Origin of the sequence: Thermophilibacter gallinarum (genome assembly GCF_014982725.1) — a bacterium.
GTDB lineage: Bacteria > Actinomycetota > Coriobacteriia > Coriobacteriales > Atopobiaceae > Thermophilibacter > Thermophilibacter gallinarum.
In genome coordinates this window covers 285,241-342,911 of record NZ_JADCJZ010000003.1, presented here as the reverse complement: position 1 = coordinate 342,911, position 57,671 = coordinate 285,241, and the positions used below count along the sequence as shown (strand labels likewise).

At 66.1% G+C, this 57,671-nt stretch carries 48 protein-coding genes, 7 tRNA genes and 1 pseudogene (2 of these 56 only partly in view); 45 read left to right on the top strand and 11 right to left on the bottom strand.

Annotation, left to right across the window (positions count from 1 at the left end; translation table 11 throughout):
* The 15 genes from INF26_RS08300 to ptsP form a co-directional block, all read left to right on the top strand.
* Positions 1–338: the final stretch of an SIR2 family protein gene (locus tag INF26_RS08300; RefSeq protein ID WP_193530463.1), read on the top strand. It extends 625 nt beyond the left edge of the window; the window shows 338 of its 963 coding nt (coding positions 626–963); the start codon falls outside the window, past its left edge; its stop codon occupies positions 336–338.
* A gap of 105 nt (positions 339–443) precedes the next feature.
* Positions 444–3,866 carry a hypothetical protein gene (locus INF26_RS08295; protein WP_193530462.1) on the top strand — a complete coding sequence of 1,141 codons (3,423 nt, stop codon included), beginning with the start codon at positions 444–446 and terminating at the stop codon, positions 3,864–3,866.
* Positions 3,867–4,030: 164 nt separating this feature from the next.
* Entirely contained in the window at positions 4,031–5,518 is a 1,488-nt protein-coding gene (locus INF26_RS08290) for a hypothetical protein (RefSeq protein WP_193530461.1), read from the top strand.
* Between the two features lie 5 nt (positions 5,519–5,523).
* On the top strand, positions 5,524–7,083 hold the full coding sequence (locus INF26_RS08285; protein WP_193530460.1) for a hypothetical protein: 1,560 nt from the start codon (positions 5,524–5,526) through the stop codon (positions 7,081–7,083).
* 126 nt (positions 7,084–7,209) lie between these two features.
* Complete coding sequence (locus INF26_RS08280; protein WP_193530459.1) at positions 7,210–7,962, top strand: Fic family protein; 753 nt, start codon at positions 7,210–7,212, stop codon at positions 7,960–7,962.
* A gap of 10 nt (positions 7,963–7,972) precedes the next feature.
* Positions 7,973–8,197 carry a hypothetical protein gene (locus INF26_RS08275; RefSeq protein WP_193530458.1) on the top strand — a complete coding sequence of 75 codons (225 nt, stop codon included), beginning with the start codon at positions 7,973–7,975 and terminating at the stop codon, positions 8,195–8,197.
* 1 nt (position 8,198) lies between these two features.
* Positions 8,199–8,435 (top strand): hypothetical protein, encoded by a 237-nt coding sequence (locus tag INF26_RS08270; RefSeq protein ID WP_193530457.1) that lies wholly within the window; start codon positions 8,199–8,201, stop codon positions 8,433–8,435.
* A 101-nt stretch (positions 8,436–8,536) separates the two neighbouring features.
* Positions 8,537–8,612 (top strand) — tRNA-His (locus INF26_RS08265).
* A 13-nt stretch (positions 8,613–8,625) separates the two neighbouring features.
* A tRNA-Lys gene (locus tag INF26_RS08260) sits at positions 8,626–8,701 on the top strand.
* A 4-nt stretch (positions 8,702–8,705) separates the two neighbouring features.
* A tRNA-Lys gene (locus tag INF26_RS08255) sits at positions 8,706–8,781 on the top strand.
* A gap of 49 nt (positions 8,782–8,830) precedes the next feature.
* Positions 8,831–9,607, top strand: a complete 777-nt coding sequence (locus INF26_RS08250) for a DNA/RNA non-specific endonuclease (protein WP_332307349.1) — start codon at positions 8,831–8,833, stop codon at positions 9,605–9,607.
* Position 9,608: 1 nt separating this feature from the next.
* Positions 9,609–10,187, top strand: coding sequence for an NUDIX hydrolase (locus INF26_RS08245; RefSeq protein ID WP_193530456.1), 579 nt, complete (start codon positions 9,609–9,611; stop codon positions 10,185–10,187).
* 35 nt (positions 10,188–10,222) lie between these two features.
* Positions 10,223–10,299, top strand: a tRNA-Arg gene (locus INF26_RS08240).
* Positions 10,300–10,469: 170 nt separating this feature from the next.
* Positions 10,470–11,474, top strand: coding sequence for a 1-phosphofructokinase family hexose kinase (locus INF26_RS08235; RefSeq protein WP_193530455.1), 1,005 nt, complete (start codon positions 10,470–10,472; stop codon positions 11,472–11,474).
* 87 nt (positions 11,475–11,561) lie between these two features.
* Complete coding sequence (gene ptsP / locus INF26_RS08230) at positions 11,562–13,265, top strand: phosphoenolpyruvate--protein phosphotransferase (protein ID WP_193530454.1); 1,704 nt, start codon at positions 11,562–11,564, stop codon at positions 13,263–13,265.
* A 513-nt stretch (positions 13,266–13,778) separates the two neighbouring features.
* Here ptsP and INF26_RS08225 read toward each other — a convergent pair.
* Positions 13,779–14,708, bottom strand: coding sequence for a diacylglycerol/lipid kinase family protein (locus INF26_RS08225; protein ID WP_193530453.1), 930 nt, complete (start codon positions 14,706–14,708; stop codon positions 13,779–13,781).
* Positions 14,709–14,792: 84 nt separating this feature from the next.
* Between INF26_RS08225 and INF26_RS08220 the strand changes: the two genes are divergently transcribed.
* From INF26_RS08220 to clpX, 17 genes are all read left to right on the top strand, one after another.
* Positions 14,793–14,869 (top strand) — tRNA-Pro (locus INF26_RS08220).
* Positions 14,870–14,875: 6 nt separating this feature from the next.
* Positions 14,876–14,949 (top strand) — tRNA-Gly (locus INF26_RS08215).
* Between the two features lie 208 nt (positions 14,950–15,157).
* Complete coding sequence (gene gdhA / locus INF26_RS08210; RefSeq protein ID WP_193530452.1) at positions 15,158–16,513, top strand: NADP-specific glutamate dehydrogenase; 1,356 nt, start codon at positions 15,158–15,160, stop codon at positions 16,511–16,513.
* Between the two features lie 356 nt (positions 16,514–16,869).
* On the top strand, positions 16,870–17,136 hold the full coding sequence (locus INF26_RS08205) for a hypothetical protein (RefSeq protein ID WP_193530451.1): 267 nt from the start codon (positions 16,870–16,872) through the stop codon (positions 17,134–17,136).
* A 222-nt stretch (positions 17,137–17,358) separates the two neighbouring features.
* The gene (gene carA / locus INF26_RS08200; protein WP_193530450.1) at positions 17,359–18,627 is read left to right on the top strand and encodes a glutamine-hydrolyzing carbamoyl-phosphate synthase small subunit; all 1,269 of its coding nucleotides are present in this window, start codon (positions 17,359–17,361) and stop codon (positions 18,625–18,627) included.
* Positions 18,628–21,837, top strand: a complete 3,210-nt coding sequence (gene carB / locus INF26_RS08195; RefSeq protein WP_193530449.1) for a carbamoyl-phosphate synthase large subunit — start codon at positions 18,628–18,630, stop codon at positions 21,835–21,837. It begins immediately after the preceding gene.
* A gap of 89 nt (positions 21,838–21,926) precedes the next feature.
* The gene (locus INF26_RS08190) at positions 21,927–22,745 is read left to right on the top strand and encodes a PHP domain-containing protein (RefSeq protein WP_193530448.1); all 819 of its coding nucleotides are present in this window, start codon (positions 21,927–21,929) and stop codon (positions 22,743–22,745) included.
* A 39-nt stretch (positions 22,746–22,784) separates the two neighbouring features.
* On the top strand, positions 22,785–23,471 hold the full coding sequence (locus tag INF26_RS08185; RefSeq protein ID WP_193530447.1) for a response regulator transcription factor: 687 nt from the start codon (positions 22,785–22,787) through the stop codon (positions 23,469–23,471).
* A 350-nt stretch (positions 23,472–23,821) separates the two neighbouring features.
* Positions 23,822–24,757: an ABC transporter ATP-binding protein gene (locus INF26_RS08180; RefSeq protein WP_193530446.1), complete on the top strand. Its 936-nt coding sequence runs from the start codon at positions 23,822–23,824 to the stop codon at positions 24,755–24,757.
* Entirely contained in the window at positions 24,754–25,554 is an 801-nt protein-coding gene (locus INF26_RS08175) for a hypothetical protein (RefSeq protein WP_193530445.1), read from the top strand. The genes INF26_RS08180 and INF26_RS08175 overlap by 4 nt, the downstream gene beginning before the upstream one ends.
* Positions 25,551–26,372, top strand: coding sequence for a hypothetical protein (locus tag INF26_RS08170; RefSeq protein WP_193530444.1), 822 nt, complete (start codon positions 25,551–25,553; stop codon positions 26,370–26,372). Before INF26_RS08175 ends, INF26_RS08170 begins: the two co-directional genes overlap by 4 nt.
* Positions 26,369–27,385, top strand: coding sequence for a sensor histidine kinase (locus INF26_RS08165; protein ID WP_226371969.1), 1,017 nt, complete (start codon positions 26,369–26,371; stop codon positions 27,383–27,385). Before INF26_RS08170 ends, INF26_RS08165 begins: the two co-directional genes overlap by 4 nt.
* A 12-nt stretch (positions 27,386–27,397) precedes the next feature.
* Positions 27,398–27,715, top strand: coding sequence for a YbjQ family protein (locus INF26_RS08160; protein WP_193530443.1), 318 nt, complete (start codon positions 27,398–27,400; stop codon positions 27,713–27,715).
* Positions 27,716–27,825: 110 nt separating this feature from the next.
* Positions 27,826–27,912 (top strand) — tRNA-Leu (locus INF26_RS08155).
* 51 nt (positions 27,913–27,963) lie between these two features.
* On the top strand, positions 27,964–29,310 hold the full coding sequence (tig, locus tag INF26_RS08150; RefSeq protein WP_193530442.1) for a trigger factor: 1,347 nt from the start codon (positions 27,964–27,966) through the stop codon (positions 29,308–29,310).
* A 71-nt stretch (positions 29,311–29,381) separates the two neighbouring features.
* Entirely contained in the window at positions 29,382–29,999 is a 618-nt protein-coding gene (locus INF26_RS08145) for an ATP-dependent Clp protease proteolytic subunit (protein WP_193530441.1), read from the top strand.
* 3 nt (positions 30,000–30,002) lie between these two features.
* Positions 30,003–31,307 (top strand): ATP-dependent Clp protease ATP-binding subunit ClpX, encoded by a 1,305-nt coding sequence (gene clpX, locus INF26_RS08140; protein WP_193530440.1) that lies wholly within the window; start codon positions 30,003–30,005, stop codon positions 31,305–31,307.
* A gap of 68 nt (positions 31,308–31,375) precedes the next feature.
* Here clpX and INF26_RS08135 read toward each other — a convergent pair whose 3' ends face one another.
* Both INF26_RS08135 and INF26_RS08130 read right to left on the bottom strand, forming a co-directional pair.
* Positions 31,376–32,500: a glycosyltransferase family 8 protein gene (locus INF26_RS08135; protein ID WP_226371968.1), complete on the bottom strand. Its 1,125-nt coding sequence runs from the start codon at positions 32,498–32,500 to the stop codon at positions 31,376–31,378.
* Positions 32,501–32,560: 60 nt separating this feature from the next.
* A complete protein-coding gene (locus tag INF26_RS08130; protein WP_193530439.1) occupies positions 32,561–33,331 on the bottom strand; it encodes a TatD family hydrolase in 771 nt (256 codons plus the stop codon).
* Between the two features lie 338 nt (positions 33,332–33,669).
* On the opposite strand from INF26_RS08130, the gene INF26_RS08125 reads away from it, so the two are divergent.
* Both INF26_RS08125 and INF26_RS08120 read left to right on the top strand, forming a co-directional pair.
* The gene (locus INF26_RS08125) at positions 33,670–36,357 is read left to right on the top strand and encodes a valine--tRNA ligase (RefSeq protein WP_193530438.1); all 2,688 of its coding nucleotides are present in this window, start codon (positions 33,670–33,672) and stop codon (positions 36,355–36,357) included.
* Positions 36,358–36,478: 121 nt separating this feature from the next.
* Positions 36,479–37,261 (top strand): class I SAM-dependent methyltransferase, encoded by a 783-nt coding sequence (locus INF26_RS08120; RefSeq protein WP_332307348.1) that lies wholly within the window; start codon positions 36,479–36,481, stop codon positions 37,259–37,261.
* Between the two features lie 213 nt (positions 37,262–37,474).
* Here the strand turns inward: INF26_RS08120 and INF26_RS08665 are convergent.
* Both INF26_RS08665 and INF26_RS08115 read right to left on the bottom strand, forming a co-directional pair.
* Positions 37,475–37,717, bottom strand: a pseudogene (locus INF26_RS08665) (MATE family efflux transporter); the annotation flags it as partial.
* The gene (locus INF26_RS08115; protein ID WP_193530437.1) at positions 37,714–38,229 is read right to left on the bottom strand and encodes an MATE family efflux transporter; all 516 of its coding nucleotides are present in this window, start codon (positions 38,227–38,229) and stop codon (positions 37,714–37,716) included. The pseudogene INF26_RS08665 and the gene INF26_RS08115, both read right to left, overlap by 4 nt.
* A 398-nt stretch (positions 38,230–38,627) precedes the next feature.
* On the opposite strand from INF26_RS08115, the gene INF26_RS08110 reads away from it, so the two are divergent.
* Entirely contained in the window at positions 38,628–39,782 is a 1,155-nt protein-coding gene (locus tag INF26_RS08110) for an aldo/keto reductase (protein WP_193530436.1), read from the top strand.
* Positions 39,783–39,815: 33 nt separating this feature from the next.
* On the opposite strand, the gene INF26_RS08105 is transcribed toward INF26_RS08110, so the two are convergent.
* Genes INF26_RS08105 through INF26_RS08095 form a run of 3 tightly spaced genes read right to left on the bottom strand, consistent with a single transcriptional unit; the run spans position 39,816 to position 41,249 of the window.
* On the bottom strand, positions 39,816–40,298 hold the full coding sequence (locus INF26_RS08105) for a LysR substrate-binding domain-containing protein (protein WP_269747159.1): 483 nt from the start codon (positions 40,296–40,298) through the stop codon (positions 39,816–39,818).
* Positions 40,208–40,678, bottom strand: a complete 471-nt coding sequence (locus INF26_RS08100; protein ID WP_193530434.1) for a LysR family transcriptional regulator — start codon at positions 40,676–40,678, stop codon at positions 40,208–40,210. Before INF26_RS08100 ends, INF26_RS08105 begins: the two co-directional genes overlap by 91 nt.
* 49 nt (positions 40,679–40,727) lie before the next feature.
* Positions 40,728–41,249 carry a nitroreductase family protein gene (locus INF26_RS08095; protein ID WP_193530433.1) on the bottom strand — a complete coding sequence of 174 codons (522 nt, stop codon included), beginning with the start codon at positions 41,247–41,249 and terminating at the stop codon, positions 40,728–40,730.
* A 389-nt stretch (positions 41,250–41,638) separates the two neighbouring features.
* On the opposite strand from INF26_RS08095, the gene INF26_RS08090 reads away from it, so the two are divergent.
* Positions 41,639–42,595 carry a DMT family transporter gene (locus tag INF26_RS08090; RefSeq protein WP_226371967.1) on the top strand — a complete coding sequence of 319 codons (957 nt, stop codon included), beginning with the start codon at positions 41,639–41,641 and terminating at the stop codon, positions 42,593–42,595.
* A gap of 36 nt (positions 42,596–42,631) precedes the next feature.
* Entirely contained in the window at positions 42,632–43,495 is an 864-nt protein-coding gene (locus tag INF26_RS08085) for a putative RNA methyltransferase (RefSeq protein WP_193530432.1), read from the top strand.
* On the opposite strand, the gene INF26_RS08080 is transcribed toward INF26_RS08085, so the two are convergent.
* Complete coding sequence (locus INF26_RS08080; RefSeq protein WP_193530431.1) at positions 43,492–43,995, bottom strand: DUF2798 domain-containing protein; 504 nt, start codon at positions 43,993–43,995, stop codon at positions 43,492–43,494. The two genes, INF26_RS08085 and INF26_RS08080, sit on opposite strands and share 4 nt — an antisense overlap.
* A 153-nt stretch (positions 43,996–44,148) precedes the next feature.
* A complete protein-coding gene (locus tag INF26_RS08075; protein ID WP_193530430.1) occupies positions 44,149–44,874 on the bottom strand; it encodes a tRNA threonylcarbamoyladenosine dehydratase in 726 nt (241 codons plus the stop codon).
* A gap of 206 nt (positions 44,875–45,080) precedes the next feature.
* Between INF26_RS08075 and iorA the strand changes: the two genes are divergently transcribed.
* From iorA to INF26_RS08045, 6 genes are all read left to right on the top strand, one after another.
* Positions 45,081–46,982 (top strand): indolepyruvate ferredoxin oxidoreductase subunit alpha, encoded by a 1,902-nt coding sequence (gene iorA / locus INF26_RS08070; RefSeq protein WP_193530429.1) that lies wholly within the window; start codon positions 45,081–45,083, stop codon positions 46,980–46,982.
* Entirely contained in the window at positions 46,979–47,554 is a 576-nt protein-coding gene (locus INF26_RS08065) for an indolepyruvate oxidoreductase subunit beta (protein WP_193530428.1), read from the top strand. The genes iorA and INF26_RS08065 overlap by 4 nt, the downstream gene beginning before the upstream one ends.
* Positions 47,555–47,564: 10 nt before the next feature.
* A complete protein-coding gene (locus INF26_RS08060; RefSeq protein WP_193530427.1) occupies positions 47,565–48,800 on the top strand; it encodes a phenylacetate--CoA ligase family protein in 1,236 nt (411 codons plus the stop codon).
* A gap of 216 nt (positions 48,801–49,016) precedes the next feature.
* Positions 49,017–50,309 carry a substrate-binding domain-containing protein gene (locus INF26_RS08055; protein ID WP_193530426.1) on the top strand — a complete coding sequence of 431 codons (1,293 nt, stop codon included), beginning with the start codon at positions 49,017–49,019 and terminating at the stop codon, positions 50,307–50,309.
* A gap of 149 nt (positions 50,310–50,458) precedes the next feature.
* Positions 50,459–51,967, top strand: a complete 1,509-nt coding sequence (locus tag INF26_RS08050) for a sugar ABC transporter ATP-binding protein (RefSeq protein WP_193530425.1) — start codon at positions 50,459–50,461, stop codon at positions 51,965–51,967.
* A gap of 12 nt (positions 51,968–51,979) precedes the next feature.
* Positions 51,980–53,626, top strand: a complete 1,647-nt coding sequence (locus INF26_RS08045; RefSeq protein ID WP_193530424.1) for a galactose/methyl galactoside ABC transporter permease MglC — start codon at positions 51,980–51,982, stop codon at positions 53,624–53,626.
* A gap of 384 nt (positions 53,627–54,010) precedes the next feature.
* On the opposite strand, the gene INF26_RS08040 is transcribed toward INF26_RS08045, so the two are convergent.
* Entirely contained in the window at positions 54,011–55,039 is a 1,029-nt protein-coding gene (locus INF26_RS08040; protein WP_226371966.1) for a LacI family DNA-binding transcriptional regulator, read from the bottom strand.
* Between the two features lie 165 nt (positions 55,040–55,204).
* Between INF26_RS08040 and INF26_RS08035 the strand changes: the two genes are divergently transcribed.
* Together INF26_RS08035 and INF26_RS08030 are read left to right on the top strand one after the other, a co-directional pair.
* The gene (locus tag INF26_RS08035; RefSeq protein WP_193530423.1) at positions 55,205–56,284 is read left to right on the top strand and encodes an aldose epimerase family protein; all 1,080 of its coding nucleotides are present in this window, start codon (positions 55,205–55,207) and stop codon (positions 56,282–56,284) included.
* A gap of 81 nt (positions 56,285–56,365) precedes the next feature.
* On the top strand, positions 56,366–57,671 hold the 5' portion of the coding sequence (locus tag INF26_RS08030; RefSeq protein ID WP_193530422.1) for a formate--tetrahydrofolate ligase. Its footprint extends 368 nt past the window's final position; 1,306 of the gene's 1,674 nt are visible here — the first part of the coding sequence; the start codon lies at positions 56,366–56,368; the stop codon falls past the right edge of the window.

Sequence of the window (57,671 nt, the reverse complement as noted above, 5' to 3'; positions counted from 1 at the left end):
CGCTGTTCTTTTCTTCAGACGTCGCAATTGTGGGACTGGGCCTTTCCTTCTCGGAAATTGACCTGTGGTGGCTCTTGGCGTTCAGAGCAGCTTTCTTCTCTGGAAACCACGAGCGTGTGACGAAGCGCAACAGAATAGTTTACTTTGATGTTAAAGAGGCGAAGGACGACGAAGACCGCAACGCCATGGAAAAGCGCCTGAAGAAATGTGCCAAAGCCATTGCCCTTGATGGCTTGGATGTGACCTACGTTCCGGTAGTCCGTGAAGGCTACCAACGTGGCTATTCCGAAGTCTTTGACCTGTTGAAGTCAAAGGATGACTGGGCGGATATTGAATAAGCCGAAGACGCTCTTTTCACCGATGAGAGGAAGTGCGTTCGATGGTTACCCATCAATGCGAGCCCATCGTCCTGATCGTCGGATTGAACCGTTAAGGAGGTCCCAATGTCCAGTTCATTCTCGAGTGCGGAGGCACAAGGAATCATCGCTAACGCGCGGGCTGCTCTGAAGACGATCGACAAAATCATCGACGAACAGGAGAGGTATGCCAAGGAGATAGCCGAGCTCTATGGCCAGCTCGTGAACCAGAACGGTAACAGGCTGGCCAGGAGCATCTCGCTCATTTGCATAGGCCCGGGCAAATACCGCACGCTTGCCGGCGGGAAAAAGAGCGGCACGAAGTCCAACCTGTACCTTGCGGCAAAGTCGGGCGCTGACGCGACGATTCAGACGTGTTCCGGAGAGTATGACGCACGAGCGTGCTATGAGCGAGCGCTTGATGTTGCCGGTATCGACGAGTTCTCCGACGTTTTCGAGGACCTTGTGTTCGCGGGCTATAAGAAGTGGCTCCATGGGGAGATCATCGAGAAGCCTCTTGCCGAGTGGAAGGCCATGCGTCCCGTCATCGCTAAGGCCATTGAGGCTGCCGAGCCCGCCCTGCAGGGAGGGCTGACGCGACTCTTCATGAACTCCGCGACCAAGCAGGCTGCGTTCGACGCCCTCGACAAGCTGCAGAAAATGGATGTGGCACGCATCGCCACCCACATGGATTACTGGCCGGAGTTCAGCGCTGACCGCTTCTCTTCGAAGGAGGCGCTCGTCTATTGCTTCCGGCATGACGAGGAAGACAGGGGCAATATCCTTGGCTGCCTGCAGAAGGAGATTGATGGCTTCAAGATGGAAAGTGCCGACGCCAGGCCCTTCTCGTCCGAGGAGGCGCAGCAGCTGCTCGATCGCTTCCAGGGCATTGCAGATGTCCCCGCCCCCATCGCCGCTGCCCAAGAGGACGTCAAGAACAGGATTTCCTCCGCGATAGATGAAATGAGGGAGAGCGACGTCCTCGCGCAGCTTGCGCTGACCCCCATTGACGAGCTCGCCAAGCAAAGGACGGGTGTACAGATCAAGAAGCTGCAGGATGCGGGTGTTATCACGCTCGCCGACCTCTACGAGCGCATGAGCTCGCCGGAGAAGGGCGACCTACCCGGGGTGGGCCCTAAGACTCTTGACGCTATCGAGGCGTACCTGAACCCGATCGTCGGGGGTATCCGGAAGCGCTGGCGCCTCAAGCTCGCCGCCGATGACAAGACTGACGCTGCCATGCTTCTCCTTCGCACCGTGCAAGCATACCTCGAACTTGGCAGCCTCCACGACAGGGCCCAGAAGGCGCTTGCCGGCCTGAAGTTGCTGAATGACACGCAGCTCGAGGCGCTGCGGTATGCGGCGGATCCGGTTGACTGGCTCCTTGCTGACGACGGGCAGGTTCGCGCGGCTGGCTATGCAATGGAGGCTGCGAACAAGCAGCTCGAGGGCGAAGACGGTGCGTGGCTGGTCTCGATGCTCGGCGGCTCTAAGGTCCAGCGGCTCGCGAGCAATCTAGCCTCCATCAGCGAAGCTAGAAAGGCGTTTCGTGCGCATCCGGATGCGTTCATGGATGTCATTAGGGAGATTGAGCCCGAGGTGTTAGCTTCGGCAGAGCCAGTGGTGGCCGATGCGACACCCGCGGAGGCGCCTGCACCCGCAAGGCAGCCGAAGCGCAAGACGACCGCGAAGAAGCCGCAGCATCCTATGCCTGCGAAGACCGACGCGGATCTTCTCGAGCAGACAAAGGCGTTCTACAAGAAGTTCGAGGGCTCGACCATGATGTTCCTGCTCGCGGAGGACGCTCCGGTCTTCGAAGCTGCATCGAAGTATTCGGTGAGTGCGGACGCCCCGCGCGCCGAAGGCGACATCTTTTCCTGCGCCATTCCTGACGGCTGGACAAGCGAGAAAGACACCGGCGGGCGCGCGTTCGTGCTGGTGCCGGGGGACCACGCTGGCGAGGGTCTTGAGTCAGACATCGCGATTCTGTACGGCAAGACGCCCGTTGGTGAAGACTACGCTTCGAACGTGCAGCAATACGGCATGGCTCCGGTTCTTTGGGCATTCTGCTATGCCGGAAGAAGCTATAGCGCGAACTTCACCACTGAGATGCACGAAGTCACCGCTCGCAACTGCCGCTGCGCGGTCGTGCAGGTTCCAACCGCCGATGAGAGCTGTTTCGAGTTCTATGTCTACCCCTACTCCCTCATTGGACAGGATTACCTTCGCATTACCTTCTACGAACCGGGTGACATCACGTTCGAGCAGGCAAGAACCTTCGTGGACAGCCTTGCTCGGACTGTGGAGATTGATGGCCCCATAACGCCTGCGTTCCTGGAGCGTTTTGAGGAGCGCGCCGCAGAGGCGAGTTCGCTTAAGGAGGTGGACGAGGTCATATCTCCCGTGCTGGTTGCCTTGACAACACTTTGTCAGCAGGCTCTCGATGCCGCCCTGCGCTTCTATGCGAGCGGGGTCGGAGAGGAGGCTGTGGTGTACGAGGGGCTCGCCCGTGCGTGCATCTGCGGGTTCAACCAGTACTGCGATGCGTGCGCGCCGCTTGTGGGTAGGATCGTCACGCTTCTCGACACGTGGATCGGGATCCATCCGCTTGATGCAGGGGAACTGGGATACTGTAGAAACATGCTCGGAAGTCTGTCGGCGAGCGCTGCAGTGCGTCCCGATGCGTTTGCTGACATTAAGAGGACGAATCCGGAGTTCTATGGGGAAATCGTGCCCCTCTGCACGCCCACGCCCAAACAGCAGGTACTCCTCGACCGAATCGACGGCCTGAGGGCATCGCTGGGCCTGCCGGCAAACGAAAGCGTTGCCGACGAGCAAGATGGCTCGACGGTGCCCCAGGGGCCTGATCCAGTCCCCGCGCAGGGCGAGGGCATGGACCTCGTGGTGTTCTTCTTGACGTTCCTGTCAAAAAGCTGGTTTTTCTTCGATGAGGGGGACATCGCGTGGGACGGAATGCATCACAGCGTCCGCGCGATAACGTGGCGCGAGCCCTGTCTTGAGCAAATTGAGGAGCATATTGAAGGCGTCAACGTTGATTTCGACGGTCTTGACGACGTAAGAAGTCACTTCCTCCGCCTCGTCCTATCTGTGGAACAAGATGAGGGCATTCGCGTCCCTCGCGGCTGCATCGCCCCTGGCGTGAAGAAGGCCCTTCCTGAGGGCGACCTTACGGGGCTCACCCTGGTCAACCTTTGTGAGAGCAGCCAAGGTCTTGTCTTCGGAGGGGGATACGACAGGTACGAAGTGTGCTTCGACACCCGCCTGTCGCGAGGGATCCCGCAGTTCTTCAGCCTCGTTGCGCGCACGCTCTGGGATTTGCGCGAATGTATGGTTGCGCTTAAGGGCCGTCCTTTTGACATCGTGTTTCTTGCAACAAGAAGCTTCGACGCCGACGAGTATCTGGGCGAAGTCGACAAGCCGGTCGAAGGCGCGCAGGACTGCCCCGCGCCAATGCGTGTGGTTGAGAAGCCGGAAATCAACCTCCCGTAGCACAGAATGCAAAGGACCAAGTAACAGGAGAACCCATGGCAACGCTCATACGCGACAAGTACGAGGCGGAGAAGGCGGAGGTCAATTAAAGCGTCGAGGAGCTTGGGCTGCCTGGTGTCGAGTTTGAAGACTCATAACGATGTCGTGATCAAGGGGAGGGACTGATGGCTAATTTCCATACGAATCTGCTGGTTGTCGCTGCGGATGAACAGAACATGCTGAAGCTTCTCAAGCTCTGTGCCCGGAACCTTCTGGCATGCGTCGAGGAGACGCGCTTCTCGCTCGGCAACATCGATCAGTATGAGAGCGTGGCTGCCCTCTATCGACAGCTCCACGGGTATCTTGATGCCTACTACTGGATTGCGCTGTCTGGGGCCTCCGGCACGACGGCTCCTCCGGGGGCGGGTGAGGTTACTTGGGGAGTGAACGAGTCTGGCCGGGAAGCCCTCTACGGAGGTGCTGACAGGTTGGGAAGCTCTTTTGGAAGCCTCGTCGGGAACCCGAACATTGAGATCAGCGTATCGGTTGCGCCCACCGCTCGGCCCTTGAGCGATTCAGCGAGCGTCCGACTGGATGAGTACGCGGGAACGTTCGTTCTTTCGATGACGTACTCGACGGCGTGGGAGCCGAACTCGGGAGATATCGACGCGTTCTTCTCGCTCCTTGAGCCGGGCGACTATGGTGTCGCCTTCCTAGACGCAGACGAGGGGGACGCGTACACGCTGGTATCAGCGTTCAGCGGCCTCCATCACGGCGGGTGCGGGCTCAAGGACATCGCCTCCCCGAGCGTGGACGAGGATCGCGACGCTCGGGACCTGCAGAAGGATGTCGAGAAGTGCGTGCAGGTCAGGCGAGAGGACATCCACGATCTCGCGGAGCTCGCCTATGCGGTCGCCGTGTGCCGATGGCCCGAGTACGAGTCGGCCCAGCACTCATACTGTGCGGACGACTACTACGAGCACTGCCAGGACGGCGAAGAAGGCAACTTCGAAAGGTGGTACGAGGAGAACTTCCCTGATTACATTAATTACGAGGAGGAATACGAGAAGCTCTATCCCGGTGAAGCCAAGGATGGCTCCATAGACCTATTGGCGAAGGGCGGACGGCTGTCGGCCTCCTCCATCGAGGCAAAGCGGATCGACTGGATCTCCCCAAGCAAGGGCGACCTCGCGCAGATTGGCCGATGCCTTGCGCACATGGTGCGGCTGCTCCCCATCCATGTGATGCTCGATGATGTGAACCACGCGGTGAACCAGGACGCCATCGCCTCCGCGCTCGCTGGTGACGAGGTCGTCATTACGTCCACGTGGCACGACTCGAGGTCTCGTGCTCCGGTCGAGCTCGCGATAACGACCCCGGATGGCGTGGAGTACGGGCGCCTGGGCAACGGCCAGCTCTGGTCGATGACGGATTCGGTCGGGGAGATGGTGAACTCGTCCGCCACGATCGCGTGCCTGCTGCCTCATCTCTCGGCGCGTGTGGACAAGGTAATGCCCATCGCCCTCAGGTCCGGGCACGCGAGACACTCGATTTTCATTGTACGAATCGAGCTTGCCGACGGGGCATACGAGCGAATCGAGGAGGACGCCCTCGCCCTGCTGGCTCGGCGCTGCAGCGAGCGCAATAGCCGCTCTTCGGTCAAGAGGGGATGATAGCCGTGAGTGATCAGCCGCTGAACATGGAAGACCCCCGCGAGCACGCTTCGGTCGGGTCGAGTGCCTTCGATCCCGAGGTGGTGCTGGCAGAGTTCCAGAGGCGCTACGAGGATGGCTCTAGGCCTAAGCCGCGCACGGCCAAGCTTCTCTTTGAGGATAACCCCGACCTTGGCGGCTACTATGCCGTCCTCAACGCCAAGGCTCGCGACTTCTTTGGGAGGACGCTCGGTAAAGAGCTCGTGGCCCGCGGGCTCATCGATAAGGGGGCGGCAAAGCGCGATCCTCAGCCGACGGAGCCGGCCGGCCAACGAGCGCCCCTCATTATGAGCAGGGCTTCTAGGGGGCCACTGAGTTTGGAGGAGCGCCGCGAGCGGGCTGTCGCGGACTTGAAGAACTATTACCCTGATGGCAGGATTGCACGGCTCGATGCGGACCACAAAAAAATGGGCGAGCGGCTGAGGAAGCTCTATAGGGAGCTTGGGTATTCCTCGCGCCGTGAAATGATAGAGTCGTTCGGCTTCGAGATGCCGAGCGAGAAGGGGGGCAGGCCGCGCTCCTGCGACTTCGAGACGGTTCTCGCAGAACTCCAGAGACGCTATGAGGACGAGGGGAAGCCCAGGCCGCGGACAACCAAGGCCCTCTTCGAGGAGAATCCCGACCTCGCCGAACACTATGAAGCGCTCAACAGCGGCGCTCGCAAGTTCTTTGGAAGATCGCTGGGCAAAGAGCTCGAGGCCCGAGGGCTCGTTGATAGGGGTTCCTCTCGGAGTTCTGATGCCGAGGCGGCGCGCGGTGCTCGTGTCGAGCGGCGTGAGTCCGAGACTGCGGAGTTGCTCGCCGCGCTTGGCGATATGGAACAGCGGCTCGCAGACGTCCCCGTCGATGAGAGACCATCCACTTTGACGAGCCTGTGCGAGCGGTTCCCGGAATACGAGGGGCTCATCTCGCAAGGGCGCAGGCGAGGCATCGTTTCCAAGCAGATTCTGTTCGATCGCGGGATCTTGGGGCTTTCCAAGAGTGGGGCTGCGGCGCAGCGGAAGAGCGCCCGACTTTCCCACATCAGGAACCAGGAGCTTCCAGCGCTTCTCGAGCGGTACGAGAGCCTGGACGGTCCCCCGTTCGTCGACGGCGAGAACCATGGGGAGCTTCTTGGGGACGGTGTGCTTGGGTATGACCTGGCAACCATGAGCGAGTTGCGCGAGACTAAAATCCCCGTCGAAAACATCTGGCCCCTGTCTGTTGGCGAGGCCCCCTCCGTCCGCTTCGCTCAATACGAGAATGCGTCAAGGTATTCCCCGCAGGGGCGTCTCATCATTTCCTGCGGCGCGGATCAGATGGGTGAGTCCGGCATGAGTCTTGACGTCGTCAGCTTCGACGAGTTCGTCTCCGCCGAGCGCTTCGAGGGTGAGACCCCCTTCGCGACGGTTGAGGGCGCGCAAGTTGAGGCTGAGCTCATGCTCGCCGGCATCCCGTTTGCAGTGCTGCGCTACCGATTTGTCGTTCCTCTCTCCGCGCGGACGCTGCTCTACGCCTTGCACGCGCTTGGCGTGCCAGTTGTCTAGACCAACGGGGCCGCGGCCCTTCTCGCCCCCTTGCCGAAGCGTCCGCGCCTCTGACGGACGGTGCGGCGCGCGCGACATCCCTCGGCGCTACAATGCCCCCAACAGGCCGAGGACAGGAGGTGTCCCATGGCAGATTCGCTGAAGCCCCAGTACGACGAGCTCGTCGCCAGGTGGAGCGCCCTCTCGCCCGAGCGTCGCGAGGAGCTGCTCGCGGAGTTCGTGCCCGACTACGTCTACAACTCCGAGAAGATCGAGAACTCCGAGCTCACGTACGCAACCGTGAAGCAGATCGTGGAGACGGGCTCCGTCATCGGCTACACCGGCGACGTCCAGCTGCTCGTGGAGACCTATAATCTCAAGCTCTCCTGGGACCTCGCCCGGCGCAGGCTCGCCGAGAGCCCGTGCCTCTCCGAGGAGCTCATCCAGGAGGCGCAGGGCCTCGTGACGATGGGCACCTACGACGAGAAGCGCCTGCTCGCCGGCGAGCGCCCGGGCACCTTCAAGCTGGGCAACTACGTGGGCGGCCCGGCGAGCGTGGGCATCCCGGCTGCCGAGGTCCCGCGCGAGGTGGGGCTGCTCGCCGACGACGTGAACACCTACCTCGAGGAGGGCGAGCGCAGGCTCACCATCGCGGCCTACCTCCACGCCAAGCTCTTCGACATCCATCCCTTCGCCGACGGCAACGGGCGCACGGCGCGCCTGCTCATGAACGGCGTCCTGCTCGCGATGGGCATGCCGCCGATCGTGATCCACGCGCAGAACCACGCCGCCTACCACGCCGCGCTCGACGTGTTCCACCTGGAGGGTGACCTCGGCCCGCTCAGGCGCTTCCTGCGCTCCGAGACGATGCTCACCTGGGAGGGCCTGCTCGAGAACTAGGGGGTGTCCCATGGACGACGGCATCCGCACGGTCGTGGGGTCAGACGGCATGCACCAGGAGCAGGAGTCCGACTTCGTGCGCTGGGACCTCGCCACGGGCGAGGCGTCGTTGGTCTTCGGCGACCCCGGCGACGGCGTGCGGACGGTGATTCGCCCCGACGGCTCGAGCGCCGTCGAGCAGCAGCTCGGCAACATGCGAATCTCGACCGACCGCGGCATGGAGTCGATCCTCTGACATGGCCGGCAACCCGTTCGACTTCAACCGGGACGGCCGCTGGTCGACGTCCGAGCGCGCCTTTACGCACTACGGCGTCGACCCGCTCGTGCGCGGGGAGGACCCCGGCGGCGCCTCGCCGGACGACCCGGCGGGCTGCGGCGGCGGATGCCTGGGCTGCCTCTCTGTCGTGCTCGTCGCGAGCGTCGGTCTTCTCGTTCTGCTCGCCCTCGCGCTCCTGTTCTCTCCCGGCGCGTGACGCGACGTCTCCACACGTCCTTCTCGACGCGAGAAAAAGTCCTTGCATCGGCTCGCGGGGTTTTGCATAATAGTCGAGCTGCCTCTAGAGGTCGCAAGATGGTGGGCGTAGCTCAGTTGGAAGAGCGACGGGTTGTGGTCCCGTAGGTCGAGGGTTCGAGCCCCTTCGCCCACCCCATAACCGCATATCTGGATCGTTAGCTCAGCTGGTAGAGCAGGGGACTCTTAATCCCAAGGTCCAGGGTTCGAACCCCTGACGATCCACCACTTCGGATCGTTAGCTCAGCTGGTAGAGCAGGGGACTCTTAATCCCAAGGTCCAGGGTTCGAACCCCTGACGATCCACCACGTCATGCAGGGGCCGTCGAGAGACGGCCCTTTTTCGTAAGGGGGACGCGTGTCGAGAAGAACGCAGACAGCCTCGAGAAGGATGCCCGCCAAGGGGCCGCTCGCGCTCGTCGCCGCGCTGCTGCTGGCGGCCGCGGCCGCCCTGGGCTCGGGTGCCGTCACGCTGCCCGGGTCCTCGCCGTCCGCCGGGGTCGCCGGGCAGGAGGTCTCCTACACCGCATGGGACGAGGACGAGTACCCCGAGTACTACCGCGTCGTGGGCGCCGCCGTCGTCGACGACGAGGTCCAGCCCGGGGAGATCCGCTACGAGGGGCTCGACGGCCTCGGGCGCACCGGGCGCGTCGCGGCCAACGTGACGCTCGAGATGGCGCGCGAGGGAAGCGAGCGCAACCGCGAGGACATGTCCTGGATCCATCCCTCGGGCTGGGGCCACAACGAGCAGGTGGACATCGTCATGCCCGACGGCGACACCTACCACGGCGCGCTCTTCAACCGCAGCCATCTGCTCGCCAAGTCGCTCGGCGGCGATGAGGTCCCCGAGAACATGGTGACCGGCACGCGCACGCAGAACGTGGGCGACAACCACGGCCAGGACGGCGGCATGGCCTACACCGAGGGCATCGCCCGCGACTGGCTGTGGGACCACCGTGACGGCACCGTCTACTACTGCGCCACGCCCGTCTACGAGGGCAACGAGCTCGTGCCCCGCAGCGTCATCGTGGACGTGCGCTCCTCCGACGGCGAGATCGACCAGCGGGTCGAGGTTTTCAACGCCGTCGCGGGGTTCGAGATCGACTACGCCACGGGCGAGTTCTGGGAGGTCTGACATGTCCGAGGGACTTGACGCCATCCGCCGCGCGCTCGAGGACGACCCCGCGCTCCACGAGCGGGTCACGGGGACCGACTTCTCCTGGACCGGCCGGATCTTCACGGTCGAGCAGGTGGAGGTCGAGCTCTCCGATGGCTCGCGCAGCGGGCGCGACCTCGTGCTCCATCACGGCGGCGCGGGCGTGGTGGCCGTGCGTGACGGGCGCGTCTGCCTGGTGCGCCAGTACCGCGTCGCGCTCGGCCGCATGACGCTCGAGATCCCCGCCGGCAAGGTGGACCCGGAGGAGCCGCGCGACGTCTGCGCCGCCCGTGAGCTCACCGAGGAGACGGGGCTTGTCGCCGAGCGCGTCGAGCTGCTCGTGGAGTCCTACGGGGCGCCGGGCTTCACCAACGAGCACACCTCGGTCTACTTCGCCCACGGTCTTTCCCAGGGCGAGGCCGCCCTCGACGAGGGCGAGTTCCTGAACGTGCTGTGGCTACCGGTCGACGACGTGATCGAGGCGATCCGCCTGGGCCTCATCGACGACGCCAAGACCGTGATGGGGCTTCTCGCCGCGCGCACCTTCGGGATGCTCTAGAATGTGTCTCGCGCCGGCGGGGCCGGTCGCGGCACGCGCCCTTAGCTCAGCTGGATAGAGCAGGGGACTTCTAATCCCAAGGTCGGGGGTTCGAATCCCTCAGGGCGCGCCAGGGACGCAGCGGGCCGGGGGCGTAGCAGCTCCCGGCCCTTTTGCGCCGCACGCCGCCGCGTCGGTCGCCTCTTGCGGCGAGTCGAAATACGCTCGCAAAATTCTGCGCCCCACCGCGCGGACTTACGGCATACTTGTAACGTGCGAACTGCCCGATGGAAGGAGCACGCGTTGATTTACACGATGACGTTGAACCCTGCTCTCGACTACGTCATGCACCCCCTGACCCTCGACATGGGCTTCACCAACCGCTCGTCCTCTGAGGAGCTGCACTGCGGCGGCAACGGCATCAACATCTCCACGCTCCTGAACGAGCTCGACGTGCCGAGCATCGCCATGGGCATCGCCGCGGGCTTCACCGGTGACTACCTGCTCAAGCGCCTGCAGGAGAAGGGCGTCGCGAGCAACTTCGTGATCCTCGACCGCGGCTACACGCGCATCAACATCAAGCTCAACGGCATCGTCATGACGATGGTCAACGGCATGGGCCCCAAGATTCCCGAGAAGAAGGTGGACGAGCTCCTCGCCCGCATGGATGTCGTGGGCGCGGGCGACACCCTCGTCCTCACGGGCTCCATCCCCAACTCGCTTCCCGAGGACATGTACATGCAGATCATGAGGCGCCTCGGCGGCCGCGGCATCCAGTTCGTCGTCGACGCGCCGGGCCAGCTCCTCATGGAGTCGCTCGAGATGCACCCGTTCCTCATCAAGCCCAACAACCACGAGGTCGGGCGCATCTACGGCGTTGAGATCGAGGAGCCCGAGGCCTGCATGCCCTACGCGCACAAGCTCCAGGAGGCCGGCGCCCGCAACGTCATCATCTCCTGCGGCGGGCACGGCTCTCTGCTGCTGGACGAGAACGGCGCCGAGCATATCGTCCCCACGGCCCGCATCCGCCTCGTCAACGCCACCGGCGCCGGCGACTCCATGGTCGGCGGCTTCCTCGCGCAGGTCACGCGTGGCGTCGACTACGAGACCGCACTCATCTTCGCCTCCGCCTGCGGCACCGCCACGGCGGCGAGCAAGGGCATCGCCAAGCGCTCGACGATCGACCGCGTGGTCACCGCCCTGTACAAGAAGATGGGTCGCGCCATCCCCGGCACCATCGCCCGCGACATCGAGGAGAACCGCGTGCGCGCCGAGGAGGACGAGAAGAAGGGCTCGGAGGCCAAGTAGCCCGGCGTTTCGGTCGCTCCGCCCGCAAGGGCGTGAACGTAATAGCAGGTCTGGCCGCCCAGCGGCCACGTGAAGGGGGAGAGCAACATGTACGAGGGAGTCAACGCATCCGATGGCATCGGCATTGGTGTCGCGCGCGTCGCCGTCGAGCCGGACCTGAGCTTCACGCCGCACGCCCCGGAGGACGCCGGTGACGAGAAGCAGCGCTACGCCGCCGCCGTGGCCAAGTTCGTCGAGCAGACCAACGCCCAGATCGCCCGCATGACCGAGACGGTGGGCGAGGAGGCCGCCGCCATCATGGGCGCCCACATCGAGTTCGCCGAGGACGAGGGCATCCAGGAGATGGTCAACGGCTCCATCGAGGCCGGCATGTGCGCCGAGCAGGCCGTCTCCGAGGCCTATGACATGTACTACAACATGTTCTCCAACATGGAGGACGAGCTCTTCCGCGAGCGCGCGGCCGACGTCGCCGACGTCAAGACCGGGCTTCTTGCCGACCTGCTGGGCAAGGAGGTCGTCGACCTCTCCACGCTGCCCGAGAACTCCGTCGTCGTGGTGCACGAGCTCACCCCGTCCATGACTGCGGACATCGACAAGGACAACGTCGCCGCCATCGTTACCGAGACTGGCGGCCGCACCTCTCACTCCGCCATCATCGCCCGCGCGCTGGAGATCCCGGCGGTCCTGTCCGTCGCCGACATCACCAAGGTGATCAAGAGCGGTGACATGGTCATCGTGGACGGTACGCGCGGCCGCGTGCTCGTCAACCCCGCCGACAACGACCTCGCCCACTATCGCGCAAAGGCCAAGCAGTACGCCGAGGAGAAGCTCGCGCTCGAGGCCTACCGCGGCAAGGAGACCGTGACCGGCGACGGCGAGAAGGTCCTTCTCGTCGCCAACATCGGCAACCCGGACGATGCCAACGTCGCGGCCGAGCATGACTGCGAGGGCGTGGGCCTCTTCCGCTCCGAGTTCCTGTTCATGGACGCCAAGGAGCTCCCGAGCGAGGACGAGCAGTTCGCCGCGTACCAGAAGGTCGCGCTGCGCATGAAGAACCAGCCGGTCATCATCCGCACGCTCGACGTGGGCGGCGACAAGGAGATCCCGTACCTCAACCTCCGCAAGGAGGAGAACCCCTTCATGGGCTACCGCGCGGTGCGCTACTGCCTGAACAACCCGGACCAGTACAAGGTCCAGCTCACGGCCCTGCTGCGCGCCTCCGCCTTCGGCGACATCAAGATCATGGTTCCGCTGGTCACCAACATCGACGAGATTCGCCAGGTGAAGGCCCTCGTCGAGGAGTGCAAGGCCAATCTTGACGCCCGTGGCGTGGCCTACAACAAGGACATCGAGGTCGGCACCATGATCGAGACGCCCGCCGCGTCGCTGATCGCCGACGACCTGGCCGCCGAGTGCGACTTCTTCTCCATCGGCACCAACGACCTGATCGGCTACACGATGTGCGCCGACCGCGGCAACGACCGCGTTGGCTACCTCTACGACGTCTATCAGCCCGCGGTTCTGCGCTCGCTCAAGCGCATCATCGAGGAGGGCAACAAGGCCGGCATCATGGTCGGCATGTGCGGTGAGGCCGCGGCCGACCCGCTGCTGATCCCGGTGCTCATCTCCTTCGGCCTGGGCGAGTTCTCCGTGTCCGCGCCGTCGATCCTGCGCACCCGTCGCATCATCTCCGAGTGGACCAAGGCCGAGGCCGACGCCCTCACCGAGAAGGTCATGAAGCTCAAGACCGCCACTGAGGTCAAGGCCATGCTCCAGGCCGCCGCTCGGTAGGCTCCAGCGCAAGAATCGCAATTCCGGCCCCGTCTTCCGCGGCTGAAAGCGCAACACGACGCTTTCCGACGGAAGGCGGGGTCTCTGCTGCGTGCGGCAGCCCCTGCGCGCAGGCTCGATGCTGGTGAACGTGCTTCTCCCTCAGTCGAACCCCTCTTGAGCCCCCTCTTGGAGAGCGCGGGTGCTGCGGTTGCTTAGGATTTGGGGGTCGTTGTAGGTCCGCTCGGTCATCACGCTTACGAATGTGGGGTAGTTGTAGGCTCACCCCGGCCTTTCGGCGTGGGATTCGGTGTCGCTTCGGACAAACCCGCAGGTCGTCTCTCTTCGCAGGAACTTCTCGTCCGCGAAGTCGCGTCCGGAAGGTACAACAACCTCGAATTCTTAAGCGAGAAGAGAAGGCTGGCCTACAACGACCCCCAAACCCTAAGCGCGTCGTTCGGCATCGCCCGTCGGCGGTCGATTCGCGAGGTGTCGGGGCGGGGGGCATGGGCCGTCCAACGCCGAGGGCCCGACTCAGACGGGGAAGATCACGCGCAGGGCGGCGGGGACGACTTCGACCTCGAAGTGGGTGCCGGAGAGTGCCTCGCCGTCGACCTGGCAGGGAGGCTCCGCCGCGAAGTCGAGCACCGCCCGGCGGATCTTCCGGAGGCGTACGACGCGCGAGCGCGCGTGACGTCCCGACCGCGCCAGGCCGAAGAGCGCGAGCAGGTGGGGGAGCACCGGCTTGCGCACGTTGTAGCAGACGTCGAGAAGCCCGTCGGCAGGGTCGGCGTCCGGGCAGATGCGGAACCCGCCCCCGTAGGTGGGGCCGACCTGAACCGCGAAGATGAGCGTGGAGAGGTCGACGGGGTCCTCGTCGTCGAGGCGCACCGTGCAGGGGAAACCGCCCCTCGCGCGCGAGAGTATCTTGAGCCCGGAGGTGACGTAGAGCGCCTCGCCCTTCTGCGAGGTGTCCGCCGCGCGGCGCTCGGTGGTGTCAATCGCGATCGCGGCGTCGAGCCCGAACGAGAGCGTCTCCATGAAGTGGGTCCCGTTGACACGCCCGACCTCGACGGGGCGAACGCTTCCGCGCACGAGCTGCGCGAAGGCGGCCTCCACGTCGTTGGTGACCATGCCGAGCGTGCGGGCGTAGTCGTTGCCGGACCCGAGCGGGATGATCCCGAGCTGGGGCCGGTCTTCCGCGTCTCGGCGCATGAGCCCGCAGACGGTCTCGTGGGTCACGCCGTCGCCGCCGAGGACGAGCACGGTGTCGAACCCCTCGGCGCCCTCGGCGATCGTGGTCGCCTCGCCGGGTCCCGACGTGAGACGGACCTCGTAGCCGCTCGTGACGGACGAGTAGCTACCCAGAAACCGTCGGGCGAACTCGGCCCCCTGGGCGCCCTTGCCGCTGTGGGCGGCGGGGTTGGCGATGAGGAGCGTGCGACCGAGAGGGGAGTCTGCCATGCGCGGCCTTTCTCGAGGTTCTTCTCGGCGTCCATTCTACGCTTGCCCGCCACGGGACGCTCACCTATACTTTGACCCTGCGACCGGGGCGTGGCGCAGCTTGGTAGCGCATCTGCTTTGGGAGCAGAGGGTCGCTGGTTCGAATCCAGTCGCCCCGACCAACGCACGCGGGTGTGGTTCAATGGTAGAACCTCAGCCTTCCAAGCTGATGACGCGGGTTCGATTCCCGTCACCCGCTCCAGACACTCAGAGCCCGGGCGCGCCCGGGCTTTTTTCGTGTCGCTCTCCTGTGGATTGCGCCTGTGTTTCGTGTGTACGGGAGATTACGCGCGAGGTTCGGTGACGTTACGCTTCTCGTCCGGATTTGTGCCACAGCGTTTCGTCAACGTATCCTCTCATGCGGAATTTCGGTTCGTCGCGGCCGCGGCCGCCCGTGAAGGGAGAAACGCATGACGTATTCCGAGAAGGTCATCGCCGACCTCGAGGCTCGCTATCCCGAGCAGCTCGAGTTCATCCAGGCGGCCAAGGAGGTCCTCGAGACCCTGCAGCCCGCCCTCGACGCCCACCCCGAGTACGAGGAGGCCAGCCTCCTCGAGCGCATCGTCGAGCCCGAGCGCGTGATCATGTTCCGCGTGCCGTGGGTCGACGACAACGGCAAGGTCCAGGTCAACCGCGGCTACCGTGTGGAGTTCAACTCCGCCATCGGCCCCTACAAGGGCGGCCTGCGCTTCAACCCCACCGTCACCGTGGGCATGCTCAAGTTCCTCGGCTTCGAGCAGATCTTCAAGAACGCGCTCACCACGCTGCCCATGGGCGGCGGCAAGGGCGGCTCCGACTTCGACCCCAAGGGCAAGTCCAACCGCGAGATCATGGCCTTCTGCCAGTCCTTCATGACCGAGCTCTTCCGCCACATCGGCCCCAACACCGACGTTCCCGCCGGTGACCTGGGCGTTGGCGGCCGTGAGGTTGCCTACATGTTCGGCCAGTACAAGCGTCTCAAGAACGAGTGGACCGGCGTCCTCACCGGCAAGGGCCTCACCTTCGGCGGCTCGCTCGCCCGCACCGAGGCTACCGGCTACGGCCTGGTCTACTTCGTCGACGAGTACCTCAAGAGCGCCGGCGACTCCTTCGAGGGCAAGAAGGTCGTCGTCCACGGCTCCGGCAACGTCGCCATCTACGCCATCCAGAAGGTCGCCCAGCTCGGCGGTACCGTCATCGCCTGCTCCGACACCAAGGGCTGGGTCGAGGACCCCGAGGGCATCGACTACCAGGTCCTCGAGCACATCTACAACAAGAAGCGCTCCGGCAACGACAAGGGCGTGAGCCTCGCGATGTACGTCGACGAGCGTCCCGGCGCCGCCTGGCACGAGGGTGACGGCCGCGGCGTCTGGCAGCTCCCGTGCGACGTCGCGCTGCCCTGCGCCCGCGAGAACACCCTGCACCTCGAGGACGCCAAGGCCCTCGTCGCCAACGGCTGCAAGGTCGTCGGCGAGGGCGCGAACATGCCTACCACGCCGGATGCCACCACCTACCTCATGGAGAACGGCGTCGCCTTCATGCCCGGCAAGGCTGCCAACGCCGGTGGCGTTCTCGTGTCCGGTCTCGAGATGAGCCAGAACGCCGAGCACCTCTCCTGGACCTTCGAGGAGGTTGACGGCAAGCTCGAGGGCCTCATGCGCGGCATGTTCCACAACGTGGACGACACCGCCCGCGCCTACGGTCACGAGGGCAACTTCGTCATGGGCGCCAACATCGCCGGCTTCACCAAGGTCGCCGAGGCCATGATGGCCCAGGGCGTCTGCTAGTCGCCTGACGCGTTCGCGGCGGGGGCGGCCCCTCCGGCTTCCACGCAGGACTGCGCTTCGCGGAAGATCCTGCTTAGGAAGCCGGAGGGCCGCCCTCTCACATGTCGCTCCTTCATCGTTTTGAGGTTGTGCGCAAGCCTGGAGGATATGTACGAAGTTGTAAGGTTGATACGAATGCGGCAATCGGTCTAGCTGCGGTTTCTCTGGCCGAGACTGTGTATCAAAGGTAAAATTGTGTACATAACCTCGGAGAGCGCGCATAACCCTTCGAGTCATCTGGCGAGAAGAACGTGCGATTCCGGCCTTCGATGGGATAGATTGTGGACGTTCGGCCCCAACGCGGAAAGGAGCCCCCCATGCCCTTTGTCCTTGGCGTGCCTGTGCTCGCACTGCCTGTGGTCGCTGCGGTGAGCCCCCGGTCGCGTGAACGTGTGCTGGCCCTTGTTGCCGCAAGCTACTTCTTCCTCTCGCTCTGCCTGACGTCGGTGCTCAGGTACAACGCCGGTGCCGACACGTCTTCGCTCATAGACACGGTGAACGGCTGGCTCTTCGGGGCCGTCTTTCTCCTGGCCTGGTCGACGTTTTTCTCGGCCATGGCCATTGTGCGAGGCCGTCAGCGCTAGACCCTCCCGTGCGGACTTTTGTGCTGATGCGTTATCCCGCGACACGGTGAACGCGTTTCCGGCTATACTGTCCCATGACCTTTAAGACGGTACGAGAGACCGAAAAGGCGTCCACAACCTAATCGCAGCTGCCTTATTCGGAGTCTCCGCCACGTGGCGGTCGCTCCGTTTTTTGTAGCTGCGGCTTTGCCCCTGGGCGCGCGACGAAAGGGCGGTGTTGCTGTGAACCTACTGGTGGACAACGGCAGGCATCCGAGGGCGCTTCTCGCGCTGGAGAACGGGATGTTCTTCTTCGGGCGCAGTGCCGGCGCCGAGGGCGAGACCTTCGGCGAGATCGTGTTCAACACCTCGATGGTCGGCTATCAGGAGATCGTCTCCGACCCGTCCTACGCGGGCCAGATCGTGACGCTCACCTACCCGCAGATCGGCAACTACGGCATCAACGAGAAGGACATGCAGGGCGACCCGCTCCACCTGGCTGGTCTCGTGGTGCACGACATGTGCTACACCCCGAGCAACTGGCAGTCCGTGGAGAGCTTCCCGAACTTCCTCGCGCAGAACGGCGTCGTCGCGATCGAGGACGTGGACACGCGCGCCCTCACCATCGCCATCCGCGAGGGCGGCGCCATGAGGGCGGCGATCTCCACGACCGACCTCGACCCCGAGAGCCTCATCGCGCGTGTCAAGGCGTCCCCTTCAATCGCCGACCACAACTACGTCGCCGACGTCTCCACCAAGGAGGCCTACACGGTCCCCGGCCAGGACGCCGACGGCCACCCGCGCCTGCACGTGGTCGCCTACGACTGCGGCGAGAAGAAGGGCATCGGCAAGCGCCTCTCGGCCGCAGGCTGCGAGGTCACCGTCGTGCCGTGGGACACGCCCGCCGAGAAGGTCCTCGAGACGAACCCCGACGGCGTGTTCTTCTCCAACGGCCCGGGCGACCCCGTCTCCGTGCCGCCCGTTGTCGACGCCGTGCGCGCGTGCCTCGGCAAGCTTCCCGTCTTTGGCATCTGCCTCGGCAACCAGGTCATCTCCATGGCGGCCGGTGCCCGGATCGAGAAGCTCCCGTACGGCCACCACGGCGGCAACGAACCCGTGATGAACCTGCTCACCGGCAAGGTCGAGATCACCGCGCAGAACCACAACTACGGCCCGGTCTTCTCGTCCTTCGGCCCGCTCGTACCCGAGCTCTCCGGCGGCGTCTCCGAGCACCCGGCAGACGAGGACCTGCGCTTCTGGTCCCGCGCCCACGTGGCCCCCGTCGTCCAGACCGAGAAGTACGGGCGCGTCCGCCTCACGCACGTCAACCTCAACGACGGCACGCCCGAGGGCATCCAGTTCCTGGACGTCCCGGCCTTCTCCATGCAGTACCACCCCGAGGCCAAGCCCGGCCCCAACGACTCCACGTACGCCTTCGCGGCGTTCGCCAAGCTCATGCGCGGCGAGGACGACTACCTCGCCATCGACGTCCGCGAGGGGAGGCGCTTCTAGATGCCCAAGCGCACCGACATCAAGAAGATCCTGATCATCGGCTCCGGCCCCATCGTCATCGGCCAGGCCTGCGAGTTCGACTACTCCGGCACCCAGGCCTGCAAGGCCCTGCGCTCCGAGGGCTACGAGGTCGTGCTCGTGAACTCTAACCCGGCCACGATCATGACCGACCCGGAGACCGCCGACCGCACCTACATCGAGCCCATCACCGTCGAGTCCGTGACCAAGGTCATCGAGAAGGAGCGACCGGACGCGCTGCTACCCAACATGGGCGGCCAGACGGGCCTCAACTGCGCCGTTGCCCTCGGCAAGGCGGGCATCCTCGAGAAATACGGCGTCGAGGTCATCGGCTGCGACGTCGACTCCATCGAGACCGGCGAGGACCGCGAGCTCTTCGCCAACGCCATGCGCGACATCGGCCTCGAGGTCGCCAAGTCCGGCATCGCGCACACCGTGGAGGAGTGCGAGAAGATCGCCGACGAGCTCGGCTACCCCGTGGTCATCCGTCCCGCCTTCACCCTCGGCGGCGCCGGCGGCGGCATGGCCTACGACCACGACGACCTGCTGCACATCGCGGAGCAGGGCCTCGCGCTCTCGCCAGAGAGCGAGGTGCTCGTCGAGCAGTCCGTCGAGGGCTGGAAGGAGATCGAGATGGAGGTGATGCGCGACTCCGCGGGCAACGGCGTCGTCATCTGCTCCATCGAGAACCTCGACCCCATGGGCGTCCACACCGGCGACTCCATCACCGTGGCTCCGTGCCAGACGCTCAACGACTTCGAGCTCCAGCGCCTGCGCGACTACTCGCTCGCCATCCTCGAGCGCGTCGGCGTGGCCTGCGGCGGCTCCAACGTGCAGTTTGCCGTGAACCCGGACGACGGTCGCGTCATCGTCATCGAGATGAACCCGCGCGTCTCCCGCTCCTCGGCGCTCGCCTCCAAGGCCACCGGCTTCCCGATCGCCAAGATGGCCGCGCTGCTCTCCGTGGGCTACACCCTTGACGAGATCGAGAACGACATCACGCGCGAGACGCCCGCCTGCTTCGAGCCCTCGATCGACTACTGCGTCGTCAAGGTCCCGCGCTTCGCCTTTGAGAAGTTCAAGGGCACCGACGACACGCTCACCACGCGCATGAAGGCCGTGGGCGAGGTCATGTCCATCGGCGCCACCTTCGAGGAGGCCATGCAGAAGGCCATGCGCTCCCTCGAGCAGGGGCACGCCGGCCTCGGCGCGGACGGCAACGATGACTTCGACGAGGAGGGCTTCGAGGAGCGCGTCGCCACGCCCACGCCCGACCGCATCCTCTACGTTGCCGAGGCGCTGCGCCGCGGCTGGGGCGTCGAGCGCGTCTTCGAGCTCACCAAGATCGACCGCTGGTTCCTGAACCGCATCGCCGACATCGTCACCGCCGAGGGCGTCATCCGCGAGCGCGGCCTCGCCGGCCTCGACGCTGACACGATGATGGCCGCCAAGCAGCTGGGCTTCTCGGACGCCCAGCTCGCGCACCTTACCGGCCAGCGAGAGGACACCGTGCGCGCCGTGCGCGAGGTCCTCGGCGTGCGCCCGTGCGTCAAGACCGTCGACACCTGCGCCGGCGAGTTCGCCGCCCGCACGAGCTACCACTACCTGACCTACGAGAAGGGCGGTGTGACCGAGTTCCACGAGGCCGAGAAGCCCCGCGTGGTCATCCTCTCCGCCGGCCCCAACCGCATCGGCCAGGGCATCGAGTTCGACTACTGCTGCGTCCACGCGGCCTACGCGCTCGCGGCCAAGGGCTACGAGACCGTCATGGTCAACTGCAACCCCGAGACCGTCTCCACCGACTACGACACCTCCGACCGCCTCTACTTCGAGCCGCTCACCTTCGAGGACGTCATGAACGTCATCGAGGTCGAGAAGCCCGTGGGCGTGATCGTCACCCTCGGCGGCCAGACCCCGATCAACCTCGCCAAGCGCCTCAAGGCCGCCGGCGTGCCCGTCATGGGCACCCAGCCCGAGGCCATCGACCTCGCCGAGGACCGCGACCGCTTCGCGAGCCTGCTCGACCGCCTCGAGATCGCCTACCCGCCCTCGAGCACGGCCGAGACTGTCGACGAGGCCAAGGCCGTCGCGCGCCGCGTGGGCTACCCGCTGCTCGTCCGCCCGAGCTACGTCCTGGGCGGCCGCGGCATGGGCATCGTCTACGACGACGAGGACCTCGTGAGCTACATGGCCGAGGCCACCAAGGTCTCCCCGGACCACCCCGTCTACCTCGACGCCTTCCTCGAGGACGCCATCGAGCTCGACGTGGATGCCCTCTGCGACACCGAGCAGTGCTACGTGGGCGCGGTCCTCGAGCACATCGAGGAGTGTGGCATCCACTCCGGCGACTCCGCCTGCTGCTTCCCGCCCTTCTCGCTCTCCGACAAGATCGTGGCCAAGGTCCGCGAGACCACGCGTCGCCTCGCGCTCTCCTGCCACATCCAGGGCCTCCTCAACGTCCAGTACGCGGTTCGCGACGAGCAGGTCTTCGTGATCGAGCTCAACCCGCGCGCGAGCCGCACCGTGCCCTTCTCGTCCAAGGCCACCGGGGTGCCGCTGGCCAAGTGCGCCGCGCGCATCATGAGCGGCGAGAAGATCCGCGACCTCGGCCTCCCCGAGGAGGGACGCGACCTCGGCTACTACGCGGTCAAGGAGGCCGTCATGCCGTGGAGCCGCTTCCCGGGCGCCGACGTGGTCCTCGGTCCCGAGATGAAGTCGACCGGCGAGGTCATGGGCCTCGACGTCACGTTCCCGAAGGCCTACGCCAAGACGCGCGAGGCCATCGACTACGACGTGCCGCAGTCCGGCAAGGTCTTCGTCTCGGTGTGCGACCGCGACAAGCGCTCGGTGGCGCCGGTGGCCCTCTCGCTCAAGAACCTGGGCTACGACCTGGTCGCCACGCGCGGCACGGCGAAGACGCTGCACGCCGCGGGCATCCCGTGCGAGGTCGTGAAGCCCATCTCCGAGGGCTCGCCCAACATCATTGACATGATGGTCGCGGGGGAGATCGCGTTCCTCGTCAACACGCCCAAGGGCCACAGCTCGCGCGGCGACGGCTTCAAGATGCGCGGCGAGGCCGTGAGCCGCGGCATCGACATGGCGACCACCATGTCCGGCGCCGTCGCGCTGGTGCAGGCCATCGCGGCCCTGCGCCAGGGCCCGCTCGACGTCTACGCCCTCCAGGACCTGTAGGTGACTCAAGAGGGGACAGACCCCTTTTGAATCATTCGGGCCGTCGGGTCTCTCGCCCGGCGGCCCTTCTCGAAGAGGGGGGGGGACGTATGGTAGTGGCCGACTGCCACACGCATACGAGCTTCTCGGACGGTGTGGGCACGTTCGAGGAGAACGCCCGTGCCGCCGACGCGGCCGGATGCGCCGCGCTGGTGTGCACGGACCACCTCACGCTGCCCGCGTCGATGGACCCGGCCGGCGAGGTGCAGGTCGTCGAAGGGAAGCTGCCCGCGCACCGCGCCGCGTTCGAGGCCGCGCGAGTCGCCCATCCCGAGCTGGAGATGGTCTATGGCTTCGAGGCCGACTGGTATCCCGGCTGCGAGGACGACGTCCGCCAGTGGTCGTCCGGGGCGCAGGTCCTTCTCGGCAGCGTGCACTGGCTGGGCGAGAAGGACGACGGCGCGTGGATCGACGACACCTCCGACCTGCACGTCTGGCACGAGCTCGGCCCGGACGAGGTGTGGCGGCGCTACGTGGCCGCATGGTGCGCTGCCTGCGAGAGCCCGCTCGCCTTCGACACGATGGCCCATCCCGACCTGCCGGAGCGCATGCGACCGCTCGGCCTTGCCGCCACGATCGACCTCGCGCCGCTCTGGGACGAGATGGCCGCCTGCGCTCATGACACCGGCCGTCGGGTGGAGCTCTCCACGGCCGGCCTGCGCAAAGGGGTGGGGGACTACTACCCCTCGTGCGGCCTGCTGGGGCGCTTCCTCGCCGCCGGCGTGCCCATCACTGTGGGCTCCGACGCGCACGTCCCGTCGGACGTCTGCGACGGGATACGCGAGGCCTATGCGCGCGCCTGGGAGGTCGGCTATCGCTCGGTCGAGATCCCGCATGCGGACGGCAGCTGGGAGTGCATGCCGCTATGATACGTGGGGGCGGTCCTTCGTGTCGTTTGGGGGAGGAGCATGGCGCGGGTTCTAGTGATCGAGGACGACGCGGCGATCAATGACGTCGTGGCGACGCGTCTCTCGCGTGACGGCCACACGGTGACGCAGGCGTTCTCCGGCTCCGAGGCGCGCCTTCTGCTGGGCGAGAAGGGCACGACGTTCGACCTCGTCATCAGCGACCTCATGCTGCCCGGCGTGACGGGGGAGGAGCTCGTGGGGCTCATTCGCGAGCGCGATGCCGCGACGCCCGTCGTGGTGATCTCCGCCCGTGCGACGGCTGCCGACAAGATCGGTCTTCTCGACCTGGGCGCGGACGACTACCTCGTAAAGCCCTTCGACCTCGACGAGCTGGCGGCACGCGTCGCCGTGCAGCTGCGCCACCGAGGTACGGGTGCGACCGCGGACTCGGGGGTCCTGCGGTACCGTCAGTGGGCCCTGGACACGGAGGCCCGTACGCTCACCGTCGACGGATCTCGTGATGTCCCGCTCACCAAGATAGAGTTCAACATCCTCGAGGCGCTTGTTCGACGTCCGAACAAGGTCTTCTCCAAGTCCGAGCTCTTCGAGCTGGCGTGGGGGGAGCCATTTGCGGGCGACGACTCCACCGTGGCCGTGCACGTCTCCAACATTCGCGGCAAGCTGCGTGCCACAGGCACCGACGGCTACCTCAAGACGGTCTGGGGCATGGGCTTCAAGCTTGCGTAGCGTCTGGGCGCTCTGTGAGGCGCAGACCGCTGCAGAACTCATGCTCGTGATGAAAAGGCGGCGTCTTGCGTGCAAAACTCTCGCTCGTGATGAATGTTTCTCGGTCTCATGACCACATTCGATGAAATTATTTTTCTCTCAACTGGGATTATGAACCGCGAAGAACTGCGCGAGGCTCTATTGCGTCACGTTTTTCTCATCACGAGCGGCTGTTTTGCAGCTCTCGGTCGAATCATTCATCACGAACGGCCGTTTTGCAGACGGCTTCCTCAAGCTTTCTTTAGATTTGGCTCACGGATTCTAAAGGTCTTCCCGTCATCATGGTGCGCAGCCTCTAGAAAGGAGCGAGCGTGAACGTCATAGAGACGCACGGCCTCACCAAGCGCTACCGTCGCAAGCTGGCCGTGGACAACCTGGACATGACCGTCGCCGCCGGCGACATCTACGGCTTCGTGGGCAAGAACGGATCGGGCAAGTCCACCACGATGAAGATGGTCTGCGGCCTGGCACGCCCCACCGCGGGTGAGGTCGTCCTCTTCGGCGACCCGGAGCGCGGCGGTGCCACGCCGCAGGGCTTCTCCCGCATCGGCGCCCTCATCGAGAGCCCGGGCGTGCTCGCCAGCCTCACTGCGCGCGACAACCTCGTCGCCAAGGCGCTCGCGCTCGGCCTGACGCATGCGGGGCAGGTTGCGGACGACCTGCTCGGCCTCGTGGGCCTCGACCCGACCGACCACCGCCGCGTGAAGGCCTACTCGCTCGGCATGAAGCAGCGCCTGGGCCTGGCGCTCGCGCTCGTGGGCAGCCCCGACCTGCTGCTCCTGGACGAGCCCTTCAACGGCCTCGACCCCGAGGCCACGCGTGCCATGCGTCTTGCGCTCGTTCGCCTCAACCATGAGCACGGCGTCACGATCATGATCTCCAGCCATGTGTTGGACCAGCTCGACCGCGTTGCCACGCGCTTTGGCGTGATTGCGGATGGCCATCTCGCGGCAGAGTTCACCGACGCCGAGCTCCACGAGCGCTGCGGCAGTTCCGTGCGCGTCCGTCTGGCGCAGCCAGAGCGTGGGCTGGCACTCCTCGAGCAGGCGCTCCCGCAGGCGACCTTCCGCGTGGAGCCCGACGGCGCGCTCGTGGTCACGGGCGTCGCGCTCGAGGAAGTGAGCGCTGCATGCTTCTCCTCTGGCATCGAGGTTCGTGAGCTCGCCCAGCAGGAGCGCGACATCGAGGAGTACTTCGTCGAGCTCATGGGCGGCGCAGACGGCGAGAAGGACGGTGGCGCCCGATGATCGCCCTGCTCCGCTCGGACGCCTATCGCGTCCTGCACTCGCGCTGGATTTGGGGCGTGGTCGCCATCGTGGCGTTTCTCCTGCTTGCGCCAGCCCTCATGATGCGTTGGACCAGCATGGGACCCGTCCGCTACGACGACCTCACCAACTCGGCGCTCGCCATGACGGGTGTTCAGATGCTCGCTGCGGCCATGGCGAGCATTGTGTGCTGCGACCGGACCGACATAGGGTTTTCCCGCTCGATCCTCTCATCTCTTGGTGAGCGCGCCCGCATGGTCTGGTTTGCTGAGAAGTGCGTCTTCTCGTTGCTGCTCGCTGCCGTCCTGATCGTGTTCGTGTTTGTGGTGGGGCTTCTCGCCCTGCCGGTCTCCGGGGTCCCGGTGGCAGACCTCGAGCCCGCGTGGCAGGTGGCGGCCTGGCTCGGCTGCACATGGCTCTGCGCCGCGCCCTACGTCGCGCTCACGGTGCTCGTGGCCCAACTCACGCGCAACGAGGGCGTGACCACGGTGTTTGCCGTTCTCGCTGCCGGAGGCCTGCTCGAGGGCGGCATCGTCATAGGTATCGACGCCCTCTGCTACCTTGCCGGCGGCAACTTCCTTGACTTCTCCTCGGCCGTCGCCCCCTGGCTGCCGTCGCAGATCGTTGGCATCGTCGGTCAGGGTGCCGTCACGCTGCTCTCGTCGGACAATGCCGCGCATCTGTCCGGCGCCGTTCGCGCGCTCATCGTCTGCCTGCCGCTTACCGTTGCCGTCACCGCCGTCGACGCGCTGCTCGTCTCGAGGAGGGATGTCGCATGATGGCACTGCTCAAGTCCGACCTCCACCGCACCCTGCACGCCCGCTGGTCGTGGGTTGTGCTCGCCCTCGTCGCGCTTGCCACCCTGGGCAGCGTCGTACTCACCATCTGGTGGCCGCTCGAGCCCGGCGTCGTCTACGACGGTCTCACCGGGCGCGCGGGCGCCCTGCGCCTCGCCGGGCGGGGAGCCTCGATCGCGCTCGTGTCGACGATCGCCCCCTTCGTTGCCGCGCATCTCTCCTGCGCGGACTCCGATTCCGGCTTTGACCGTACGCTTCTCTCGTCGATGCGCGGTCGCGTCGCGTACTTTGCCGAAAAGTACCTGCTCACGGTTACCCTCTCGGGCACTCTCCTGCTTGCCTATCTCGTGTTCAGCGGGCTTGGCGTCCTTGTGACCTTGCGTTCCGTGGAGAACGTCGAGCCGTTCTGGCAGGTCGCGGCGTGGGCAGGGGAGGGCTGGCTCGCGGCGTGCGTCTACGCGCTCGTCGTGCTGCTGGTCGGACAGCTCACACGCAGTCGGGCAATTGCATTTATCGTCGCGTTCCTGCTGCTCTCGGGTGCCGTGGAACAGGGCTTCTTCTCCTTCCTCCTGCTCGTGAGCAACGCGTTTGGCCTGGACTGGGGCCCTGCGCTCGAGGCCGCCCTCGCCTGGGCGCCCTACGTCACCATGGCCGCGGTCGGCAACGGCGCCGCGGACATGCTCGCCGTGGATGCGACCGGCTTCGCCCCGGCTGTCCGCGCGCTCATCGTCGGCGTCCCGCTCTGCCTCGCGTGTGGCACGCTCGGCATCCTCGCTGGCACGAGGCGCGATGTTGCATGATGCGCGAGGCGTTCCTCGAGCAGCTCTACCGCTGGCTGGAGCCGCTCGTAGACTGGCTGCTCGCAAGCTCTAGGATGGAGTGGTGGGCCGGCGTCGTGGAGAGGTTTCACATGGCTGATGCAATCATGCTTACGGCGATGCTGGCGCTGGGCCTGGCCATGGGGGCGGTCTTCGTCGTCGCCTGCTATGCAACCGAGCTGGGTCGCCAGGCGCGCTTTCTGACTGCCCGTGACCGTGCGAGCAACGCGCGCCTCACGACCAGCAGCCGTCTGCCGGGCATGGTCTCCCTGGTCGACTCCGTGAACGCTGAGCTCGCCGCCTCCGACGCGGAGCGCGTGGAGGCCCTGCGCTCCGCGGACGAGTTCTCGCGCGGCCTCTCCGCGCTCTCCCACGACGTGCGGACGCCGCTCACCGGTGCGCGCGGCTATCTGCAGCTGGCGCGAGAGGAAGAGGACCCGGCGCGCAGGGGCGCCCAGCTCGCAGCCGCCGACGCACGGCTCGCCGCGATGGCGGGCCTCCTGGACGAGCTCTTCTCGTATGCCCGCGCCGCCGACCCCGACACCCCTTTCGAGCTGGGATCCGTCGCCCTGCGACCGCTCTTGGAGCAGGTCCTTCTCGGCCACTACCCGGAGTTCGAGGGGCGTGGCTGGGAGCCTGCGCTGGAATGCGAGGACGTCATGGTCGAGGCTGACGCCGAGGCGCTCGCGCGCATCGTGGAGAACCTCGTGGTCAACGCGCTGCGACACGGGTCGGGGACGCTCTCGGTGACGGTCCGCCCGACCGAGAAGAGCCGCGTGCTCGCGGACTTTGCCAACCCCGTTGCCGAACCCGGCTCGATCGACGCCGATCGCCTCTTCGAGCGCTTCTATCAGGCCGACGCCTCACGCGCGACGCAGGGCTCGGGCCTCGGCCTGTCCGTCGCCGCCGAGCTCGCCACCGCCCAGGGGATGGAGCTCTCCGCGCGCGTGGCGGACGGAACCCTCACCATCACGCTCGTCATGAGCACCGTCTGAGAGGAGACATCCATGATCGTCACAACCACCAACTCCGTCGAGGGTCACCAGATCGTCGACTACCTCGGCATCGTCACCGGCGAGGCGGTAAGCGGCATCAACATGTTCCGCGACCTCGGCGCGGGGATCCGCAACGTCTTCGGTGGACGCTCGGCCGGCTACGAGGAGGAGCTCCAGCAGGCGAGAAACGAGGTCCTAGCCGAGATGCAGCAGCGTGCGGAGGCGCTCGGGGCGGACGCCGTCGTGGGTGCCTCCATCGGCTACGAGACCTTCGAGGGCATGATCATGACCTGCTGCTCCGGCACGGCGGTCCGCCTGCGCCGCGCGTGACGTTGGCCGACGGCGGCCCGCGGTGCCCGGTCCTTCTCGCCTGCGTGAAATATCTGCCGAGACGAGGGTATCCTGTAGAAGTTTGCTACACTCATAAGGCTGTGAAATCCGCGGGCGTGGTGGAACTGGTAGACACGCTGGATTTAGGTTCCAGTGGGGGTGACCCCATGAAGGTTCGAGTCCTTTCGCCCGCACCAGCTTGGGAAAACTGGCGGGGCAGGCCCGCCATCGAAGACACTGGAGGAACGTTGAAGATCACCGTCACCGCCGAGAAGCCGTCCGACGAGAAGATGGCTGCCACCCTCACCATCCCCGCCGCCGAGGTCGACGCCGCCGTCAAGCGGACGTACAAGGACATCGCCAAGAAGTACAACTTCCAGGGCTTCCGTCGCGGCCACGCGCCGCGCCCGGTGATCGACGGCATCATGGGCCGCGAGGCCGTGCTCGCCCAGGCCACCAACGACCTCCTCAACGCCGCCGAGCCCCTCATGCTCGAGGAGCTCGACGTCACCCCGGTCGGCCGCGTGGACTTCGGCGCCGAGGGCGCCGACCCCGAGCTCGCCGTCGAGGGCGCCGACTACGTCGTGACCGCCACCATCGGCGTGCGCCCGTCCTGCGAGCTCGAGAGCTACGACGCCCCCGAGATCAACATGCCGCCCGAGGAGGCCACCGAGGCCGAGATTGACTGGCAGGTCAACCAGCTCCTCAGCTACCAGATGACCTACGAGGACGTCGAGGAGGAGCGTGCCGTCGAGAACGGTGACATTGTCTCCGTCGACGTCGAGAACGTCGAGGGTGCCGGTCACCTCGCCGGCAAGAACCGCCTGCTCGCGCTTGACGGCCAGCAGATCCCCGACCAGCTCCAGGAGGGCATCGTCGGGATGAAGAAGGGCGAGGAGAAGGCCATCGAGTGGACCCGCACCCACGAGCACGAGGGCGAGGAGCACTCCCACACCTTCTCCGTCAAGGTCACGCTGAACGGCATCAAGAAGGCCGTCACCCCCGAGCTCGACGACGAGATCGCCAAGAAGTATGGCTACGACGACGTGGCCGCCTTCCGCGCCGCCGTCAAGGAGGAGGTCGAGGCCGACAAGAAGACGACGCTCCCCAACCTCAAGGAGGACCGCGTCGTCGAGGCCCTCGGCAAGGCCCTCAAGCTCGAGGCCGTTCCCGAGGCCTATCAGAACGAGATCTTCAACGAGCTCGCCTCCGAGTTCCTCGCCCAGCTCCAGCGCCAGAACGTCAGCCTCGACATGTACCTGCGCGCCCGCGGCGTGAAGACCGACGACTTCCTGGCCGACCTCCGCGTCCAGGCCGAGGAGCGCGCGCGTCAGTCCCTCGCGCTCGACGCCCTCGCCGCCAAGCTCGGCGTCGAGGCCACCGAGGACGACGTCCGCGCCGAGTTCGAGAAGGCCGGCGTCGAGGACGTCGACGCCTCCGTCGAGCAGTGGCGCTCCGAGGGCCGTCTGCCCGCCATCCGCGACTCCATCCGTCGCACCAAGGCCCTCGACTGGCTCGTCGAGAACGCCAAGGTGAACATCGTCGACGAGGTCGCCGAGCGCGCCGCCGCCGCTGACAAGGCCGACGCCGAGTAAGCTCGCCACACCTGTCTCCTGACGCCCCGGGCACCACTGCCCGGGGCGCACGCACAAGAAACGGAGATCACATGCACCAGCCCACCAACATCCCCCTCATCCCCTACGTCGTCGAGCAGACGCCGCGCGGCGAGCGCAGCTACGACATCTACTCGCGCCTGCTCAACGACCGCATCGTCTTTCTCGGCGAGGAGGTGACGCGCGACTCCGCCAACCTCGTGATCGCGCAGCTCCTCCACCTGGAGAGCCAGGACCCCGACAAGGACATCGCCCTCTACATCGACTCGCCGGGCGGTGACGTCTACGCCGGCCTCGGCATCATCGACACGATGAACTTCATCAAGCCGGACGTCTCCACCATCTGCGTGGGCATGGCCGCCTCCATGGGCGCCGCCATCCTCGCCTGCGGCGCCAAGGGCAAGCGCCTGGCGCTCCCCAACTCGATGGTCCTCATCCACCAGCCGAGCTCGGGCGTCTCCGGCCAGCAGACCGACATCCAGATCGTCGCCGACGAGACCCGCTGGATTCGCCAGCGCCTGAACGAGATTCTCTCCGAGGCGACCGGCCAGCCCATCGAGAAGGTCAACGCGGACACCGAGCGCGACAACTACATGCGCGCCTCCGAGGCCTGCGCGTACGGTCTCGTGGACCGCGTCATCACCTCTCGCACCGAGCAGACCCAGGAGTAGCGAATGGCCCAGGACATGGACACGCTCGGCGGCGAGGTGCGCTGCTCCTTCTGCGGCAAGACCCGCAGCCAGGTGAGCAAGCTCATCGCCGGACCCGGCGGCGCCTACATCTGCGACGAGTGCGTGCACGCGTGCTCCGACATGATCGACGAGGTCGACCTCGCCCGCGAGGCCGGCGCGCCGGACGCGGCTGACGAGGGCGAGCCGCCCATCAAGAACCTCCCGACGCCGCACGAGATCTACGACGAGCTCTCGCAGTACGTCATGGGTCAGGAGCAGGCCAAGCGTGCGATGAGCGTGGCCGTCTACAACCACTACCGTCGCATCCTCTCCGGAAACGACGAGGTCGAGGAGGGTGCCGAGGAGGTCGAGATCGCCAAGAGCAACATCCTGCTGCTGGGCCCCACCGGCACGGGCAAGACGCTGCTCGCGCAGACGCTCGCGCGCTTCCTCGAGGTCCCGTTCGCCATCGCGGACGCCACCACCCTCACCGAGGCCGGCTACGTCGGCGAGGACGTCGAGAACATCCTGCTCAAGCTCATCACCGCGGCAGACGGCGACGTCGAGCGCGCGCAGGTGGGCATCGTCTACGTGGACGAGATCGACAAGATCGCCCGCAAGGCCGAGAACCTCTCCATCACGCGCGACGTCTCGGGCGAGGGCGTGCAGCAGGCACTCCTCAAGATCCTCGAGGGCACCGAGGCCAGCGTGCCCCCGCAGGGCGGTCGCAAGCACCCCCAGCAGGAGCTCATTCACATCGACACCACCAACATCCTCTTCATCTGCGGCGGCGCCTTCGTCGGCCTGGACAAGATCGTGGCCGACCGCATCGGCAAGAAGGGCATCGGATTTGCCGCCGAGGTGGGCAAGAGCGCCGAGAAGGACGAGGACTACCTCATGGAGCAGGTCATGCCCCAGGACCTGCACAAGTTCGGCATGATTCCCGAGTTCCTCGGTCGCATCCCGGTCATCACGGCGACGCGCGAGCTCACCGAGGAGGACCTCGTCTCCATCCTCACCCAGCCGCGCAACGCGCTCGTCAAGCAGTACCGCCGCATGTTCGAGCTCGAGGGCGTCGACCTGGTCTTCGAGGACGACGCGCTCACCGAGATCGCGCGCCAGGCCATCGCCCGTGGCACGGGTGCCCGCGGCCTGCGCGCCATCTGCGAGGCAACGCTGCAGGACACGATGTTCGACCTGCCGAGCGACCTCGACATCACCAAGGTCGTCGTCACCAAGGACAGCGTCGGGGGCGGCGTGCCGCCGCGCATCGTCTCCAAGGCCCACGGGAAGCATCACGTGGCCTAGGGTCATGGGCCCTTCTCGCCAGCACGTGTCCAGACGGGGACGTCGCCTCCGGGCGGCGTCCCTTCTCGTTAGAGGTTGGAGCCGCCGAGGGCCATGTAGGAGCGGATGACGGCGTCGCGGCGGCGCGAGCCGGCGGGGCACACCTTGTCGAAGGCCGGCATGATGCCCTTGTAGATCGCGATGACCTGGAGGCGCTTGGCGAGGCCGGCGGCAGAGGCACGCGACTCCTCGAGCTGGCCCCTGATCTCGTCAAGGTAGGGCGAGCGCATGGCGTAGTGCCAGAAGAGGTCGGCGCGGTCGGCGTCGGGGTAGAGCCAGGGGCGGTTGTCCGGCCCGGCGAAGTGGATGATCGCGGGGTCGGCGGCCGCCTCCTCGTACTCGGCGCGCACGTCGGCGGGGGCGTTGGCGATGATGTGGGTGCGGCGGAGGTGCTGCCAGTCCATGAGGTAGTTCCAGCGCATGTGCACGCGCACGTAGTTGCCGTCGACCACCTTGTTGAGGACGTCTTGGTCCAGCCATCGCCACATGCGCTGCGTGGAGAGGTCGAGGAACTCCTCGGGCGTTATGGTCCGGCGCAGCTCCGCCAGGTTCATGAGCAGAACGCCCGCCTGGAAGTAATCGTGCGGGTCGCTCATGCCGAGCTCGTTCTTGAGGTAGGGCCCCACGGTCGTGTCGTAGCCCTCGATCTGGCCGATCGTGTCGGCGTCGCGCGTGGCCGCCAGCGGGTAGCCGGTGACGTCCACGTCGTAGAGCCCGGCGACATCATCGTCCACGATGAGGTCGGAGTCGAGGTAGATCGCCTTGTCCACGTTGGGCAGGAGCTGCGGGGCGAGCAGGCGGAAGTACGTCTCGGGGCGGAAGTGCCCGTGGTGGGGGAGCTCGATGTCACCGAGCGCCGCGTCGACGTCGAGGAAGCCGATGCCCACGTTGTCGGCCTTGGTCTGGCGCGTGAGCGTGATCATGCTCGCGGGCGAGATGTTGCGCGTGAGCACGATGATGTCGTAGCGACGCGAGGCGCTGGCGTTGTCCACGATGGACTGGATTGCCACGGAGAGGTACGGGACGAAGTTCTCGCTGCACGCGAAGACGATGACGACGTCGTCAAGGGGCAGGTCGAGGTCTCCCGACGTGCTGGCGAGCATCGTCGAGGAGAGCGGGTTTCTCACGTGCGTGGTCTTGCGCAGCGGCTTCATGTGACCTCTGTTCGGGCGCGTTCCGGGCCTCATAAACTCTACCATGCGCCGCGTCGGCCCTCAAACGTCGAGAAGGGCCGTCGCATTGTCTACGGAGACTCTGCGCACTTCCTCCGGGTCGATGCCGCGTGCGGCGGCCGCCGCGTCAAGGGCCCGCCCCAGAGAGACCGCAAGGGCGGGGACGTCGGTGCGGGCGTGCTCGGCCTCCGGGAGGTCCGTCTCCAGCAGCAGGCGGTCGAGGGGAAGGACCCGGGCGTACTCCCGCCCGCGCCTCGTTGCGAGCGAACGCTCGCCGAGGGAGAACCAGCAGCCGAGCCGTGCCGCGCGCCAGAGCTCGTCGGAGGAGCCGGAGAACCAGTGGAGGATGCAGCGGCAGCGTTCGGCGGCGCCGGTGCGTTCGAGCACATCGAGGGCGGCGTCGGTGGCGCGCACCGCGTGGATGGAGAGCACCTTGGGCGCCTCGGGGCCGCTCGCCTCCGCGCACGCGGCGCATATGCGCTCGAACGCCGCCACCTGCGCATCCCACGTCCCCGCATGGCGCTGGGAGGCGTCGAGCCCGACCTCCCCGACGAAGCGCGTCTCGGTAAGGGCTTCGACCAGCGCCTCGGCGTCATTCGGGTCGCGGACCCACCAGGGGTGCAGCCCGGCGGCGAGCCGCACGTTCTTCTCGCTCGCCAAGACGCCCTGCTGTGAGCGGAACTCCGCCGGTGTCACCGTGACAGCGAGGAGTGCGAGACCCGCCTCCGCCGCCGCGCGCGCAACGTCTGCAGGTGCGGCAAACCATCCCAGGTGGCAGTGCGCGTCGACCAGATTCCAGTTTCGCGAGTTCATGTCGGGGCATCCTCCTGCCAAAACGGGCCTTCGTGCAACATTGACGCCTTCCCAGAACCAAAACGCGCCCTCGTGCAACACGAATTTACCCCGCGGGGCCGCCCCCGTACGCCCCGAACCGGAGATGCCCAGTTGACGAAATCAAAAACGAAACATAATTCAGCATCAGGGCAAAATGGACGTTGCACGAGCGCCGGTTTTGGTTTCGGCTCGAGGGAAATGTAGCACGAACTGACATTTTGCGAAGCCCGTCCCCGATGTCGAGGACTGGCCTCGGAGCGCCTGCCCCGTGCTATCCTGTTGGACTGATATGCACGCGACCGGGAGAGGAATGCCCCGTGGAAGAGATGCCCAAGAACTACGACCCCCAGACCGCCGAGCCCGAGCTCATCGAGCGCTGGATGAGCGCCGGCTGCTACCAGCGCTCCAAGGGGGTGGGGGACTGCACCGTCGTCATCCCGCCGCCCAACGTGACGGGCATCCTGCACATGGGCCACGCGATGGACGACTCCATCCAGGACACCTACGTTCGCTACAGTCGCATGCGCGGCCGCTCCACGCGCTGGATCCTGGGCACGGACCACGCGGGCATCGCCACGCAGACCAAGGTTGACAAGAAGCTCAAGAGCGAGGGCGTCTCCCGTCTGGAGATTGGGCGCGAGAACTTCCTCGACGCCTGCTGGGACTGGACGCGCGAGTACGGCGGCACGATCGTCTCCCAGATCAAGCGCATGGGCTGCTCGATCGACTTCTCCGACGAGAAGTTCACGATGAGCCCCGAGTTCAGCCGCGCCGTGCGCAAGGTCTTCTGCGACTGGTACCACGACGGCCTCATCTACCGCGGCAAGCGCATCGTCAACTGGTGCCCGAGCTGCTGTACCGCCATCTCCGACGACGAGGCCGAGTACCAGGACGAGAAGGGCCACCTCTGGTACCTCCAGTACCCGCTCGTTGAGCCCGTCGACGGCATCGATCACATCACCGTGGCCACCACGCGCCCCGAGACCATGCTCGGCGACACGGGCGTGGCCGTCTCCCCGCAGGACCCCGAGAAGGCCAAGCTCGTGGGCAAGATGGTGCGTCTGCCCATCGTGGACCGCGAGATTCCGATCTTCTCCGACTGGCACGTCGACGCCGGCTTTGGCACGGGCTTCGTCAAGGTCACGCCCGCGCACGACCCCAACGACTACGCGATGGGCCAGGCGCACGACCTCGAGCAGATCAACATCTTCGACGAGCATGCCGTCGTGGTGGACGGCTACGGCGAGTTCTCCGGCATGAACCGTGACCAGTGCCGCGAGGCCGTGGTCGCGTGGTTCGAGGAGCACGGCCTCCTCGAGAAGGTCGAGGAGCTCGACCACTCCGTCATGCACTGCTACCGCTGCAACACCGCGCTCGAGCCCTGGCTCTCCGAGCAGTGGTTCGTCGCCGTTGACAAGCTCAAGGAGCGCGCCACGCAGGTCGTGCGCGACGGCGAGGTCAAGTTCCACCCCGAGCGCTGGACCCAGACCTACCTCACCTGGATGGACAACCTCAAGGACTGGTGCATCAGCCGCCAGCTCTGGTGGGGCCACCGCATCCCGGTCTTCTACTGCGAGGACTGCGGCTGGGAGGACGCCCTCATGGAGGACACGGACGTCTGCCCCAAGTGCGGCGGCCACCACGTCCACCAGGACGAGGACGTGCTCGACACGTGGTTCTCGAGCCAGCTGTGGACCTTCGCCACGCAGGGCTGGCCGGACGACACCTCCGAGCTCGCAGAGCACCACCCCACCAAGGTCCTCGTGACCGCGCGCGACATCATTGCGCTCTGGGTGGCGCGCATGATCATGAGCTCGCTCTACTTCACCGATGAGGTGCCCTTCCACGACGTCTACATCTACGCCACGATCCTGGCTAAGGACGGCAGCCGCATGTCCAAGTCCAAGGGCAACGGCGTGGACCCGATGGAGCTCATGGAGAAGTACGGTGCCGACGCCATGCGCTACAACCTCCTCACGCTCATCACCAACAACCAGGACGTCAAGTTCGACGCCAACATCGACAAGAAGACGCACAAGCTCATCGACAGCCCGCGCACCGAGCAGGCCCGTGGCTTCGTGACCAAGATCTGGAACGCGAGCCGCTTCGTCCAGATGAACCTCGAGGGCTACGAGCCGGGCGCTCCGGCCGCCGTCACGCCCGAGGACGCGTGGATGCTGTCGCGCCTTGCCCGCGCCGTCGCGCACGCCACCGAGCAGCTGGAGACCTACGCCTTCGGCGACTACGCGCGCGAGATCCAGAGCTTCTTCTGGGGCGACGTCTGCGACTGGTACATCGAGCTCTGCAAGAACCGCCTGCTCGACGGCGCGCCCGCCGAGCGCTTGCAGGTCCAGCGCAACCTCGTCTTCGTGCTGGACACCTGCATGCGCCTCCTGCACCCGGTGATGCCGTTCGTGACCGAGAGCGTCTGGGACAAGCTGCCCGCGTCCGGCCTGGACGACCACTCCGCCGAGTTCCTGATGGTGGCCGCGTGGCCGGAGCCCGAGTGCTTCGCCGGGTTCGTGAACGAGAAGGCCGAGAAGGACTTCGAGCTCGCCAAGCGCGTCATCTCCTGCGTGCGGTCCACGCGCGCCCGCTACCGCCTCTCGCCGCGCGCCGAGCTCGACGTCTGCGTGCGCTGCGGCACCGAGGACGCGGCGGTTCTCGCCGGCCAGGAGGGCTTCGTGCGCTCCGTGGGCCACGTGGGGGCGTTCGTTGCCGCCGACGACGCCCAGAAGCCCGAGGGCTGCGTCTCCGTGGCCGACGGCTCGCTCGAGATCTTCGTTCACGTTGGAGACCTCGTCGACCTTGCCGCCGAGTCCGCGCGCCTTGCCAAGGAGCTCGCCAAGGCCGAGAAGGACCTCGCGGGCGTGGAGCGCACGCTTTCCAACGAGGGCTTCGTCGCCAAGGCGGCGCCCGAGGTCATCGAGAAGAAGCGCGCCCAGGCCGCCGAGCTCACTGCCACTATCGAGCAGCTGAAGGCTCAGATATCTGACTTCGCGTAGGCTCTTACGCACCTGACGGCCCGCCGGTACTTCTCGCCAGCTCATTGGGCTTCGCCCAAAAGTCGCTGGCCGAGAAGTGTCGGCGGGCCTTTCCGTTACGATTCTCGCAAAGGGGGAGAACGTGAACTCGCTGGAGAACCAGGCCGAATCGTATACGGAAGTGAACGCGCAGGTTGTGGATGCGTGGGTGGCTGATGGGTGGGAGTGGGGGACACCCATCTCGCACGAGCGTTACCTGGCGGCGCTTGCTGGCGACTGGTCGATGGTGCTCACGCCGACGCGGGTGGTGCCGCGTGAGTGGTTCTTCGAGGAGATGCGCGGAAAGCGCGTGCTCGGCCTGGCCTCCGGCGGTGGCCAGCAGATGCCGATCTTTGCTGCTATGGGCTGTGAGTGTTCCGTGCTCGACTACTCGGAGGCGCAGATCGCGTCCGAGGTCATGGTCGCCGAGCGCGAGGGCTACGAGATTCGTGCGGTGCGTGCGGACATGACGCGTCCGTTGCCGTTCGACGACGGCGCCTTCGACCTCATCTTCCATCCGGTCTCCAACTGCTACGTCGAGGAGGTGCTCCCCATCTGGCGCGAGTGCTTCCGCGTGCTGGCGCCGGGAGGCCGTCTGCTCGCCGGGCTGGACAACGGATTCAACTACGTCGTGGACGACGACGAGAAGTGCGTCGTGCGCGGCCTGCCGTTCAACCCGCTCCGCGACCCCTCACTCATTCCCGAGAAGGACCTACCGGAGTGGGGCGTCCAGTTCTCGCACACGCTGGACGAGCAGATTCGCGGGCAGATCAAGGCAGGCTTTCGGATTCTGGACCTCTACGAGGACACGAACGGCGCCGGCCGTCTCCACGAGCTGGGCATCCCCACGTTCTGGGCCACCTGCGCTGAGAAGCCCACGGCCTGATGTGCAACAACTCGACTTTCTTAAGCGGCACTCTACCTGCAGAAACTTAAGAAATAGCAGGTAGATGACCTGTTTCTGGCGCTTAGAAATTCGCGGTCGTTGTAGGCCGCCGCTCGCGCGCCCCGGCATCCGGACGATGCACGCGAGCGGGAAGACGAGCGCCGCGCTCACGGAGATGACTGAGGCCGGCAGCGGCTTGGCGATGCCGTTCATGTAGCTCTGCGTGGCGAAGGAGAGCCAGCGGAAGAGGTACGTGATGGTGAAGAGGCCAAGCGCGCCGCGCGAAAGGGCGAGCACCTCGCCCGCGGCGTCAGGCATGAAGAGGGCGATGAGCGCGCCCGGGAAGAGCGCGACCACCGCCACCGCCACGGTGCCGATGGCCGCTGCGGCGGCAAAGCAGCGCTTCTCGAGCGCACGGACGCGGCCGTAGCGGCGGGCGCCCCAGTTGTAGCTCACGGCGGGCGGCAGAAGGCGAGGGTCGCGCGCCGCATCACAAAGGGGACAAGCTCCGGGACAAGGCAGAACAGGATGGCGAGGCTGCAGGCGAGCCCGGCCGCCCAGATGCCCCAGCCCAGCACGCCGAGGAAGAGCACCTCAAACACGAGCGCGAGCGCGGACATGAGCACGCAGAGTGCCATGTTGGCCTTGAGGTAGCCCGAGATGCGCATGTAGTTGTCCATGGCGTAGAAGGGCGTCGTGGGCGGGGACCAGAGCGCGTAGACGCGCAGGTAGCTCACGGCGAGCTCCGCGAGCTCTCCGGTGGCGCCCATGAGTGACATGATGGTCGGCGCCGTGGCGAAGAGCGCCGCCCCCAGCGCGATGCCGAGCCCCACGATGAGCAGGACGGAGCAGCTGAAGGCGTTGTTAGCCTGCCGGCGCTCTCCGCGCCCGAGCAGAAGCGTGATCACGACCGACGACCCCACGCCGATGAGGTCCGACACGGCAAAGTTGATGACCACGAACGGCATGGCGAGGTTCGAGTCGCTTGAGCGCGGAGTTGATGGTCTGCGGGGGATAGTGCCGGTCCGCACAGATGGCCGCCTGGGTGAGGTTGTCCCCGCCAAGGCGGATTACGTACAGGAGCCACAGCGCGGCGTCCGACACGCCCGCGCGGCGCGCATAGGTGTGGTAGAGCTGCTCGAGCTCCTTGCTGGTGCGGTTGTAGGTGATGTGAATCGTGTCGCCCTACAACAACCTCGATTCTCCAAGCACCGAAAACGGCCCATCTGCCTGCGCCAATTTGCATCTTCGCAGGTAGATGGCCGCTTAGGAAATGCCGCCTGTTGCATGTTGCGGCGTCAACCTGACCCGTGATGTGCGGTTATCATCCTGCATGTGATGAGGGGGCGACATGCGAGGAGGAGCCATGAACTACCGCAAGCTGGGCAACACGGGGCTCGAGGTGAGCGAGATCGGCTTTGGCGGCGAGTGGATGGACCGTTCTCCCGAGGAGACGCTTGCGGTGGTGCGCGCCGCGGAGGAGGCGGGCATCAACATCCTCGACTGCTGGATGAACGACGCCACGCGCCGCTCCAACCTGGGTGACGCGCTCCGGGAGCTCGACAGCCGCGAGCGCTGGGTCATCCAGGGGCACCTGGGGTCGGTCACGGTTGACGGGCAGTACACGCGCACGCGCGACCTCGACCTGGTGAGGCCGGCCTTCGAGGATCTTCTCGAGCGCTTTCACACCGACTACGTCGACTTGGGCATGATCCACTACGTGGACAAGGTTGAGGAGTACGAGCGGATCGTTCTGGGCGACAGCCCCTTCATGCGCTACGTGCGCGAGCTGCACGCGGCGGGCACCATCCGCCACATCGGCCTCTCCACACACAACACCGAGGTGGCGCGACGCGTCGCCGAGAACCCCGAGATCGAGACGATGCTCTTCTCGGTGAACCCGGCCTTTGACATGATGCCCGCGACCGAGAACCTCGACGACCTCTTTGGCGACTACACGGGCGTGGGGGAGGGCGGCATCAGCGCCGACCGCGCCGAGCTCTACGCGCGCGCCGAGGAGACGGGCACGGGCATCACCGTCATGAAGGGGTACGCCGGCGGCCGTCTGCTCGACGCGGCGACCTCACCCTTCGGCGTGGCGCTCACGCCCGTGCAGTGCATCCACTACGCGCTCACGCGCCCGGCGGTAGCGAGCATCATGGTGGGCTTCTCCACGCCCGCGCACGTGGTCGAGGCCGTTGCCTACGAGACCGCCTCTGCCGAGGAGCGCGACTATGCGAGCGCGCTCGCCGGGGCGCCGCGCCACGCCTACCTGGGTCAGTGCACCTACTGCGGCCACTGCGCGCCGTGCCCCAAGGGCATCGACATCCCCACGGTCAACAAGTTCTACGACCTCGCCGCCCTGCACGACGAGGTGCCCGATTCTGTGCGCGACCACTATCGCGCGCTCGATGCCCATGCGGGGGATTGCATCGCCTGCCACGCGTGCGAGGGCCGCTGTCCCTTTGGCGTGAAGGTTGCCGACAAGATGGCCGCGGCTGCGGGGCTCTTCGGGCTCTAGCGAGAGGCGCAACGAGTGCGCGCGGGGAGGGGCTCAGCGAGAGAGCCGTGGTAGCACGCGCTCGATGAGCTCAGAGCCCTTGCCCTGCCCGTCCGTGCGATACACAAGATAGAACGTCGCGCGGGCGCTGGCGTCGCTGAGCGGGACCGCGACGCGGGCAACGTTTTCGGTCTGATGCGATGTATACGGCGTTGCCGCCTCGGTGCTAAACGCGAGAGCATCGCTCGTGGAGAGCAGAATCTCAAACATCGAGCGATCCTCCTGCCAGAGGAATGTCGCATGCGGCAGCTCGCGCTCGACGATGCTGCGCCAGAAGCCGATGTTGGTGTATATGAGGAAGGTCTCGCCGTCGATGTCGCAAAAGCGCAGCGTCTGTTTGCTCGCGAGCGGGTGCGTGCGCGGCAGGAGCGCCGAGAGGCTCTCGGTCATGATGGGCTGCGAGATAAAGCCGGGGAGCACGAGCGGGTTGAGCGTGATGGTGGCATCGAGCGTGTCCTCCATAAGTCCGCGGCGCAGATGCTGTCATCAAGGGATTCCGAAGCGACGATGGTGCCGGGCGTTGTCTCTACCACGAGCTGCGTGACGCGCCAGAGCGGGGCTGGAGCGCAGGTGCCGATCCTCAGCGTGCGTCGGCGCGTCTCGAGCGAGGACAGTTCGTCTCGCATGCGCCGATAAGTGCGGAGCAGGTCGTCGGCGTAGTCTGCCGCGATGCAGCCCGCCTCGGTGAGCGCCGACCTGTTCGCGGTGCGGCGCAACAGGCCGCAGCCAAGCTCGTCCTCAAGCCGCCGGATGGAGCGGCTGAGCGCAGGCTGGGACATATGGAGCTCGGCGACGGCGCGGGATATGGATCCCGTTCGTGCGACGCAGGCGGACAGGGGACGCTTTGTTGGGAGCATCGATGCTGCCGGCAGAGCGCCCCTTTCCGGAACGTGTGAATTGTTTGAGCTACACGCGCACCACGTAGCCCTCCTTGCGCGGGGCGGCGGCGGGCTCGGGGCCGTCGGCGTAGCCGAGCGCGATGGCGCCCACACCGCGCAGCGCCTCGGGCAGGCCCCACTCCTTGAGGAGCGCCTTGCCCTCCTCGCTGTCGAAGATCTCGCGCTCGCGATGGATCCAGCAGCTGGAGAGGCCCACGGCGTGCGCCGCGAGCATGAGGTTCTCGAGCACGCAGGAGCCGTCCTCCACGAAGGTGCCGCGTCCGCCGTCGGCGAGCACCACCACGATGGCCGGCGCGCCGTAGTACGGGTCGGTTTCCTTGCCCATGACGGCGGCGTTGAGCGCGCGCAGGCGCTCGCGGGTCTCGGGGCTCGTCACGGCCACGATCACCGGCGATTGGTGCCCGCCGCCCGTGGGCGCGTAGGTGCCCGCCTCAAGCACGGTGTCGAGCAGCTCTTGGGGGACGGGGTCCGCCTTGTAGCTGCGCACGCTCCTGCGCGTCTTGATGAGGTCGATGAGATCGCTTGCCATACGCTGCCCTTTCTCTCGCCGGAAACCGCGATATAGAAAAACCGCCCATCTGCCCAAGGGCAGGTGAGCGGCGAAAAGATGATGGCGGCATCCGGAAAAATCCGCTGGGATTTTCGAGCCCCATTATGGGCACTCCCCACGCCGTGTCAAGCGTCGACAAGGACTTCTCGCCGTCGCTTGACTTCTGCAGGCAAGGCCCGTACAGTCAGTTTGTCTAAAATCGTGTGGACTTTTCTGGGCGCAAGCCACCTTTTTGCCGCACAACGGAGCTCCGGTTGTGCGGCTTTTTCGTACACATCGACCATATGGCGGTGCGGACGGCCTTCCTCCGAGAGCTCGAGGCGTAACGAGCCGAAGCCCCGTGTTGCGGGGCGAGAGGAGGGGCAGGCATGGAAAACGTGATCGATCGGCCGATGCCGTCTGCGGGGATGGCGCCCTCGGGACGCCGCCGGGCGGTGGCGGCGCTCCAGGTGTTCGCGGGCGGCGCCTGCTACGGGGCGATGGCGACCACCTACAAGCTCGCCTACGCGGCGGGCATCACCTCCGCGCAGGTGGTGGCGAGCCAGGCGTGGTTCGGCTTCCTGTTCTTCGGGCTCGCGGTGCTTCTCGGCCGTCTGCGCGGTGGGCGCTGGCAGCGTCTTTCTGGCAAGCAGGCGCTCGAACTCATGGGGCTCGGCGCCCTCACCTGCACCACTTCCATCCTGTACTGCTACGCCATGAGCGTGCTGCCCGCACCGGTGGCGCTCACGCTGCTCTTCCAGTTCACGTGGATGGGGCTCGTCTGGCAGACCATCGCGACGCGTCGGCCCCCGCGCCCCGTGGAGGTCGCCTCGGCGGCGGTCATCGTGCTCGGCACCGTGTTCGCGAGCGGCGTCTACAGGACGGGGCTTGCGGGCTACGACCCGGTGGCCCTCCTCTGCGCGCTCGCCGCCGCCGTGACCTGCTCGCTCTTCGTGACGCTCTCCGGCAAGGTGAAGGCTCCCTGCTCCAACGAGCAGCGCGGCCTCTTCGTGTGCCTGGGGGCGGGCGTCATGTCGCTCACCGCATGCCCGGACTACCTGGTGTCAGGCGTCGTCTTCCAGGGCATCCTGCCCTTTGCCGCGGTCGCGGGCTTCTTCGGCCTCATGTGCCCGGTGCTGCTCTTTGGCCTGGGGTCGCCGCACCTGCCCGCCGGCCTCTCCACCGTCATGGCCGCGGCGGAGCTCCCCGCAGGTCTTCTCATCGCCATGGTCGTGCTCGGTGAGCCGCTCGGCGTCGTCGAGTGGCTGGGCGTGGCGGTGATTCTCGCGGGCGTGTGCCTTGCTCAAGTGCCGTCGCTTTTCGCGCGACATGCCCACAGCGATTAAACTAGTGCGCGGGTACGCTGCATGAAAGGGAGGGCAATGGGTGCCGAAACAACGAAACCCTTCGCGAATTGCGAGGATGTCCTAGCGTGTCCTGTCTGCGGGGAGCCGCTGAGCTTGTCCGGGACGTCCTTGCGTTGCGTACGCAACCATTGCTTCGATTTGGGTCGCCAGGGGTACGTTAACCTGCTTGCGCATCACAAGGCGGCGGGACCGTATGATCGGGACTCGTTTCTCAGCCGACGCGCGGTCTTTTCAAGCGGGCTGTACGATGCGCTCGCTGCCGAGCTGTGCGACATCATGGTTTCACTCGACATCGAGGGCGTCGTTGTCGATGCGGGCTGCGGCGAGGGTTTCTTCTCGAGCCGTTTGGCGGAGCGTTTCGTGCCGCCGATCCGGCTCTTCTCGTGTGATATCTCCAAAGATGCCGTTCGCCTCGCCGCAGGTGCGGACCGCGAGGGCTCCGTTGCATGGCTCGTGGCAGACTTAGCCGCGATTCCCCTGCGCGACCACTGTGCGAGCTGCGTCCTCAACATCTTCTCGCCGGCAAACTATGGGGAATTCCAGCGTGCGCTCAAGCCCGGCGGCTTTCTCATCAAGGTGGTGCCGACCCCAAACCACTTTCGTGAGATTCGTGAGCGGGTCAGCGACAAGGCGCCTGAGCGAGGAGATTACTCAAACGAGCGGGTGATCCGGCACCTCTCCGATATTTGCGGGATACGGGAGAGGCGCGTGGTAACCTCCACGATCCGCATGACGCAAGAGCAGCTCGCCGCAGCGGTTGAGATGTCACCGATCATGTTTGGGATCGACGGCTCGACTCTCGACTGGACGTCAGTCGATACGCTCACCATGGAGGCGGAGATCCTGGTGGGGACGTTTGATCAAGCCGCCCGCCTCTAGGCGGATGCAGGCTCGGCGAGCACCGTGCCTTCGGGGAAGGCGCGGCGAAAGACCCAGCGCGAGACGGGACCCGCGACAAGCAGGTTCCACGGCAGCGCGGCGATGAAATTCCACGGGATATTGGCGATCCACGTGGGCAGGATCATGGCGGGATCGCCCGCGTGCGTGAATGCCTCGAGCGCGCCGTAGAGCGACATGAAGAGCACCATGGGAAAGACCATCATCGTGCTGATGGCCAGCGCGATCGCAAGGCGGCCGCTCTTGCCGGGAGTCACCAGGAAGCGGAACGCAAACCACTTGGCAAACCGGCTGGCGAGAAGAACGTCCAGCAGCATCGCCACCACGTAGGCCGGCGGGAAGCCGAGCCATGCGTCGGCGAGTGTGGGAAGGCCGAGCTCCCAGTCGTTCACGCGGGCGACGTTGTAGCAGGACATCCAGAGCACCATGCAGAAGCACATGATGACGGTGAAGATGAGGCTCTCGCGCTTGTTGGTGGGCATGGGAGGGTAGACCTTTCTCGACGGGACCCGCGATGGCGGGCGAATGCGAGGAGCTGCCCTACCAACTTTCCACGTCGCGCGTAAGCGGTGATTTTGTGGCGGACGCCCCTGCGCGACAGATGCCCCGGAGGGTTCTGTCGCACGCGGCTTGCGTCACGCCCACCCCAGAAGGTCGCGAATCACGCGGCTGGCGAGCATCTGGCCCATGATGGGGGGCAGGTAGCTCATCGTGCCCAGGAGCGACCCCTCGCGCAGCCACTGCTCGTCTGAGATGCGCTCCATGCGGACCGGCTTCTCGTCCGAGAAGAGCACGCGCAGGCCGCGGATGCCTCGGCGGCGGCACTCCTTTCGCATGACGCGCGCGAGCGGGCAGTTGACGGTGTCCTCGATGGCGGCGAAGCGCAGGCGGCAGGGGTCGAGCTTGTTGGCGCCGCCCATCGCGGAGAGCTCGGGGACGCCGCGCTCCTGGCACCAGGCGGCCAGGCGCAGCTTTTGCGCCACGGTGTCGATGGCGTCCACCACGTAGTCGAGGTGGCCGAGGGCGTCCATCTGCTCGGGCAGGGCGTCCTTGTCGAGGAACGCAGTCACGGCGGTGACGTCCGCCTCGGGGTTGATGTCGAGCGCCATGGCGCGCATGACCTCGGCCTTGGGGCGGCCGATGGTGCTCGTGAACGCGAGCGCCTGGCGGTTGAGGTTGCTCGGCGCCACCACGTCGCGGTCCAGGAGTACGAGGTGTCCCACGCCGCCTCGGACCAGCGCCTCCGCGCAGGAGGATCCCACGCCGCCGAGACCGATCACGGCCACGTGGGCCTCGCCCAGCCGCGCCAGCCCCTCGTCGCCGATGACGAGCCTCAGCCTGTCCGTAGCCGTCTCTGCCACGCCACCCTCCTCTGCAATTTGGGGACGGGTTTATTCTTGCAGCTTTTCTGGGACGGGTCCAACCAGCGGGGCGTCGCGCCGGCTTCAGGCCCGTCCCAAACGAGCAGCGCGTTTGAACCCGTCCCAAAAAAGCGTTACCGGTTTGCGACGGGTCGGCCAGAGGCTGCTTTGCTCTGCTAAAGTGCGGCGCAACGAGGGAGGTCAGTATGCACAGAGAGTTTCTGATGGGCAACGAGGCCATGGCCGTGGGCGCGCTCGCCGCGGGCGTGAACGTGGTGGCCGGCTACCCGGGCACGCCGTCGACCGAGGTCCTTGAGGCCGTGGCAGGGCGTCGCGGCGAGGGCGTCTACGTGGAGTGGTCCGTGAACGAGAAGGCGGCGCTCGAGGTGGCGGCCGGCGCGGCCTATGCCGGGGCCCGAGCGCTCGTGACGATGAAGCAGGTGGGCCTGAACGTCGCCTCCGACCCGCTCATGAGCCTCTCCTACATCGGTGTCAAGGGCGGTCTGGTGGTCCTCGTGGCCGACGACCCCGGTCCCATCTCGTCCCAGACCGAGCAGGACACGCGCACCTTTGCCGCCTACGCCAAGCTGCCGATCCTCGACCCCTCCAGCCCGAGCGAGGCCTACCAGATGATGGGGGAGGCCTTCGACCTCTCCGAGGAGCTGGGCTGCCCCGTGATCGTGCGGCCCACCACGCGCGTGGACCACGGCTACGAGGACGTCGAGGTGGCGGACCCGGATGTGTGGGAGCGCCGCGAGCCCGAGGGCTTTGTGCGCGACCCGTCCCGCTGGGTCATCTTCCCCGCGCTCTCCGTGCGCGCCCACGCCGCCATCGAGGCGCGCGACGCGGAGCTCGCGACGCGTCTCTCCGGCTACGCGAGAAACACCGTGACGCAGACGGCGGGGCCCGCCGCGCGCCCGCGCCTCGGCGTCGCCACGCATGGCATCAGCGCGACCTACGTCGCGGAGAACCTGGGCGAGGGGGACGACGTCCGCGTTCTGCGCGTGGCCACGCCGTATCCCTTCCCGGAAGACCTCGCCGCCGCGTTTCTCGACGGCCTTGACGAGGTCCTCTGCGTGGAGGAGCTCGACCCCGTGATCGAGCGCGCCCTGGTGGCGACCTGCGGCCGCCGCGGCCTGCGAGTCAAAATCCGCGGAAAGCTTACCGGCGACATCCAGCCGTCGGGAGAGAATACCGTCGAGTCAGTCGGCCGCGCGCTGGACCGGTTCCTGGGACGAGAGCCGGAGGGTTCTTCTCCGCGCGCAGTTCCGCATGAGCCGGAGGCGCCAGTGGCGCCTCCGTGCGAAGAGGACTGTTTGAGCACGGAGAAGAACCCTCCGGCGCCTCCCACGCTCCCAATCCGTCCCCCCGTCCTCTGCGCCGGCTGCCCGCACCGCGCGAGCTTCTATGCCGTCAAGCGCGCCATGCGCGGCCGCAAGACGCTCTTCTGCGGCGACATTGGCTGCTACACGCTCGGCAACGCCAAGCCGCTCGACATGGTGGACACGTGCCTGTGCATGGGCGCGGGCATCAACATCGCGCAGGGCGTGACGCACGTCGAGCCGGACACCGCTGCCTTCGCCTTCGTCGGCGACTCCACCTTCTTCGCCTCCGGCATCACCGGCGTGGTGAACGCCTTCTACAACCAGGCCAACATGACGCTCGTCGTGCTCGACAACTCCACCACCGCCATGACCGGCCATCAGCCGCACCCCGGCACGGGCCGCACGATGATGGGACAGGTTGTGGAGAAGGTGAGCATCGAGCGCGTCCTTCTCGCCATCGGACTCACCACCGTGGAGACCGTGGACCCGCTCGACCACGAGCGCGCCGTCGAGACCGTCCGTCGCGTCGCCGACGAGCCGGGCGTCAAGGCGATCATCTTCCGGAGTCCGTGCGTGGTTCTCGCCAAGCCGCAGACCACAAGCGCGGTGGATGCCGAGAAGTGCGTCGGCTGCCAGCGCTGCGTGCGCGAGCTGGGCTGCCCCGCCCTCGTGCCGGACGCCACGACGGGCAAGGTGCGCATCGACGCCGCTCAGTGCACCGGCTGCACGCTCTGCGAGCAGATCTGTCCCACGCACGCCATCACGGGAGGTGAGCGCCTGTGAGCACGAACGTCATTCTCGCCGGCGTGGGCGGACAGGGCGCCGTCCTTGCCTCCAAGCTCCTCGCCCGTGCCGCGATGGAGCGCGGCCTTCCCGTCAAGACCGCCGAGACGATCGGCATGGCGCAGCGGGGCGGCTCCGTCTTCAGCCACGTGCGCATCGGCGCCGGCGCGCACTCGCCCCTCATCGGACGCGGCCGTGCCGATGCGATCGTGGCCTTCGAGCCCGCCGAGGCCGCGCGCCAGCTTCCGTTTCTGCGCGCGCACGGCATGGTTGTCACGAGCGACGCGCCCGTGGTGCCGGTCTCGGCGGCAACGGGCGGCCCGGCCTACGACCTGCCCGCCATCATGTCCTACCTGCGCTCTGCGGTGGGCGAGAAGAACCTCGTGGTCGTGGACGCCGCCGCTGCCGAGCGCACGCTCGGCACGGCCAAGGCGCTGAACGTGGTCCTTCTCGGCGCCGCCGCCCGCGCGGGCGCTCTTGGCCCCGTCACCGCGGACGACCTCGCCGACGCCGTGCGCGCGACAGTGCGGCCGGCATTCGTCGAGCTCGACCTTGCCGCCCTCAACCTTTAGGAGGCATCCCATGCGCATCAGCCCTTCGCAGCTCAAGCTCGTGAACGAGCAGGTCCAGCGTCTCGTGGCATCTGGCAACTACTTCGGTCGACGCCTCCAGGAGGCGGGCGTCACCGAGGTCCTCACCGAGGAGGACTTTCTCGCGCTGCCGTTCTCCGAGAAGGAGGACCTCCGCAACTGCTACCCGCTCGGCGTCTCCGCCGTGGACGAGCGAGAGATCGTGCGCATCCACTCAAGCTCCGGCACCACGGGCACGCCGGTCATCATTCCTTATACCGCGAAGGACGTCGACGACTGGGCGGAGCAGTTCAAGCGCTGCTACGAGGTGGCGGGCATCACGGCCGACGACCGCATCCAGATCACGCCCGGCTACGGCCTCTGGACCGCGGGCATCGGCTTCCAGGCAGGCGCCGAGAAGCTCGGCGCGATGGTCGTGCCGATGGGCCCCGGCAACACCGAGAAGCAGCTCCAGTTCATGGTCGACCTGCAGTCCACGGTCATCGGTGCCACCTCGAGCTACGCGCTGCTGCTCGCCGAGGAGGTCGAGAAGCGCGGCATGCGCGACCGGATCGCCCTCACCAAGGGCGTCATCGGCTCCGAGCGCTGGGGCGAGAAGATGCGCGACCGCGTGAAGGCGGGCCTCGGCATCCAGATCTACGACATCTACGGCCTCACCGAGGTCTACGGCCCGGGCATCGGCATCTCCTGCGACGCCGAGGACGGCATGCACTACTGGGACGACTTCCTCTACATCGAGATCGTCGACCCCGCCACGGGCGAGCCGCTGCCGGACGGGGAGTGGGGCGAGATCGTCATCACCACCCTCGTCAAGGAGGGCGCGCCGCTCATCCGCTTCCGCACCCACGACCTCTCCCGCATCATCCCGGGCGCATGCCCCTGCGGCAGCCTCTTCCCCCGCATCGACGCGCTCCAGGGCCGCTCCGACGACATGGTCAAGATCCACGGCGTCAACGTGTTCCCGCGCCAGATCGAGGAGATCCTCCAGACGTTCCCGGCGCTCTCGAGCGAGTACCAGATCCGCCTCTCGCACCTCGAGGGCCGCGACACCATGCGCATCTACGTCGAGACCGACGGAACCCAGGACTTCCTGGACACCGCCGACGCCGTGGCGTCCGAGGTCAAGCGCCGCATCGGGTTCACGCCGCTGGTCAAGGTCGTTGAGCTGGGCGTCCTTCCGAGAAGCGAGAAGAAGACCCGCCGCGTCTTCGACGAGCGCTACGAGTAGGCCCCGCTCCTGGGCGTCCCCCGGGGTTTCTCCTCGGGTTGAAGGCCGCCCCTCCAATATGAAGGATTTGTAAACCGCTCACGCCGCCCATCCGACCGTCGGTCGATGAGCGCCGCGCTCCGTCCCCGGCGTCCCGAGGGCGGGTGTTAACGTACTCATAAGTTAAGGGCGCGCGGATGGCCGTGCGCCCGGGGAAACGGGGAAAGGAAACCTACCATGGATCTGACTCGTCGCAACTTCGTGAAGGTGTGCGGCCTCGGTCTCGCGGGTGCCGGCTCTGTCGCGCTCGTCGGCTGCGGTGGCGAGACCGCCGAGGAGCCCGCTGAGGAGGGCGGCGACTCCGCTGCCACCGGCAACGCTGCCAAGCCCGTCATCTTCTTCAACCGTCAGCCGTCCAACTCCACCACGGGCGAGCTCGACATGGACACCCTGAACTTCAACGAGAACACCTACTACGTCGGCTTCGACGCCACGCAGGGCGGCGACCTCCAGGGCGAGATGGTTCTTGACTACATCAAGAAGAACGCCGCCTCGCTCGACCGCAACGGCGACGGCATCATCGGCTACGTCCTCGCCGTCGGTGACATCGGTCACAACGACTCCATCGCCCGTACCCGCGGCACCCGCAAGGCCCTCGGCACCGCTGTCGAGAAGGACGGCAACATCGTCTCCGACCCCGTCGGCACCAACACCGACGGCTCCTCCGACCTCGTCGTCGACGGCAAGGTCACCGCTGATGACGGCAAGGAGTACATCATCCGCGAGCTCGCCTCGCAGGAGATGAAGAACCAGTCCGGCGCCACCTGGGACGCCGCCACGGCGGGCAACGCCCTCCAGTCCTGGTCCTCCTCCTTCGGCGACCAGATCGACGTCATCGTCTCCAACAACGACGGCATGGGCATGTCCATGTTCAACGCCTGGTCCAAGGACAACGGCGTCCCGACCTTCGGCTACGACGCCAACTCCGACGCCGTCGCGGCCATCGCCGAGGGCTACGCGGGCACCATCTCCCAGAACCCCGCCGTCCAGGCCTACCTCACCCTGCGTCTGCTCCGCAACGTCTTTGACGGCGTCGACATCGACACCGGCATCGGCACCGAGGACGACGCCGGCAACGTCATCGCCGCCGAGGACTTTACCTACAACGCCGACCAGCGCTCCTACTACGCGATGAACATCGCCGTCACCGCGGACAACTACGAGACCTACCTCGACGCCACCACGCTCTACGCCACCGCGCAGAGCCAGCTCGACGAGTCCGCTCACCCCAACAAGAGCGTCTGGCTGAACATCTACAACGCGGCGGACAACTTCCTGTCCTCCACCTACCAGCCGCTGCTCGAGAAGTACGACGACCTCCTCAACCTCACGGTCGAGTACATCGGCGGCGACGGCCAGACCGAGGCCAACATCACCAACCGTCTCGGCAACCCCGATCAGTACGACGGCTTCGCCTTCAACATGGTGAAGACCGACAACGGCGCCTCCTACACCGCGCTGCTCGCCTAATCGGGCCTATGAGGTCATTCCGCTGACACGGAGCACACAAGGGAGGGGGGAGGTAACACTCCTCCCTCCCTGCACGTCTTTGGGCACCGGTTCGGCGGATGCATTCCGGAGGCGCCACGGCGCCACGAATTACGTAAGGGGTGAAACTATTGGCTGACAAGCAAGATGACATCATCCTGTCGATTCAGGGCATGAGCAAGTCGTTCGGGCGCAACCGGGTTCTCAACCACATCAACCTCAACGTCCGTCGTGGCACGGTCATGGGCCTGATGGGCGAGAACGGCGCCGGCAAGTCCACGATGATGAACTGCCTGTTCGGCACCTACCAGAAGGACGAGGGCACGATCCTGCTCAACGGCAAGGAGGTCGCCTTCTCCGGCCCCAAGGATGCCCTTGAAAACGGCATCGCGATGGTGCACCAGGAGCTCAACCAGTGCCTCGACCGCAACGTCAAGGACAACCTGTTCCTCGGCCGCTACCCGACGAACGCCCTCGGCGTAATCGACGAGGGCCGCATGCGCAAGGAGGCCGCGGACCTCTTCCGCAAACTCGGCCTCACGGTCAACCTCAACACGCCGATGCGCAACATGTCGGTCTCCCAGCGCCAGATGTGCGAGATCGCGAAGGCCATCTCCTACAACGCCCAGGTCATCGTCCTGGACGAGCCCACCTCGTCGCTCATGACGCAGGAGGTCGAGAAGCTCTTCGCGATGATGCGCATGCTCAAGGAGCAGGGCATTTCGCTGATCTACATCTCCCACAAGATGGACGAGATCTTCGAGATCTGCGACGACGTCTCGGTCCTGCGCGACGGCGAGCTCGTCATGACCAAGCGCATCGAGGACACGAACATGAACGAGCTGATCGCCGCCATGGTCGGCCGTTCGCTCGACAACCGCTTCCCGCCCGTGGACAACACGCCCGGAGAGCCCATCCTCTCCATCCAGCACCTCTCCACGAAGTACGCTCCCAACCTCTCTGACATCACGTTCGACGTGCGCAAGGGCGAGATCTTCGGCCTCTACGGCCTCGTCGGCGCCGGACGCACGGAGCTGCTCGAGACGATCTTCGGCATCCGCACGCGCGCGTCGGGCCGCGTCTACTTCCGCGACAAGCTCATGAACTTCAGCAACGCCCAGGAGGCCATGGACTACGGCTTCGCTCTCATCACCGAGGAGCGCAAGGCCAACGGCCTCTTCCTCAAGGGCGACCTGACGTTCAACACCACGATCGCCAACCTGAACCACTACAAGTCTGGCGTCGCCCTCTCCAAGCCCAAGATGGTCAACGCCACCAACGACGAGATCAAGACCATGCACACCAAGTGCATGGGTCCCGACGACCTGATCTCCTCGCTCTCCGGCGGCAACCAGCAGAAGGTCATCTTCGGCAAGTGGCTCGAGCGCGCCCCTCAGGTCTTCCTGATGGACGAGCCCACCCGCGGCATCGACGTCGGTGCCAAGTACGAGATCTACGAGCTCATCATCAAGATGGCCAAGGAGGGCAAGACCATCATCGTGGTCTCCTCCGAGATGCCCGAGATTCTCGGCATCACCAACCGCATCGGTGTCATGTCCAACGGCAGGCTCTCCGGCATCGTCAACACCAAGGAGACGAACCAGGAAGAGCTTCTGCGCCTCAGCGCCAAGTATCTGTAAGGGGGACAACCTATGGCAAACGCAATTCTCACACCCGAGGAGGAGCTGGCCCTGCGCAAGCCGATCGACGAACACGTCGGCGCCATCCAGGCGAAGATCGACGCGCTGCGCGTTGACGGCACCGACAAGGTCATCGCCCTCGAGGGCTCCATCGACGACGCCAAGCGCGACAAGATCCTCACCAAGGACGAGCGCGACCGCGCCATCGCCGCCTACGAGAAGGACCTCTCCAAGGCCAAGGCCGTCGAGAGCCAGAACAAGTCCCAGGTGGACGCCCTCATCAAGGAGGCCGTCGACTACCTCTCCGCGCACTACGACAAGGACTACCTCGACGCCGTCAAGGCGAGCTGCGCGGCCGAGAAGGTCGTCGCCAAGCAGGACTATGACAAGCACCTTGCCCAGCTCGAGAAGGAGCACCAGGCCAACCTGGCCAAGCTCTCCGACAACGCGGAGATCAAGGACGAGAACTACGTCTACAAGAACCGTCGCTTCGACGCCAAGATCGAGTACGAGAAGGACCTCCAGCGCATCAAGGACCGCGGCCACGAGGCCTTCATCCACCGCTACCACCTGATCGACATGCTCCGCATGTCCAAGTTCACCTTCGCGGAGAACCAGGCCCAGCGCTGGGAGAACTACCAGTACACCTTCGACCGTCGCCAGTTCCTGCTGCGCAACGGCCTCTACATCGCGATCCTCGCCGTCTTCATCGGCCTGTGCATCGCGGCACCGATCGTCAAGGGCACCCAGCTGCTCACGGTCAACAACGTGCTCAACATCCTGCAGCAGGCCTCGCCGCGCATGTTCCTCGCCCTCGGCGTCGCCGGCCTGATCCTCCAGACGGGCACCGACCTCTCGATCGGCCGCATGGTCGGCATGGGCATGACCGCCTCGACGATCATCATGCACCAGGGCATCAACACCGGCACCGTCTTCGGCGTCACCTTCGACTTCACCAGCGTTCCGGTCGTCGGCCGCATCATCCTCGCCCTCGTCGTCTGCATCGTGCTCTGCACCTTCTTCGCGACGATCGCCGGATTCTTCACGGCAAAGTTCAAGATGCACTGGTTCATCTCCACGATGGCCAACATGCTGATCATCTTCGGCCTGCTCACCTATGCCACCAAGGGCGTCTCCTTCGGCTCCATCGAGCCCTCGATTCCCAGCATGATGATCCCGAAGATCGGCGACTTCCCGACGATCATCTTGTGGGCCGTTGCTGCCATCGCCATCGTCTGGTTCATCTGGAACAAGACCACGTTCGGCAAGAACATGTACGCGGTCGGCGGCAACCAGGAGGCCGCTGCCGTCTCCGGCATCAACGTCTTCTGGGTCATGCTCGGCACCTTCATGCTCGCCGGCGTCCTCTACGGCTTCGGCTCCTGGCTCGAGTGCATGCGCATGACCGGCTCCGGTTCCGCGGCCTACGGCCAGGGCTGGGAGACCGACGCCATCGCGGCCTGCGTCGTCGGCGGCGTCTCCTTCACCGGCGGTATCGGCAAGATCTCGGGCGTCACGATCGGCGTGCTCATCTTCACCGCGCTGACCTACTCGCTCACGATCCTCGGTGTCGACACGAACCTCCAGTTCGTCTTCTCCGGCATCATCATCCTGCTCGCCGTCACGCTCGACTGCCTGAAGTACATCCAGAAGAAGTGACACAAGCTTCTGAGCTGCGCTTCGTTGCCCGCCCGGGTCTTGCCCGGGCGGGCTTTCTCATGCGGGGGGATTCTCTGGGTGGTCGTCCTTCTCAGTCCATATGAGCGGTGCCCGCCCCGCTTAAGAAAAGCGGGTGGTTGCAGGTTGTGCGAGGCTTCGTGCTTAAGGATTCGGGGTGGTTGCACCTTCGTGGACGTCATGCGGCAGCGAGAAGGCCTATGGATTCGCTCGCAACTGGGGTTTGCCGGCGAGAAGTACTTCTCGCCGGCGCGCGACCTACAACTACCCCTAATCCCTAAGCAGTCAGAGCGCCGCAAGCTACAACTACCCCGGATTTCTAAGCAGCTGACGCAGCGGGGCCGCCGGAGACGGTGCGCGGTGCACTTAGCGCAGGTCGACCACGCTCGAGCGCTCGACGAGCTTCGGTCGAATGCGTATGGCAACCGGGCGGTATCCGGGGGCCGATCCCAGCAGGGCGTGCTCGACGGCCGTGCGGCCGCGTGCGAGGAGGTCAAACTGGACCGTGGTGAGCCACACGTGGGGCAGCGTGCGGCTGAGGGAGTCGTCCACGCCGACGACGCTCACGTCCTCCGGGACGCGCAGCCCGGCGTCCTGGAGCGCCGAGATCACCCCGACGGCCATCTGGTCGTTGGCGACGTAGATGGCCGTCGCGTCACGGTCGTTCGCGAGCCGTGCGCCAGCCTCGTAGCCGGCTGAGGCGGTCCAGTCCCCGCGCTCGGGCTCGACGACGCGCAGGCCGCGGCGTTCGAGCGCGTCGCGCCAGCCCTTCTCGCGAAAGACGGAGTCGACCGAGTAGGAGGGCCCGCCGACGAAGCGGATCTCGCGGTGGCCCCGCTCGAGGAGGTGCTCCATGACGATCTCCGAGCAGGCGTACTGGTCGGAGTCCACCGTCGTGCAGAGCGGGTGGTCGTACATGGAGAGCAGGACCGTCGAGAGGCCCGGCTGCGGCTCGAAGGCCTCGAAGTCGCTGGCCTTGATGCTCATGCTGATGATCAGCGCGTCGATGGGCAGGCCCATCATGCGACGGGACGCCTCCTCAAGGGAGAGCGGGGTGCGGTCGTCCATCTCCATCGTCGTCACGGCGTAGCCCATGTCGCTGGCCGCGTTGAGGATGCCCTTGATCGTGGCGAGGTTGCCGAACTGGTCGACGTTGTAGAGGCACAGGCCGAGGGAGTTGTAGCGTCCGCTTCTCAGCGACTTGCCCGCGAAGTTGGGGCGGAACCCGAGCTCGCGGACGGCCGCGAGCACGCGCTCGCGGGTGCGGTCGCTCACGTTCGGCTGCCCGTTGACCACGCGCGAGACGGTCTGCTGGGAGACGCCTGCCGCGCGCGCCACCTCGGCCATGGAGACGGGGCGGGGGGAGGGCTGGAATCCCATGGGCCCTGCGGTCATCGCCCCACCTCCAACCGTTCGCACGTCGTTTGGGACACGACGTCGAAAAAACAGCTAATCCGCCGATAAATGCCTATGTGTACGTTAACATCTGGAGAGCGGACGTATCCGACCAGACGGTGAACGGTGTCCATCTGTCCCGTCTGCGACAGAAGGGAGCGCATGATGGTCGAGGTTTCAGAGTTTGGAGTGGCGCCTTCGGGCGAGGAGGCGCATGCCTACACCCTCTCGTGCGGCGGCGCGCGCGTGCGCGTGAGCGACTTCGGTGCCACGCTCCTGGGCGTCGAGGTTCCCGACAGGGCGGGCGAGCCCGCCGACGTCGTGCTCGGCTACGCCGACGTGAGCGGCTACGCGGGCGTCAACGGCGCCTGCTACGGCGGCGTGATCGGCCCCGTAGCCAACCGCACCGACCGTGCCGAGGTGCCCCTCGGCGAGAAGGTCTACCACCTGCCCGGCAACGACGGTCCCGGGCTCGCCAACAACCTGCACTCCGACCTCGAGAGGGGCCTCCACAAGCGACTGTGGCGCGCGAGCGTCGACGAGGACGCCTGCTCGGTCTCCTTCTCCTGCGAGCTGTCCGACGGGGAGCTGGGGCTCCCGGGCAACCGCGAGCTCACGGCAGTCTACACGCTCTCGAGCGACGAGCGGGGCGCCGCGGTGCTGAGGCTCGACCTCGGGTGCGAGTCGGACGCCCCGACCTACGTCAACATGACCAACCACGCCTACTTCAACCTCGCGGGCCACGCTGCGGGCGACGTGCTCTCCCAGGTCGTCTCCATCGACGCCGGCTCCTTCCTTCCGGTTCGCGAGGACTCGGTCTCCGAGGGGGAGGTCAGACCCGTCGCGGGCACGCCCTTCGACTTCGGCTCCCCCAAGGCGCTCGGCGCCGACATCGAGGAGGACTGCGAGCAGCTCTGCCGCGCGCGCGGATACGACCACTGCTTCTGCGTGTATGGCTACGAGCCGCTCTCCATCCCGCGCCCCGCGCTCCACGCGGAGGACCCGGCGAGCGGTCGTGTGCTGGACGTCTCCATAACCACCCCGGGCGCGCACCTCTACACGGGCAACTGGCTCGAGGACGCCGCCGGGGTGAAGGACGGGGCCGTCTACGGCCCGCGCGACGGCTTCGCGTTCGAGCCGGAGTTCTACCCGGACAACGTGCATCACGCGGAGTGGGAGACCCCCGTCTGCGAGCCCGGCCGCCCGTATTCCTCCACGATCGTCTGGCGCTTCTCGGTGCGCTAGGCCGCCGCGAGGTGTCGCGGCGAGCGGCGCGGTATAGTAGGGTGCGGGCAGAGACCCGTTCAACCGACGCGAGGGGGAGAGATGGCCGCGTACAAGTCTGACATCGAGATCGCCCAGGAGGCTCGGATGCTTCCCATCTCGGAGGTCGCCGCCAAGGCCGGCCTCTCCGAGGACATGATCGAGCCGTACGGCTACACCAAGGCGAAGGTGGACATCCACTCGCTCGCGGACCGCCCGCGCAAGGGCAGGCTCGTCCTCGTGACCGCCATCAACCCCACGCCCGCCGGCGAGGGGAAGACCACCACCTCGATCGGCCTCGCCGACGCCATGAACCGCCTCGGCCACCAGACGATGCTCGCCCTTCGCGAGCCCTCGCTCGGCCCCGTGTTCGGTATCAAGGGCGGCGCGGCGGGCGGCGGCTACGCACAGGTCGTCCCCATGGAGGACATCAACCTCCACTTCACCGGGGACTTCCACGCCATCGGTGCCGCCAACAACCTCTGCGCCGCCATGCTCGACAACCACATCAAGCAGGGCAACGCCCTCGGCATCGACCCGCGCCGCATCGTGTGGAAGCGCTGCGTCGACATGAACGACCGTCAGCTCCGCAACGTCGTGGACGGCCTCGGCGGCATCGCCGACGGCATGCCGCGCCAGGACGGCTTCGACATCACCGTCGCCTCCGAGGTCATGGCGGTCTTCTGCCTGGCCACCGACCTCATGGACCTGAAGGCCCGCCTCGCCCGCATGGTCATCGCCTACACCTATGACCGCAAGCCGGTGACCGTGGCCGACATCCACGCCGAGGGTGCCATGACGGCCCTGCTCAAGGATGCCATCAAGCCCAACCTCGTCCAGACGCTCGAGGGCAACCCCGCCTTCGTCCACGGTGGCCCCTTCGCCAACATCGCCCACGGCTGCAACTCCGTCGAGGCAACCACCACGGCACTCAAGCTCGCCGACTACGTGGTCACCGAGGCAGGCTTCGGCGCCGACCTCGGCGCCGAGAAGTTCCTCGACATCAAGTGCCGCTACGCCGGCCTCAAGCCGAGTGCCGTCGTGCTGGTCGCCACCGTGCGGGCGCTCAAGTACAACGGGGGGGTCGCGAAGGCCGACCTGGGCACCGAGAACCTCGAGGCGCTCGAGGCCGGCATGCCCAACCTGCTCCAGCACGTCTCCAACATCCGCGACGTCTGGGGTCTCCCGGTCGTCGTCGCCATCAACGCGTTCCCCACGGACACCGCCGCGGAGCTCGCGCTCGTCAAGCGCAAGTGCAACGAGCTCGGCGTCAACGTCGCGCTCTCCGAGGTCTGGGCCAAGGGCGGCGAGGGCGGGTGCGCGCTCGCCGAGGAGGTCGTGCGCCTCTGCGAGCAGCCGAGCGACTTCC

What these genes read in the sequence shown, in the direction of transcription:
- INF26_RS08095 (WP_193530433.1), bottom strand. Translation starts at nt 41,249, where the DNA reads ATGGCAAGCGATCTCATCGACCTCATCAAGACGCGCAGGAGCGTGCGC.
- INF26_RS08085 (WP_193530432.1), top strand. Translation starts at nt 42,632, where the DNA reads ATGGGTGCCGAAACAACGAAACCCTTCGCGAATTGCGAGGATGTCCTA.
- INF26_RS08185 (WP_193530447.1), top strand. Translation starts at nt 22,785, where the DNA reads ATGGCGCGGGTTCTAGTGATCGAGGACGACGCGGCGATCAATGACGTC.
- INF26_RS08290 (WP_193530461.1), top strand. Translation starts at nt 4,031, where the DNA reads ATGGCTAATTTCCATACGAATCTGCTGGTTGTCGCTGCGGATGAACAG.
- INF26_RS08175 (WP_193530445.1), top strand. Translation starts at nt 24,754, where the DNA reads ATGATCGCCCTGCTCCGCTCGGACGCCTATCGCGTCCTGCACTCGCGC.
- INF26_RS08225 (WP_193530453.1), bottom strand. Translation starts at nt 14,708, where the DNA reads ATGGCAGACTCCCCTCTCGGTCGCACGCTCCTCATCGCCAACCCCGCC.
- INF26_RS08115 (WP_193530437.1), bottom strand. Translation starts at nt 38,229, where the DNA reads ATGCCGTTCGTGGTCATCAACTTTGCCGTGTCGGACCTCATCGGCGTG.
- INF26_RS08110 (WP_193530436.1), top strand. Translation starts at nt 38,628, where the DNA reads ATGAACTACCGCAAGCTGGGCAACACGGGGCTCGAGGTGAGCGAGATC.
- INF26_RS08100 (WP_193530434.1), bottom strand. Translation starts at nt 40,678, where the DNA reads ATGCTCCCAACAAAGCGTCCCCTGTCCGCCTGCGTCGCACGAACGGGA.
- INF26_RS08295 (WP_193530462.1), top strand. Translation starts at nt 444, where the DNA reads ATGTCCAGTTCATTCTCGAGTGCGGAGGCACAAGGAATCATCGCTAAC.
- INF26_RS08245 (WP_193530456.1), top strand. Translation starts at nt 9,609, where the DNA reads ATGTCCGAGGGACTTGACGCCATCCGCCGCGCGCTCGAGGACGACCCC.
- INF26_RS08035 (WP_193530423.1), top strand. Translation starts at nt 55,205, where the DNA reads ATGGTCGAGGTTTCAGAGTTTGGAGTGGCGCCTTCGGGCGAGGAGGCG.
- INF26_RS08160 (WP_193530443.1), top strand. Translation starts at nt 27,398, where the DNA reads ATGATCGTCACAACCACCAACTCCGTCGAGGGTCACCAGATCGTCGAC.
- INF26_RS08270 (WP_193530457.1), top strand. Translation starts at nt 8,199, where the DNA reads ATGGCCGGCAACCCGTTCGACTTCAACCGGGACGGCCGCTGGTCGACG.
- gdhA (WP_193530452.1), top strand. Translation starts at nt 15,158, where the DNA reads ATGACGTATTCCGAGAAGGTCATCGCCGACCTCGAGGCTCGCTATCCC.
- INF26_RS08280 (WP_193530459.1), top strand. Translation starts at nt 7,210, where the DNA reads ATGGCAGATTCGCTGAAGCCCCAGTACGACGAGCTCGTCGCCAGGTGG.
- INF26_RS08165 (WP_226371969.1), top strand. Translation starts at nt 26,369, where the DNA reads ATGATGCGCGAGGCGTTCCTCGAGCAGCTCTACCGCTGGCTGGAGCCG.
- INF26_RS08060 (WP_193530427.1), top strand. Translation starts at nt 47,565, where the DNA reads ATGCGCATCAGCCCTTCGCAGCTCAAGCTCGTGAACGAGCAGGTCCAG.
- ptsP (WP_193530454.1), top strand. Translation starts at nt 11,562, where the DNA reads ATGTACGAGGGAGTCAACGCATCCGATGGCATCGGCATTGGTGTCGCG.
- iorA (WP_193530429.1), top strand. Translation starts at nt 45,081, where the DNA reads ATGCACAGAGAGTTTCTGATGGGCAACGAGGCCATGGCCGTGGGCGCG.
- INF26_RS08080 (WP_193530431.1), bottom strand. Translation starts at nt 43,995, where the DNA reads ATGCCCACCAACAAGCGCGAGAGCCTCATCTTCACCGTCATCATGTGC.
- INF26_RS08170 (WP_193530444.1), top strand. Translation starts at nt 25,551, where the DNA reads ATGATGGCACTGCTCAAGTCCGACCTCCACCGCACCCTGCACGCCCGC.
- clpX (WP_193530440.1), top strand. Translation starts at nt 30,003, where the DNA reads ATGGCCCAGGACATGGACACGCTCGGCGGCGAGGTGCGCTGCTCCTTC.
- INF26_RS08145 (WP_193530441.1), top strand. Translation starts at nt 29,382, where the DNA reads ATGCACCAGCCCACCAACATCCCCCTCATCCCCTACGTCGTCGAGCAG.
- INF26_RS08130 (WP_193530439.1), bottom strand. Translation starts at nt 33,331, where the DNA reads ATGAACTCGCGAAACTGGAATCTGGTCGACGCGCACTGCCACCTGGGA.
- carB (WP_193530449.1), top strand. Translation starts at nt 18,628, where the DNA reads ATGCCCAAGCGCACCGACATCAAGAAGATCCTGATCATCGGCTCCGGC.
- INF26_RS08205 (WP_193530451.1), top strand. Translation starts at nt 16,870, where the DNA reads ATGCCCTTTGTCCTTGGCGTGCCTGTGCTCGCACTGCCTGTGGTCGCT.
- INF26_RS08090 (WP_226371967.1), top strand. Translation starts at nt 41,639, where the DNA reads ATGGAAAACGTGATCGATCGGCCGATGCCGTCTGCGGGGATGGCGCCC.
- INF26_RS08055 (WP_193530426.1), top strand. Translation starts at nt 49,017, where the DNA reads ATGGATCTGACTCGTCGCAACTTCGTGAAGGTGTGCGGCCTCGGTCTC.
- INF26_RS08190 (WP_193530448.1), top strand. Translation starts at nt 21,927, where the DNA reads ATGGTAGTGGCCGACTGCCACACGCATACGAGCTTCTCGGACGGTGTG.
- INF26_RS08040 (WP_226371966.1), bottom strand. Translation starts at nt 55,039, where the DNA reads ATGACCGCAGGGCCCATGGGATTCCAGCCCTCCCCCCGCCCCGTCTCC.
- INF26_RS08275 (WP_193530458.1), top strand. Translation starts at nt 7,973, where the DNA reads ATGGACGACGGCATCCGCACGGTCGTGGGGTCAGACGGCATGCACCAG.
- INF26_RS08135 (WP_226371968.1), bottom strand. Translation starts at nt 32,500, where the DNA reads ATGAAGCCGCTGCGCAAGACCACGCACGTGAGAAACCCGCTCTCCTCG.
- INF26_RS08045 (WP_193530424.1), top strand. Translation starts at nt 51,980, where the DNA reads ATGGCAAACGCAATTCTCACACCCGAGGAGGAGCTGGCCCTGCGCAAG.